Consider the following 57,671-nt stretch of genomic DNA (forward strand, 5'->3'; position numbering starts at 1 on the left):
CATCTGCGAAATGGTTTGAAAAGTATATCTAATGCCTTTCCGCTTTTAATGAGTATAAAACATTGTTATGATGGAGATAGGTTACAGCAATAAAAAAGGAGTGTTCACCGATGGATGAAGAATTAAAAGATAGCATGATGGGTGCGCTTGAGATGGTCGTTGACCCTGAACTTGGCGTCGATATCGTTAATTTAGGGCTAGTATATGATGTGGATTTGAACGAGGAAGGACTTGCGACAGTGACAATGACACTGACGTCTATGGGCTGCCCGCTAGCAGGCACGATCGTTGAGCAGGTCAAATTGGCTCTTGCCGACCTTCCAGAAGTAAAAGATACAGAAGTTAATATCGTATTCAACCCACCTTGGTCTAAGGACATGATGTCCCGTTACGCGAAAATTGCTTTAGGCGTGAGGGATTAAGATCTTAACATTTGGCTCTGTTAAAGCCCAATTTTGTTTTTAAAGCCCTGTTGATTGTAGTGGAAGGCGCGAAGACTCCTGCGGGATGAGCAAGTCATGAGGAGACCCCGCAGGCGCAAAAAGCGCCGAGGAGGCTCCCCGACTGCCCGCGGAAAGCGAAGCGCCTGGAACGAAAATCAACAGCCGAATTTAACAGAGCCTAACTTTCAAGCAGCAGGAACCAGCCTGCTGCTTTTTTGCGCCCTTTTTCATAATGATTATGTCCTATACGACATGTAACAGGGTTTCAAATTCACAAAACTGTCATACAAAAAGGCAATTATATCTCTATTTATGTGAGTTAGTTCACTTAATCATGTTGGAAACACTTATATACTTCTTTTATAGAGAAGTACTTAAGGAGGCGCCAATGATGTTTGATAGAGATTTTAACAAAGACCCATTCATAGTGATTTGGGAACTTACCAGAGCCTGCCAATTAAAATGCCTGCACTGCCGTGCGGAAGCACAATATAGAAGAGATCCGCGTGAATTGTCCTTTGAAGAAGGGAAAGCGCTGATTGATCAAATATATGAAATGAATAATCCGATGCTTGTGTTCACGGGTGGGGACCCATTGATGAGGGAGGACGTTTTTGATATCGCAGAGTATGCGGTGAAAAAAGGCGTGCGTGTTTCGATGACACCAAGCGCGACACCTAATGTGACGAAGGAAGCGATTGAAAAGGCGAAGTCAGTTGGGTTGTCCCGCTGGGCATTCAGCATTGACGGACCAACAGCTGAAGTCCATGACCACTTCAGGGGTACGGCAGGTTCTTTTGATTTAACGATGGAGAGAATCAAGTATTTGCATGAGTTGGAAATTCCCATTCAGATCAATACTGTAATTTCACGATATAATATTGAGTATTTAGATGAAATGGCAAAAATGGTTGAAGACCTGGATTGTGTTCTTTGGAGTGTGTTCTTCCTTGTTCCGACAGGACGCGGCCAGGAAAAGGATATGATCTCTCCGGTAGAGCATGAAAAAGTCTTCACCTGGTTATATGATTTGAGCAAGAGGGTTAAGTTCGACATTAAAACGACAGCAGCACAGCATTATCGCCGGGTAGTCATTCAGCAAAAAATGCGTGAAGCAAGGGATCACACCGAAGAAATTGATTACTTGACGGCACTGACAAAGGAAGGGTTGACTGGATCTATCGACGGTCTTGGACGCGCGCCAAAAGGTGTCAACGATGGCAATGGTTTTGTGTTCATTTCGCACGTTGGAGATGTTTATCCAAGCGGACTGTTGCCTGTAAAAGCAGGGAACGTAAGGGAACAGCCGCTTGCTGAAATTTACAGAGATTCTCCTATCTTCAAGTCATTGAGGAATCCTGACGAGTACAAGGGAAAATGCGGAGTGTGTGAATTCAGGCATGTATGTGGGGGTTCACGCTCAAGAGCATACGCGATGACCGGTGATTACCTGGAGAGCGAGCCATTCTGCGTATACATTCCTAAAGCGTTGAGAAAACAAAAACAGGAGAGCTAAAAAGGCTCTCCTGCTCAGACAAAATTGTTTTTAACATAAAAAGCGAGTGAAGCCAAAAAGGCATACACTCGCTTTTTTTATTTGTCAGGGTCCTCCAGCGCTAGTCGAAGCTAATCATGGCGCTTGCGCTTTTTGTTCTTATCATTAATCTATTGAACAAAATACCGCCGGGCAGTTTTCGCAGCCGATTTCCTGTCGTAAATATTCTACATCATGAACCAGGATTTTCCCTTTTTTAATTGAAATGATTCCTTCTCGCTTCAGGTCATTCAGGATGCGGTTTGTGCTTTCGCGGGAAGTTCCGCAGAAGTTTGCCAGCTCTTGGTTCGTTAACGGCAGGTCAATCAAAATGCCGGTGTCTTTATGGACGCCATAGCTGTTAGTCATTCGGATCAAGGTGGAGAATAATGCTCCTTTTTTTCCGTTAAGCACTAAATCGCGGAATTTAGTCTGAGTTTTACGGAAATGATCGCTCATCCACTTCATGAATTCAAACGCAAGTGTCGGATTGTGGAAGATCTCCTTTTCAATCACGTCTTTTCTGATTGCGGCGATTTTCGCGTCTTCAAGGATAAGCGCACTTAAGAGGTACTTAGGTGCATCAGTAAAAAGTGTCAATTCTCCGCAAATATCGTTCTCTCCGCAGATCCTTAAGGCAAGCTCTCGGCCATCCTGGGTGACCTTGCTGATTTGGACCTTGCCGCCCAGGATCAAATAAAGCTCCTCAGCCTCCATGCCTTCCTGGAACAGGTATGACCCTTTTTTTACATGGATCGTCCGGTCGGCAAACTGGAGTAATTCTTTAATTTCAATTGAATGAGTTGCTTTAGTTGTGTTTGGCATGGTCATCACCCTTTTTTTGATTTTAGCTCTCTATAGTAGGAGCTATGTCCGTGGCATAATCTTTATTGTCATAATAATAACACCGAGATAGTGTTAACTAAATCAAGATTGAGGAAATGTCAAAATCTCGTCACATTATAAAAGCGATTTGTTCACATTTTCGAAACAAAGTCGGTCTAGGTATATTATATCGATAAAAAAAGCCAGTTGTTTCTAATGTTTAGAAACAACTGTGACAGTTTATTGAACAAAAAAGCGGGTGTGAAGTTCGTCATATCTAAGGGTTTTGATTTTTCTTACTATTTGTCTAAGGAACCGTTCGGTATTTAAAGTGAAGTAAAATATTTGCAAGCAAGAAGGGGGAAATCATGAGAATACAAAAAGTGCAACTGCCGCTCCAAACGCTTAGTCTTGTTGCTGGGTTTATGGTATGGGTTATTTTATCGGCATTAATGCCCTTCATCAAAGAGGATATACAGCTGACTGCGAACCAGATTGCGATGGCCACTGCCATACCAGTCGTTCTCGGCTCTATCCTGAGAATCCCGATTGGATACTGGACAAACAAATATGGCGCACGAAAACTGTTTTTTATCAGCTTTGCATTCCTTCTGTTCCCGGTATACTTCATTAGTATCGCTGATTCCTATTCTGATTTGTTGATAGGGGGCTTGTTTGTCGGTATCGGAGGAGCGATATTCTCTGTAGGTGTAACATCGCTGCCGAAGTACTATCCTAAAGAACGCCACGGGTTTGTCAACGGTATATATGGAGTAGGAAACCTTGGGACAGCACTTACAACGTTTTCAGCGCCTGCTATTGCAGCACAGCTTGGCTGGCAGCCAACAGTCAAGCTTTTCATGGTCTTGCTTATAGCATTCGCTTTCCTTAACTATTTCCTCGGTGACAAAAAAGAGCCCAAGGTCGTTACTCCTTTAGGCGAGCAAATCAAGAGCGTATACAAAAACCAGAAGCTTTGGGCTTTAAGCTTGTTCTACTTTTTAACCTTTGGTTCATTTGTAGCCTTCACGATCTATTTGCCGAATTTCCTTGTATCGCATTTTGAGCTTGATAAAGTAGATGCTGGCCTTAGGACTGCAGGCTTTATTGCACTGGCAACATTTTTCAGGCCAATTGGCGGCTGGCTGGGGGATAAATTCAACTCGTTTGTCATCCTAATGGTGGTGTTTGCTGGAATGACGATTTCGGGGATCCTGCTCTCGTTCACGCCTTCATTGACGCTGTATACAATTGGCTGTCTCGCAGTCGCAATCAGTGCCGGTATTGGGAATGGAACTGTCTTCAAGCTTGTACCGCTTTATTTTTCAAAGCAAGCGGGTATCGTCAACGGGATTGTTTCAGCGATAGGCGGATTAGGAGGCTTTTTCCCACCGCTTATGCTTGCATTCCTGTTCAACCTTACCGGACATTACGCAATTGGTTTCATGGCATTATCCCAGGTGGCACTGGCAAGCTTGATCATCGTTATCTGGATGTACTATCAGGAAAAATTAAGTCTTGCTAAAAATATCATTGATCACACAGCAGAGGGAATAATGGTCACAGATATAAAAGGAACGATTGAAAAAGTAAATCCAGCCTTTACGACTGTAACTGGCTACAGTGCAGAAGAAGTCATTGGGAAAAATCCCCGCATCCTGCGGTCGGGAGAGCATGGAGAAGATTTTTACAAGGAAATGTGGAAATCCGTAAAAGAAAATGGATTCTGGCAAGGTGAGATCTGGAATAAAAAGAAGAACGGTACTATTTATCCTGAATGGCTCACGATTAGCCCTGTCAAAAATGAAGCTGGTGAAATCAAGAAATTTGTTGGCATGTTCAGTGAAATGACCCAGAAAGGCAAATAAACCTTTTAAAAAGACTGTGTCCTTGATGCAGTCTTTTTTTTGGGGAAGAAATTTACTACTTAAGGCGCTTGCGCTTTACTTATGATATTATGACAACATGATGACAATTCTCGATAAAAACACTATCCTGGCAGTTTTTATGTTGTAATATAGACATAAGGATGAAATCTACTATTTTAATAGAGGGCTATTGATGTTACTGTGAGAATATTAACAGTTAACAATCTTTGTTGCTGTTTCAATGTCAATAATCATAACTTCTATAAATTGGAGTTGATACTAATGGTAAAAAACATAATAAAAGACCAATTAAATAGACCGCTCCGCGACTTGCGTATTTCTGTTATAGATCGATGCAATTTCCGCTGTCAGTATTGTATGCCTGCTGAAATTTTCGGACCTGATTTCGCGTTTTTGCCTAAAAGCGAACTGCTGTCATATGAAGAAATCGAGCGTGTGGCCAAATTATTCATTGAACTAGGTGTAGAAAAAATCAGGCTTACAGGCGGAGAGCCGTTAATGCGCAAGGATTTGCCTATTCTCGTAAAAATGCTGAATGAGATTGAAGGGTTGAAGGATATCGCTTTGACCACTAATGGTGTAATGCTGCCGAAATATGCTGATGAGCTATATGCTGCAGGCCTGAAACGGGTCAATATCAGTCTGGACAGTTTAAAAGATGAACTGTTCGGTCAAATCAATGGCCGGAATGTTGGTGTCGGACCGGTATTAAAAGGAATTGAAGCAGCGAAGAAAGCTGGCTTGGGTGTAAAAATCAATACGGTAATCAAAAAGGGGCTCAATGATTCTGAGATCCTTCCAATGGCTGAATTCTGCAAAAAGGAAGGCCTGGAGCTTCGTTATATTGAATACATGGATGTGGGCAGCACGAACGGCTGGAAAATGGATGATGTCATCACGAAGAAGCAGATCCATGACTTAATCAGCGAACAATATGAACTAGAACCAGTTGATCCGGAATATTTCGGGGAAGTCGCTAAAAAATACCGATATAAAGGTACTGATATCAATGTCGGCTTCATTTCTTCGGTATCAGAGTCATTCTGCTCAAGCTGCACAAGGTCACGTTTGTCTGCGAACGGCCAGGTTTTCACATGCCTGTTCAATGGCAATGGCCACGATATCCGAGACTTCATGCGCGCCGGTGCTTCAGATGATGAACTTCGCACACGCATTTCGGACATCTGGAACCATAGAACGGACCGCTATTCTGATGAACGTACGGCTGAAACAGTTGCGAACAGAAAGAAAATTGAAATGTCCTATATTGGCGGCTAAGACTCCTTAGGGGGTCTTTTTTTTTGCTCTTTTCTCAAACTTTGTTGTTATTGACTACAAAATAAGATTAAATGACCTATGTTTCTTCACAAAAAACTAAAGCTTATTATGAGAAAAGAGCTTGCACACTTAATACCGAACTACAAAGTGGCTTTTTATCACGTTAAAATCGGCTTTAGGATTTTAACAACAATCTTTACGAAAACAGCTTTTTTTTAACTGCTTTCTTCAGGAGCCAGTGCCTCGCCTGCAAACTCTTGATCACTCATTATCTTAGGTCAAATCACGTTTTTGTATTTTTTTGGCCTCTGGCAAATCTGGGTATACTATGTTTCCGGACAATTGGTTTATGGGTATACATGAATCTACTATAAAATTGTTGGAGTATACTGGGATGCTAAAAAGAAGACTTGAGTTTTTATTTGTATTTATTTTAATGGCATGTTTTTATATTGTGTTTTTCACTGATTATAGCCAGGCGATCAAAGTGACAGCCATATTGATTTATGCAGTGATTATCCTTATCAGCATGTATTCATTGATGCTTGAAAACCGCTCGGCACAGCATACGCTGATGTGGATGTATGTCATGCTGCTTTTTCCTGTGGGCGGTTATTTCTTCTACTTATTCTCAGGGCAGTTGTATTTGAAGGGTTATTTGTATAAAAGCAAGCGTACGAGAGATCGGGACCAGTGGGAAAAACTGATGCGGAAAGAAGAGTCGAGAGATCTTTCTTTTCTAATCGAGAATCAGCAGTGCTTTGCGAAATATGCAAAGAATTCAACATTAACTCCGATTACGACTGCTTCCAGGGCAAAAATCCTGAAAAATGGAGAAGAGACGTTTACGGAGATTAAAAAAAGGCTGCGAGAAGCTAAAAAGTTCATTCATATGGAATATTATATTTTCAGGTCTGACAGGCTTGGCAGGGAGATTATTGATATTCTGATTGAAAAAGCGCGGCAGGGTGTCGAGGTGCTGTTCATTTTTGATGCTGCTGGAAGTATGAAGATCGCGGCCACAGATTTAAAGGAAATGCAGGAAGCAGGCATAAAAGCGGCTCCCTTTTCTCCGCTCAAGTATGGATTCTTCAATCAGAAATTCAATTTCCGCAACCATAGGAAAATCGTCATCATTGATGGGGAAATCGGTTTTACCGGAGGGTTGAATGTAGGAATTGAGTATCTAGGGGAAGATGAAAAAATCGGTTTCTGGCGTGATACTCACATGCTGCTGACAGGAGAGTCTGTATATACCCTTCACAATGTGTTCCTCCTTGATTGGGAATATATTAGCGGCGAGAAAGTCTTGGAGGACCATCGGGCAGAGAAAAGACCACATGAAAATGATGAATTGGATGGTGCGATCCAAGTGGTGCCAAGCGGTCCAGATACACAGCAGGGAATCATGAGTGATTTTTATTATACGATGATGTCATGTGCAACAAAGTCGATTTGGATTGCCACACCTTATTTTGTCCCTGACGAAGCAATCCGTACAGCATTGAGAGTAGCAGCTGCAAAAGGAATTGAAGTGAGGATCATGGTGCCGGAAATCAATGATAGTTATCTGACACAATACGCAAGCCGTTCTTACTACTCAGAGCTTTTGCGCAACGGTGCTGAAATCTACTCCTACAAAAAGGGTTTTTTACACCAGAAGGTCATCATCGTCGATGGGAATATCGCCTCGATCGGCACGGCCAATATGGACATGCGGAGCTTCCATTTAAATTTTGAAGTCAATGTCTTCCTGTTTGGAACAAGTTCGATCAGGGACCTTGTGGCTCATTATGAAGAAGATCTTGAGGATTCGGAAATAATCAGTCCAGTCCAGTACCATAAGCGAGGGCTTTGGGAAAGGACGAAGGAATCATTCGCGCGACTGTTCTCCGGGGCTTTATAATGTAAGCTAGTATAGAGAATGACCTCACCTTAATTAGATGAGGTCATTTTTTATGTTGTTAAGGAAATTAAAAAATTATTTAGGTGTGGATAACTGCATGTGGTTTTCTTAATCCAGCTCCAGCGCCTAGCCCCTCGAGTCGCTTCGATCCGCCCATTGAAGTCAAAGAACGACTTCATTGGGCGGCCCTCCGTGGCACACGATGTGCTAGACCCGCCAGCCACAGGACGTGGCGTTTTAAGGCGGGCAGCGCTTGTCGGGGCTGAACGAGGCGCTTGCGCTTTTTGTTCATCAGGCAATATACCTTGGGAACAGGATGTTGTTTTCCAGGTGTACGTGCATGAACGTATGTGATTCTAATGCTTCCAGGCGTTTGTATACTAAGCGATAAGTTCCGCAAGCATCCATTGGAGGATTGAAGTCTGCAGTGATTTCACGTAATTGTTTTAGGATGGAGCCTGCATGGTCGTGTTCCTTCTCAAGCTCTGTGATTTCTGCGATCATTTCGGTACGCTTTTCTTCATCAGCAGTATCGAGCTGCAGCAAGAGCGGGAAGACAGTCGCTTCCTCTTTTGCCGTATGCTCCAGAAGCTCTTTCTTCAACTCGTAGAAAAGCTCATAAACTTTCAACAGCTCTTCGTGGCGGTCGCCATGGACTTTTGCAACTTTTGTTACATACGGGCTGAGCAATTTCAATTCTTCTTCAAGCTCGCGGTGGTATTTGTTCTTGATATGGTCGATCAATTCCGCAGAGTCAGTTTCTGTCCAGACCTCCATGCTTTCTGCAGCGCCGTTATGCTTGCGATATAGCTCTTCGAGTTCAGCCATGATTGCAGGTACATCCAGGTTCTGTTCGCCAGCCGCTTCTGCTAGAGGACGATTTCCGCCGCAGCAGAAATCCAGTCTATTCTGCTTGAATAAATCACTTGATTGCGGGAATATATTGACAATATCTTTAACTAAAGAATTTTGATCAAAAGGCATTTTCATGTAGGAAACCTCCAGTAAATTATTTAATACTGTTTACATACTCATCATAAAGGAAATGGTTTTACTACTTGGTGATGTGCATCACACTTCACAAAAAATCTACATATTTTCGGGAGATTTTATGAGAGAATACTGTGAGGTTTGTTATGTTTTCATTTTTACATTACTCTTATAATGAAAAGGGTAAATTTAGAAGTTAAGCCTGTAATAGGAGCTGATTATATGTTAGAGAAAAGAAACCCTATTCCAATTGGAGAGGCAGTTAAAAGAGTGATGGAGCATAAGCAAAAAGGCTCCACTGAATATGTTTCAATCAATGAAAGCTATGGACGCTATCTATCAGAGGACTTGAAAGCGACCAGCGATGTACCGCATTTCAACAGAGCTCCGTATGATGGATATGCAATCCGGTCCGTTGATACACAGGAAGCTTCTCAAAATTACGCTGTTGAATTTGAAGTGGTGGACCATATCGGTGCCGGAATGCTTACGGATAAAGAACTTGGGCCATTCCAGGCAGTCAGAATCATGACAGGAGCACAGATGCCTGTTGGTGCTGATTCTGTTGTCATGTTTGAATTGGCCAGTGAAATCGAGCGTGACGGAAAAAAATACATGACAACAAAACGCAAGCATAAGGAAGGAGATAATGTTTCCTACCGCGGTGAGGATGCAAGGGAAGGGGAAGTGCTTGTTAAGAAAGGCACGTTCATCAATCCGGGAATCCAAGCGATGCTGGCGACTTTTGGATATGCCAAAGTACCTGTTTCGAAAAAGCCAGTAATCGGACTATATGCAACAGGGACTGAGTTGCTGGATGTCGATGAACCGCTTGAGCCGGGAAAAATCCGCAACAGCAACTCTTATATGATCTCTGCTCAAATCCTTCGTGCTGGAGCTGAAGTGAAGTACTTTGGACAGCTGCCTGATGATTTTGATACTTGCTTCGATGCAGTAAGCAAAGCGATTGAGGAAGTGGATTTATTCATTACCACCGGCGGGGTTTCCGTCGGGGACTACGACTATCTGCCGGAGATCTACGCAAAGCTGGGAGCAGAGGTGCTGTTCAATAAAGTAGCGATGAGACCGGGCAGTGTCACTACTGTAGCGCAGCTTGATGGCAAGTTATTGTTTGGCCTGTCAGGAAACCCTTCGGCATGCTATGTTGGCTTCGAGTTGTTCGCTCGTCCAATCATCAGGACGATGCTCTACACTGAACAGCCTCATTTGAGGAAGGAAAAAGCGATTCTTGATGCCAACTTCCCTAAAGCAAATCCATTTACTAGATTTGTCAGGAGCGCTCTTAGAGTCGAGGATGGCAAACTGGTAGTAACACCTAGCGGCCTGGATAAATCGAATATTATCATGAGCCTCGCTGGAGCTAATTCCCTCATGATTCTGCCTGGCGGTACAAGAGGTTTTGAAGAAGGATCAGAGGTGGATGTTCTGTTGCTGGAGGACCATGTGGGCAGTGATTGGCCTTGGTAAAACCGGTATTGTTTCAGGTTGCAGGGTACCAAAACAGCGGCAAAACGACGCTTAGCCTAACATTGATCCAGCAGCTGGCTGCGAAAGGTCTGAAGGTTGCGACAGTCAAACACCATGGGCATGGCGGGAGGCCGGAAGTTGTCGAGGACAAGGATTCCGACAGGCATATAAAGGCAGGAGCATCTGTCTCTCTTGTAGAAGGGGGAGGCCGGATGGTTATTCATGCTGAAAATGATAAATGGTCCTTATCTGAAGAAATAGACATGCTATCCTTCTTCAAGCCTGATGTAATCTTGATAGAAGGTTATAAGAATGAGCCCTATCCTAAGGCTGTCATCCTGCGTGATGAGAGCGATCTGGAGCTAGTGGAAAAGCTGCAAAATATCCAGGTGGTTTTATGCCGAAATGCGGAGTTGGCAAACATGTTAAAGGGTTCGTCTCTCCCTGTATTTGAAATTGATGATGGAGTCAACTGGATTTTAGAGTACATCAGCAGTACACACTAGGTGATTTCCTTTAGTCATTAAAGGGTTACCAAGAAAAAGTTCTTATTTTAGACATATACGGCGACTTTTGTCACTGTCACTTCATACTTACCCGGTTAGAATGTTAAATGGGATTCATGTTGTGAGATATGTGTGAGGTGAGAGCGATGGAAATGCTACAAATCTTTTTATGGATTGTATATCCATATTCGGTTGCGGCAATAGTGGCGATGGGACTCGTTTGGCAATACGATGCATCAAGAGAAGAAGGAACATGTTCGAAGGCAGGAAGGTTTCTGCTTGTCGTCGTGAAAACACTTATGGTTGCCAGCACAGCAACGGGCATTGCCATCGTGTTGTCGAGCAGCATAGCGTACGAACCCGTACTGCTGTTTAGATGGCTCATCAGCCTTGCCCAACTGCAGCCAGATATGAGCCTGGTCACGGACGTATCCATTCTCTCAAAGGTGCATTTTATAGTTGTATTCCTGTTCCTATTGAGTCTGGCATTCACGAAGGAAATTTATTATTTATTAAAACCGCACTTATATATAAAAAAAATCTTTTTAAAACTGCAATTCGAAAGAAGAGGCTAAATCCAGTCTCTTCTTTTTTCTTTTTATAAAATCAAGCGCTTTTCAGGGCTGACTAAGGCGCTTACGCATTTCTTTTTTGACAGTTCGGTGTCAACCGCATTTACACACGTGAAAATGTGATGTGTTTCACTTATTAAACAATTTGCCTGCTTTATATTTAAGATAAGAAACAAAAGGGAGTGTTCATTCATGAAGTTATTTATGCCAAAACAACATGGGGCCTGGGCGATGTTGAACATCCCTTTCTGGCTTGGAGCAGCGGCAAGTGAAATAGTCTGGCAGCATATCCCGTTTTTTATCGGATGGTTATTATTATATTTAGGAACATATCCGCTTCTATTGATGTTCAAGAAAAAGAAAATCTCATTTTATCGTAAATGGGTGCTTATTTATATGATACCGGCTCTTGTGTTCTTAATGGTTCCATTGTTCACGACACCAACAATCGTAACGTTCGGACTTGCGATGATTCCGTTTTTTATGCTCAATGCATACTTCTCTGCTAAAAATAGAGACCGGGCGCTATTGAATGATCTAAGTGCCATCGTTGTGTTTTCTATTGCCGGTTTGGCCAGCAGCTTTCTGCCAAGTGGGGAAATCAATGAAAATGCAATCCTTGTTTTTGCTTCCAGTATTCTATTTTTCACCGGAAGCACATTTTACGTGAAAACAATGATTCGCGAAAAGAAGAACAGCCAATTCAAATGGATTTCCTGGACCTACCACCTTTTGGTCCCTGTTCTGTGGCTCGCAGCTGGAGAAGTCATAGTCGCTGTTGCCGCAGTACCAAGCTTGATCAGAGCTGTAGCATTTTATGGCAAACCGCTTTCTTTCATGAAGGTAGGGATATACGAAATCGTGAACGCAGTGCTGTTTTTTATCATCATGCTGTTTGCAGTCCTGTAATGATTATCAATGCGAAGCCAGCCTATAAGTAAAGCCGCCAGTGATGAACTGGCGGCTTTTGCTATTCTATATTGCATATTTCAACAGGACAATTTTCACAATCTATTTCTCTCTTTAGCCGATGGAGGGCATGGACGGTAATGTATCCTTTATCAATGGATATGATGTTACTCTTCCTCAAGTCGCTCAATAATCTGTTCACGACTTCTCGTGAGGTCCCACAAAAGTTTGCGAGCTCCTGGTTCGTCAGCGATACATCAATCTTCAAGCCATCTTCTGTTTTTACTCCGTAACTGTTCACCATCCGGATGAGGGTTGAGTACAAAGCACCTTTTTTACCATGTAGGACAAGGTCCCTGAACCTTGTTTGCGATTTGCGGTGCTGCAGGGAAAGCCACTTAACGAGTTCTAGTGCCAACCCGCTATCCTTTTCAATTTCGGATTCGAGCTTATCCTTTTGAATCACTGCCACCGTCCCACTTTCTGAAGCGCGGGCATTCAAGATATGCTGGGATGCTGGGCTGAACAATGATAACTCTCCAACCAGTTCGCCGGCTGAACACATTCTGATTGTTAACTCGCGTCCATCTGGTACCATTTTGCTGATCTGAAATTTCCCGCTCTGAATAATGTACAGCTCATCTGCGGTATTGCCTTCTTCAAAAAGGAAGCGTCCTTTGTCAATGCTTTTAATTCTGTGGACCTTTGCAAAAAGCTTATTCAAATTTGGTGACAACGTTGTTGCAGTCAACATATGAATACCACCTTATTACGGGAGAATGATACTCCCTTCCGTATCTGATAATAATATAATTATATTGTAAAGCATACAAAGCCAGCAATAAAATTGTGAATTGTTCACATATTGTTAATAAATCTATTGCGTTTTCTTCCCATTGTTTTTATAATAAAAAGAAATTTATTTATAAATATAAAATAATTTGTTTATTTATACATAAGTTGAAAGGAGGTTTCAAGTGAAGGCAGCGATCATTGGTACCACTGGATATGGTGGGGGAGAATTGATTCGTATCCTGGCAAATCATCCATATATCAGTATTCATTCAATCCACACAACAAGAGATGAAAAACCTGTTTCCGAAGAATATCCCCATTTAACAGGAATTTTTGATAAGGTCCTCACCAAGATTGACACTGATAAAATAGCCGAGGAATCAGATATTGTGTTCCTGGCAACCCCTTCAAGAGTTTCCGGTAAGCTTGTTGAATCATTTTTTAAAAAAGGCATAAAAGTTATTGATCTATCAGGTGACCTGAGATTGAAAGACGCATCAGCATATGAAGCATGGTATAAGCATGAATCGGTCGATACCTCTATTCTAAATGAAGCAGTATACGGGCTTAGTGAATGGAACAGGAAGCAGATTACGAATGCGAATCTGCTGGCCAATCCAGGCTGCTATCCGACTGCAGCACTCCTCGGGCTGGCACCGGTGCTGACAGAGAAGTTGATTGAGAAGAATAGTATCATAATCGACGCTAAATCAGGTGTGTCCGGTGCTGGCAGGTCTCCGTCAATGGGCACGCTATACGCAGAGTTGAATGAAAATTTCAAAATTTATAAAGTGAATGAGCACCAGCATATCCCGGAAATCGAACAGCAGCTTAGCCTTTGGAATGGCGAAGAGGTAAAGATAACCTTCAGCACACATTTAATACCCGTTACCAGGGGAATCATGGCCACAATATACGTGCAGTTAAAAGAAGATTTGAATACTTCAAGGCTGCTAGATTTATATAAGGGAGCATATGATGGGCATCCATTTGTAAGAGTAAGGAATAATGGGGTGTTCCCGTCAGTCAAAGAGGTCAAGGGATCGAATTATTGTGATATTGGGTTGCATAGGGACAGAAGGACAGGAAGGCTTACGATTGTGTCGGTTATCGATAATTTAATGAAAGGTGCCGCAGGGCAGGCGGTGCAAAACGCCAATATCATGTTTGGATTAGAGGAAACAGCAGGACTAAAAATGATTCCCCTGTATCCATAAAGGAGGAAAATATGTATCAAGCAATGACCGAAAAGCAGTTAATAAAAAGTGTCCCAGATGGAAGCATTTTAACGCCAAAAGGATTTCGGTGCGGTGGTGTGCATGCGGGGCTGCGTTATACAAAGCTTGATTTAGGGATGATCGTAAGCGAGAAGCCGGCAAGCTGTGCTGCTGTATATACGACGAGTCACTTTCAGGCAGCGCCTTTGGTGGTAACACAGCAAAGTATTGCAAAGGAAAAGGTCCTCCAGGCAATCGTCGTCAACAGTGCATGTGCGAATGCTTGTACTGGAGAACAAGGATATCAGGATGCCTTGAAAATGCGCTCATTGGCTGCAGCAAAAATGGGGATTCCAGAACATCATGTTGCAGTAGCTTCAACGGGTGTCATTGGTGAATTTATGCAAATGGAAAAAATCGAATCTGGAATATGCAATCTGGCCATCGGCAAATCAGCTGATGATGCAAAGGATTTCCAAACGGCTATCCTGACAACGGATACGGTAATGAAAAGCTGCTGTTATTCTGCCGAGATTGACGGGATAACAGTGAGTATGGGCGGATCAGCTAAGGGTTCAGGGATGATTCACCCAAATATGGCCACGATGCTCGGGTTTTTAACAACAGATGCAAATATCTCTAGTGAACACCTGACTGCCGCGCTAAAAGATGTAACAAACACAACCTTCAATCAAATTACAGTAGATGGAGATACATCAACGAACGATATGGTCCTGGTGATGGCTAATGGAAGTGCCGGAAATAAGTTATTGAATCCGGACCATCCAGATTGGCCAGTTTTTGTAGAACTGTTAAAAGAAAGCTGTGCAAGTCTAGCTAAACAGATCGCAAAGGATGGAGAGGGAGCAACTAAATTAATTGAGATATCCGTAGCAGGAGCAATGTCTGATGAAGAGGCTCGAGTGATAGGTAAACAGATTGCCGGATCCAATCTTGTCAAAACAGCAGTCTACGGAGCCGATGCCAACTGGGGAAGGATCATTGGTGCAATCGGTCAAAGTCAGGCATCAGTAGATCCAAAAACAGTCGATATCTCACTTGGAGAAATTACGATGCTTAAAAATGGTACACCCGTTGCTTTTGATGAAGATCAGGCGAGGGAGTATCTGTTGAATGACAAGGTCGAAATCTTCGTTGACCTCCATGTGGGTGAAGGGAAAGGAATGGCCTGGGGCTGCGATCTTTCCTATGATTATGTGAAAATAAATGCAAGCTATCGGACATAAAGGGGCGGATTCCATTGGAAACAGTGGTCATTAAATGCGGCGGAAGTGTGTTAGAGGAGCTTAATGACAATTTCTTCAATAGTCTTAAAGAATTGATGAAGGATGGTTTTTCTCCCGTCATCGTTCACGGGGGCGGACCAGCAATCAATTCGATGCTAAATTTATATGAAATCCCGGCGAATTTCAAAAATGGTCTTAGAGTGACGTGTGAAAAGACGATGGGAATTGTTGAAATGGTACTGTCCGGCCAAACCAATCGTCAGCTATGCAGCATGCTGATGAAGCAGGGTTTCAATGCTCTTGGTATCAATGGCAGCGACGGGCTTTGTCTCCAGGCGGATTTTATTGATAAGCAGAGCTTGGGATACGTAGGAACCATCACTCATGTAAACACTGACCTGATTATGCTGGCGGTTCATAATGGCTATATTCCAGTGGTTACGCCAATCGGCATTGCCGAGGATGGCAGCAAGCTTAATATAAATGGCGATTATGCTGCTGCATCGATAGCGAAGGCCTTGAAGGCGGAACGCTGTGCATTCGTAACCAATGTTGACGGAATCCTGATAGATGGTGAGTTGATGGGCGAAATCACTGATAGCCAAATAGAAAGCTATATTTCTGAAGGAAGCATCTATGGAGGAATGGTTCCAAAGGTGAAATCCGCATTGTCAGCTACAGCGGCAGGAGTAGACATTGTCATGATCATATCTGGCAAAAAGCAATTCTATAAAAATAACTGCTGGCACGGAACAGCGATTGCCGCAAAAGAAGAGGTGTTTTGATGAGTCATTTATTCCCGACCTATCAACGATGGGAAATTGAACCTGAAAAAGCAGCAGGGTCGATCATATATGGAAAGGACGGACAACAATACCTTGATTTTACTTCAGGCATCGGTGTCTGCAATTTGGGACATCGCCCTGAAGCAGTGGAACATGCAGTCAAGGAGCAACTGGATTTATTCTGGCATGTATCGAATCTATTTCCGCAAAGCATCCAGGAAGAAGCAGCGAAAAAGCTGGCAGAGGGATCAGGACTTGGGTGTGTATTTTTTGCCAATAGTGGCGCTGAAGCAAACGAAGCAGCTATTAAACTGGCAAGGAAAGCTACTGGCCGCACCAAAACCATCACGTTCCTGCAATCCTTTCACGGCAGGACTTTCGCCGGGATGGCTGCGACTGGACAAGAAAAAATCAAGCAAGGGTTTGGAAGCATGCTTGAAACATTTATCCACCTGCCATTCAATGACCTGGAAGCTTTAAAAAATGAAATTGATCCTGATACAGCTGCGGTAATGATTGAAGTTGTCCAGGGGGAAGGCGGTATCCATGTCGTATCAACCGAATTTATAAAAGAAGCTGCAAAGTTATGTGCTGAAAACGGCGTCCTGCTAATTATCGATGAAATCCAGACCGGGATTGGGCGGACAGGGAAGCCATTTGCATTTCAGCATTTTGGGATTGAGCCTGATATCATAACCGTTGCAAAAGGGCTTGGTAATGGTCTTCCAATCGGAGCTGCCATCGGCAAAGAGGAACTGGCGGAGTTTTTTGGTCCGGGCAGCCATGGATCGACATTCGGCGGAAATCCGATCAGTACGGCAGCAGCGGTCGCTGTTATGGAAATCATTTTTAACGATGAATTCTTAAAAGAGGCATCGGATAAAAGTAGACTACTGTTTGAGTTGCTGCACAAGGACCTCGGCTGTTTGGAAGTGGTGAAAGAAATCAGGGGACTGGGATTGATGGCTGGAATTGAACTGACTGTTGCTGCACAGCCAATATTAGCTGAGATGAGAAAATCAGGACTTATTGCGTTGCCGGCAGGTGAAAAGGTAGTTCGTCTTCTTCCACCGCTGAATGTTACAGCAGAGGAGATAGAGAAGGCTGTCTCTTTACTAAAAGGAACTTTAAATAAATCTAAGGTAACAGCATTATAGCGGTAAATTTTTTTAAGATTTTATGTATAAAAATAAAATAATATAAATAAATATACGTTTGGAGGAGTGTCTGATGAAAGGATATCTGCATCTGGCTGACGGCAAGACATTTCAGGGGCTCTTGCAAGGATCGCTAGCTGAAGAGGGCATTGCCGGTGAGATTGTATTTTTTACAGGAATGACAGGTTATCAAGAGGTACTGACTGATCCTTCATACAAGAATCAAATCATTGTTTTCACATACCCGCTGATCGGAAACTATGGCATCAATGATAAGGATTTTGAAAGCAAGAAGCCGCATGTTGCAGCCGTAATCGTTTTAGAAGCTGCCAAAGTAGCTTATCACTATGAAGCCCAGCACTCATTTACAGAGTATCTGGAGAAATGGGAAATACCTGTACTCGAGCATGTTGATACTCGTGAGCTCGTAAAATGCATCCGTCAGAACGGGACGATGCCAGCACTTTTATCGCGCGAACCAGTTTGTGAATCACGCTGTGACAGTTTTAATGGTCTCAAGGTGCAGGAGGTATCATCGAAGGCACCAGAATCTATCGGCTTTGGTGTCACCCATATTGTGTTGATTGATTACGGTTTTAAGAAATCGATTGCTGACTATCTGGTCAAACAAAATTGTCTGGTGACAATTGTTCCTTACAATTATAGCTTTGAACAAATTACTGCATTGAGGCCTGATGGGGTGCTTTTATCTAATGGCCCAGGTGATCCGAAGGATTTATTTGGGCAGCTTCATGAAATCAGGAAAGTAATCGAGCATTATCCGGTATTGGGGATTTGCCTCGGGCACCAGCTGGCAGCGCTGGCGCTTGGAGGGGATACACAAAAAATGCTGTTCGGCCATCGAGGCGCCAACCAGCCTGTATACGATGTGAATAGCAATCGGGTATTCATGTCCTCGCAAAATCACAGCTATGCTGTTAATCAAAACAGTATCAGCAGCACTGGTTTGAAGATCCGTTTCTTCAACAAAAATGATCAGTCCATCGAAGGCCTTTACCATGAAAAGTGGCCGCTGATGACTGTCCAATTCCACCCAGAAGCAAGCCCCGGCCCCGAAGACAGTGTATTTATATTTGAAGATTTCATTAATACAGTCAAATACAGAAAGCGGAGAGAAGTCAGCTATGCCTAAGGATACAAAGATTAAATCAATATTAGTAATTGGCTCTGGCCCGATTATCATCGGTCAGGCCGCTGAATTTGATTATGCAGGGACACAGGCGTGCATCGCCTTGAAAGAAGAAGGCTATCGGGTCATCCTTGTAAACAATAACCCGGCAACCGTCATGACAGACCATGTATTCGCCGATGCAGTCTATTTTGAACCGATGACAACAGAAGGTGTAGAAAAAGTGATCCAGCGTGAAAAGCCTGATGGTATTTTAGGGACTCTTGGCGGCCAGGCAGGATTGAATCTAGTCTTTAAGCTAAGTGAAGAAGGAATTCTCGAAAAATACAATATAAAAGTGCTGGGAACCTCAGTTGCAAGTATTAAGCAAGGCGAAGACAGGGAAGCCTTCCGCAGCTTGATGCATGAATTGAATGAACCTGTGCCGGAAAGTGAAATTGTTCAAATAGCTGAAGAGGCAGTCGCTTTTGCTGAGAAGATTGGGTTTCCGCTGATTGTAAGGCCAGCTTACACACTGGGAGGCACAGGCGGCGGGATAGCTGAAACGATGGAAGAATTGATTTCTCTAGTTTCGGGCGGTTTAAGTGAGAGTCCGATAAAGCAATGCCTGCTCGAAAGAAGCATCGCAGGCTTTAAAGAAATCGAATATGAAATGATGCGTGATGCTGCGGGTACTTGTATCGCCATCTGCAACATGGAGAATATTGATCCAGTTGGCATCCATACAGGCGATTCAATAGTAGTAGCTCCCTCACAAACGCTGACAGATCGAGAATACCAGATGCTAAGGACATCCGCTGTTAAAATCATTTCAGCGCTAGGGATCGTTGGAGGCTGCAACATCCAGTTTGCTCTCGATCCAAAGAGTAAAAATTACTATTTAATCGAGGTCAACCCGAGGGTCAGCAGATCTTCAGCGCTCGCATCAAAAGCGACAGGATACCCAATCGCACGGATGGCGGCAAAGCTGGCAGTCGGATACAATCTTGCCGAGATCATAAACCCTGTAACAGGCACTACCTTTGCCAGCTATGAGCCATCGCTCGACTATGTAGTGGTGAAAATACCGAAATGGCCGTTTGAGCAATTTCCGCACATCGACAGGACGCTTGGTACGCAAATGAAGGCGACAGGGGAAGCGATGGCAATAGATCGAAGCTTCGAACGCGCCTTTATCAAAGCCGTCCGTTCACTGAACATAAAAACTCTGGATTTACGACTGCCGGCATTTGAAGAATATACAGTCGAACAGCTATATACTTTGGCAGAAAAACAGACAGATCAGCGGGTTTTTGCTTTGCTTGAACTGCTGCGTCGGGGTGAGCAAATTAAGTCTCTCCATGAAAAAACAAAAATAGATTTATTCTTTCTCCATAAATTCAAGTCTTTGACCGACATTGAGAAGGATATCGAAGGGCGTGAAATAGAAAGTATTTCAGCTTCAGAATTAAGGTACCTGAAAGAAAAGGGGTTCAGTGATTCCTACCTGGCAAGAGAGTGGAAGGTTGGTGAGAACGCGGTCAGGGAGCTGCGAAAAAAGAAGGGAATCACACCTGTTTATAAAATGGTCGATACATGTGCCGCAGAATTCGAATCTGCTTCCAATTATTTTTACTCCAGCTATCTTGGGGAAAATGAGGCGACAGTTAAGAGCAATAAACGAAAGGTGCTAGTGATTGGCAGCGGTCCAATCAGTATCGGACAGGGAATTGAGTTTGATTATTGCAGTGTTCATGGCGTTTTTGCCCTCAAAGAAGAAAATGTAGAAACAATCATGATCAATAATAATCCAGAAACCGTCAGCACTGATTTTACGATTTCTGATCGATTGTATTTTGAACCCTTAACCCTGGAAGACATCTTGAATGTGATTGAAATCGAAGGGATAGAGGAAGTCATTGTCCAGCTGGGGGGACAGACCGCCTTGAATTTGGCTAAAGGCCTTGAGGAATCGGGAGTCAAGCTTCTGGGAACGAGTTCAGCAGCCATTGATTTGTTTGAGGACCGGGATCAATTTTACCAGCTTCTCGATAAGCTTGAAATTCCGCGTGTAAAAGGTGAAACAGCTGTGGATGAAGGGGAACTGCTTAGCGCTGTGGGGCGGTTAGGGTATCCAGTAATGATCCGGCCTTCGTATGTCATTGGCGGACTAAATATGGTGGTGCTTCGAAATGCACAGGAATTAAATAATGTTCTCGTGGCAGGCAATATTTCATATCCAATTCTTGTGGATCAATACCTTGAAGCAACCGAGGCAGAACTTGATCTTGCCTCCGATGGAGAGCATATCCTGATTCCAGCCATCATCGAGCATATCGAAAAAACAGGTGTCCATTCAGGGGACAGCTTTTGCATCATCCCGGCACAAAGTTTCTCAGACAAAACGAAGGGGCTGATGGCAGAATATGCAAAGAGAATCGTGCATGAATTGAAGTATAAGGGATTAATGAACATCCAGTTCATTGTGAAGGGAAATGAAGTGTATTTGCTTGAAGTTAATCCACGCTCGAGCAGGACGATGCCAATCGTCAGCAAGGTTGCTGGCGTTGACTTAGTCAAAAAAGCGACAAAAATATTGCTCGGGAAATATATTTTGTCGAAAGATGAAGTCTTGCTGGACACTAATGCACGGTACACATGTGTAAAGCATCCTGTGTTTTCGAATTTTGCCTTAAAAGGACTGGACGCCAAGACAGGTCCGCAAATGATATCTACAGGAGAAGGAATCAGCATCGCTTCGACACTTGAAGAGGCATTGAATAAGAGTTTCCATTCAATCAGCGGAAAAGCTCTCCAGGGAGCGATCGCGTTTGCTGATAGAAACGAGCTATTGGAAGCTGGAAAGAAGCCAGCAAATTTAAATTTAATTCATATCGAAAAAGTAACCGACCATCAACAGGTGACAGCCTTGTATTGTCCTGGCACATCAGAGAGGGATATTTCTTTGAGAGAGTGGGCAGTCAAGAACCGGAAAATCGTATTGACCCAAAAAGAAACTCTAAATGCATTATTAAAAAGTGCAACAGCAGAAAGTTGGACTGTCAGCTCCCTGGATCAATGGCTGACAGAAACTAGTGAGGAAGTGATGGCAGAATGACAGCTCTACAGCAGATGAATATTGATATAAAGGGCAAGGACTTGTTAACCCTGGCCGATTTGGAACCACAGGAAATCTTAACATTGTTAGAAAAGGCAGTAGTCTTAAAGGAAAAAACATTTAAAAAACAATTTGACCAGCCACTCAAAGGCAAAATACTCGGTATGATCTTCGATAAGTCCTCAACACGTACAAGAGTATCATTTGAGGTAGGCATGATCCAGCTAGGAGGAAGCGCACTTTATTTAAATGGCAACGATCTTCAGCTCGGGCGAGGTGAATCGGTGGCAGACACAGCCCAGGTACTTTCGCAATATCTTGACGGCATCATGATTAGAACCTTTTCGCACAAGTCAGTTGAGGAATTGGCCGATCATGCCGACATTCCAGTTATCAACGGTCTGACCGATTTGTACCATCCATGCCAGGCACTTGCTGACCTTCTGACGATTTACGAAAAAAAGGGGACACTAAAGGGCCTCAAGCTTGCTTACATCGGTGATGGAAACAATGTCGCCCATTCACTTATGATCGCTTGCACAAAAGTCGGAATGGATGTATCAATTGCTTCTCCAATGGGATACTTCCCTGATGAGAAGATAATAGCTCGCTGTGAAGACTTTGCAAGACAAAGCGGCGGAAACATGGTCATCACCGAATCTCCCCAAGAAGCAGTTAATAGCGCGGATATCATCTATACTGATGTATGGACCAGCATGGGCCAGGAGCTCGAGAATGAACAGAGATTAAAGGATTTTCATGACTACCAGGTGAACGAAGCATTGCTCGAAGCTGCAAAGGAAGACTACCTGTTCATGCACTGTCTTCCCGCTCACCGCGGCGAAGAGGTAACAGCAGAAGTGATCGACGGCCAGCACTCCGTCGTCTTCGAACAGGCAGGAAACCGACTCCACGCCCAGAAGGCACTGCTTGTGGAGATATTGAAGGATTAAATGGTTGAAGATGTGAAAAAGTTCAATATAGAAATTCTATAAGCCCGAAAAGTAGTTGGAGGGATGAAAAGGTTCTATAGAAAGATTCTATAAGCCCGAAATGTAGTTGGAGGGACGAAAAGGTCCTATAGAAAGATTCTATAAGCCCGAAAAGTAGTTGGAGGGATGAAAAGGTCCTATGGAAAGATTCTATAAGCCCGAATGAGTGGTTGAGTATGCGAACAGGTCAAATAGGACACTGTCTCTGCAAAATATTGATATGATACTGAACTAAAAAACAAAACCGGCTATCAAGTTAGCCGGTTTTTGTGTATTTAAGAAAAGATGAGGACTAGTGGTCCTACAATAAAGCAGTAAATCGCAAAATACTTCAAGTTTCCGCGCGCCATGATATTCATGAACCATTTTAATGAGAAGTAAGAAGCAATCAGTGAAGCGATGAATGCAAAGATATACGGCAATGCTAATTCGCCAATACGCTCATCATTTAAGAGGTCTGAAAATCCGAGAATCATACCTCCGAAACTAACTGGAATATAAAGCAGGAAAGAGTACCTTAGTGCAGTTTCCTGTTTCATACCCAGGCTCATCGCAGCGACAATTGTGGCCCCGGAACGACTAATGCCTGGAATAAGTGCAACTGCTTGGGCAAGTCCAACAATAATGGCGTCTTTAAGACTTAAATCTCCGTCATTCTTACGGCCGCGCATATTACGGATCAGCCAGAGAGCAAGACCAGTCACAATAAGTGTTACGCCGACAGTTTTAATATCAGCTAATCTCATCTCGATAAAATCCCCGAATAGTACGCCAATGACCCCTGCTGGAATTGTCCCAACAATCAAATAGATGATGAACATGAAATCCGACTTTGCCTCAGAGTCTTTAGTTTTAAGATATGCAATTCCATTAACTATTAACCGGATAATATCGGCTCTGTAAATTAGCAAAACAGCAAATAGTGAAGCAGTATTCATCAAAAGAGCAAAGCTCATACCTTCAATATTTAGGTTAAAAAAATGCTCTGCTATTTCAAGGTGTCCGCTGGATGAAACAGGAATTGGTTCGGTAATTCCCTGGAATAAACCTAGAAATATGTATTTAAGCAATTCATAGAAATTTTCCATATCGTTTTGATTTCCTCCGTTTTTTTTAAAATGAGACTAGATTCACTTCGAGAATTGTACAGCGCCAGCGCCTAGGTAATTTTCAGGCACACTGGGCGGTGTTTTAGGCGGGCACCGCTTGTGAGGCTGACGAGGTGCTCCTGCTTTTTTTCTCATACACACTAATGTACCGTATAACCCTTTTTTTTGGAAGGATAAATTATGCATAAATACTTTATTTAAATCAGTAAATAATAAAATTGCCGGAATACTTTAATGAAGGAGGAAGGCAAATGGGTCAAAGTCATCAATTCCGTGCCGGACAAAAGGCACCGAATAATGGTATTTATATTGAAATTGGAGAAACAGGCAGCAATGTCAACAACCCGCAAAAAATCAAACTTAAAGCTGGGGACCGTTTTCCGGAAAACTCCAACCACAACCGCCACTGGACTTACATGCCAAAGTTTAAATAAACTACATTTAGGTCAACCAGGACAAAAGCATTTTCCGGAATGAAATTTATACTGTCATTAAAGCCATCCCAGTGCGGATGGCTTTACTAATTGGGAATTTTTATTATAATATAATTAAAGGTCAAAAAAGGTCAAAGGAGTGGTTGGGCGTGGATTTAAATAAAATGACAGAAAGCTTGCAGAACGCATTTGTATCAGCCCAGACCCTGGCTGTTCAACATAATCACCAGGAAGTAGATGATACGCACCTGTTGCTTGCCTTATTTGAACAGGACGGCAATCTGGCTGAAACTTTGCTTACTGGAATCGGACTGAATCTGGATAATGTTAAAGAAGCATTAAATCTTACCCTGTCAAAGAAACCTCAAGTCTCGGGGAGTGGTGTAGAACAGGGGAAGTTATATATTACCGCAACGCTGCAAAAGGTTTTGGCACAAGCGGAAAAGGAAATGAAACAATTTGAAGATGACTATTTATCGGTAGAACATGTTTTGTTGGCTGCGCTTGAGATTCCTGGCTCTGAATCAGGCGGAGCAATGAGGAAATTAGGGGTTAGCAGAGAAAAATTATTAGCAAGAATCAAAGAGGTTAGGGGGAACCAGAGAGTGACTTCACAAAACCCAGAAGCTACTTATGAAGTGTTAAAAAAATATGGCCGCGACCTTGTGGAGGAAGTCCGGGCGGGAAAGGTTGACCCGGTAATCGGCAGGGATAGTGAAATTCGCAATGTCATCCGCATTCTCTCAAGGAAGACAAAAAACAACCCTGTTTTGATCGGGGAGCCGGGTGTAGGAAAGACAGCTATTGTAGAAGGGCTTGCACAGAGGATTGTGCGCAAGGATGTTCCAGAGGGCTTAAAGGATAAGACGGTTTTTGCGCTGGACATGAGCGCGCTGATAGCGGGCGCGAAATTCCGGGGCGAATTTGAAGAGAGATTAAAAGCTGTCCTCAATGAAGTGAAAAAGAGCGAAGGCAAAATCCTGTTGTTCATTGATGAACTCCATACCATTGTTGGGGCGGGTAAGACTGAGGGTGCAATGGATGCCGGGAATATGCTGAAGCCAATGCTTGCGCGCGGGGAACTTCATTGTATTGGTGCAACAACTCTCGATGAACACCGGAAATACATTGAAAAAGACCCAGCGCTGGAACGCCGCTTCCAGCAGGTATTGGTTAAAGAACCAGATGTCGAGGATACCGTGTCAATTTTAAGAGGATTGAAGGAAAGGTTTGAAATCCACCATGGAGTCAATATCCATGACCGCGCAATAGTGGCTGCTGCTGCATTGTCAGATCGATACATCACAGACCGATTCTTGCCAGACAAGGCGATTGACCTTGTAGATGAAGCTTGCGCGATGATCCGTACAGAAATTGACTCAATGCCGACTGAGCTTGATGAAGTGACTAGAAGGGTCATGCAGCTGGAAATTGAAGAAGCTGCGTTAACTAAGGAGAAAGATGATGCAAGCCGAGTGCGCCTTGAAACTCTTCGTAAGGAGCTTGCCAACTTGAGGGAAAAAGCAAATGCAATGAAGTCAAGGTGGCAGAAAGAAAAAGAAGGCATCCAAAAGGTTCAGGAACAGCGTGAGCTGCTGGAAAGACTTCGGCGAGAACTTGAAAAAGCTGAAAATGACTATGATTTAAATAAGGCTGCTGAACTTAGGCATGGCCGTATTCCTTCTCTTGAAAAAGAACTCAAGGCACTTGAGCTGGAAGTTAGCAAAAATGAAGGCGAGAGGCTCCTTCGGGAAGAAGTGACTGAAGAGGAAATAGCATCAATTGTCTCAAGGTGGACAGGCATACCAGTGATGAAGCTTGTTGAAGGAGAGCGGGAAAAGCTTCTAAAGCTAGAAAGCATTCTCCATGAACGGGTTGTCGGACAGGATGAAGCAGTATCACTCGTATCCGACGCGGTCCTCAGAGCCAGAGCTGGCATCAAGGATCCTAATAGGCCAATTGGGTCTTTCATTTTCCTAGGTCCTACCGGAGTAGGTAAAACAGAGCTGGCTAAGACGCTTGCTCAGTCTTTGTTTGATAGTGAAGAACATATCATTCGAATCGACATGTCTGAGTATATGGAAAAACATGCAGTATCAAGGCTGATTGGGGCACCTCCAGGATATGTAGGTTATGAAGAAGGCGGCCAGCTGACAGAAGCGGTCAGAAGGAATCCATATTCGGTCATCCTCCTCGATGAAGTGGAGAAAGCACATCCTGAAGTCTTCAATATCCTATTGCAGATGCTGGATGATGGACGGGTAACGGACTCACAAGGTAGAATGGTCGATTTTAAGAATACGGTCATTATTATGACGTCCAATATTGGCTCGCATTACTTGCTTGACCGGCAGGGTGGAGAAGATGAAATCTCTTCTGAAACCAGGGATCTAGTAATGGCCCAGCTTCGCGGCCATTTCCGTCCAGAATTTCTGAATCGTGTGGACGAAATCATCCTTTTCAAGCCTCTGGCATTAAAAGAGATCAAAATGATTGTTGGAAAATTAGTAAAGACCTTGCAGGCAAGGCTCGCAGACCAGCAAATTCAGCTGTCAATCACCGATGAAGCTAAAGAGTTCTTAGCTGAACAAGGATTCGATCCTGTATACGGCGCTAGGCCGCTGAAGAGATTTATCCAGAGGAGCGTAGAAACAAAGCTCGCCAGGGAAATCATTTCAGGCAGAATCAAAGAAAAGAGCCAGGTGGAAATTGGCGTGGAAAATGGAGATATATCCTTGAGTGTAAAGTAAGCAGCTTAGTAATAACGAAAAAAAGTCATCCGGTCGGATGACTTTTTTTATGTACTTTAATGTTGGTGGTTTTCTTCAGATCCATTTGGAAGAACTGCAGGAATCACAAGGATAATGATTGTTGCCACAACCGCTAGGATCGTGCTTTGTGCTAAGTCCAATCCATCGCCGATCATCGCGCCAGCTACGTAATTAAGCATTAGAACCAGGAGGAATGTCCAGAGTAAAGTCCAGAAATATTTCACGATATTCACCTCTTACATTATTAAATCTTTTCTCATCTTACCACAAGCCATATAAATTATAAATGAATTTTAAATAAAATGAAAAGCGTTTTCATAGTACACTTCTGTTTTACTAAAACCTGGTAAAATTAATATATCGGACTTATGGAGATTTGAACACCGTGAGAAGGGATTAATATGGAAAAATGGGCAAATCCCCTTTCATTTCCTGTTAAATTACATACAGTAATATGAATAATCTGTAGGGAAGGGGTTGGTAAGATGGAGAGCCGGAACTTTAAACTGGATACCGAATGGAATGTCATCCATTATCCTGAAAAGCCAAATGGTTTCGGTATCCTGACGATTGGAGATGAAAGGCACTTTGTGAACAGTGAAAGCAGCTTCTGGACGCAGAATGAAGGTAAACGTTCACTGTTGAACATATTGAAAAAAGAAGGGTATACTGTCTTTTATTCAAATTTATATGGAAGGCATTGGGGAAGTGAGAAGGCTGTCGAGTTAACGATGAGACTGTGCAGCCATATCGTCCGGAATGAAATATTGAATACTTCTTTCCATGTAGTGGCTGAAGGAATGGGGGCGCTTGTTGCCTTAAAGCTTTTAGCGGATGGTGATTCAAAAATCAGGAGCCTGGTCTTGATCAATCCAATCCTCTCTCTGAGTACGCATTTGGAGCAGGAAAAAGAGAATAAGTTTTTTTATAAAAAGCTTGTCGCAGAACTAGAAGCTGCATATGAAATTGAAATTAGCAAGCTCCTTGAGAGGTTTGATGGTGGCTCTTCCAGTCCTGTTTTCAATAAAGAAACGCCAGTAAAAATCATCCATGTATTATCAGGAAACAGGGCATATAAGCAGTCAAGTATCATTAAGGAACTTTCAGTTGAATGGGAAAGAGCTGACCTCCCGGTTACCGTAAGTTATGTACTTCCTGAAAAAATGCTTCAAGTAGGGAGCCAAATCGTACAATTTTTTACAAAACATGAGCAAGTCCTATAACTCCCTGCAAATATTTTCAGTTTTAGATTCATAGGATACAAGAGAGTATTTGCAAGGAGGAGTTCAATATGGAAAGGGCAACGATTCTCGGAATATATGACTTTATAGGATATAGTCTTTGCCGTCATATGCTTGATCTAGGCGTTGAGATAGATGGAATCCATCAGTCAGGAAATATAGATGAGTATTTTACAGAGGAAAAACGTCTCGAAATCGGCAGGAATGCCAATTTCTCAGAGATCAGTCTGGAAGATTGGGAAGCTGAGCGAGCAGAAGGATTTCTGTTCGTGACTTTGTTTGAGTCGCTGCAGACTCGGAATGGTACAAATGATTTATTGGAAGCACTTCTCAGCAAATTAGAAAATCGTCATTTGAAAAAGCTGCCGACAGCTGTTGTTCTGCCTGCATATTTTGCCCAGGAAAACATGGATTTTAGGGAGGCAGAAACAAAAATTAGCACATATATCGGCAACCGGGAATCCACACTTCTAACAATCTATTTGCCGACCATCTATGGTCCCTGGCAGCCGGAGGAGTGTTTTTTCCAGAAAGCGATCTCTCATTCTTTAAATAATGGCAGGGAGATTCCTGATCTTAGTAAATGGGAGTGGACGCATGATTGCTTGTATATAAATGATGCTGTCAAAACGATAAAGGAAATGGCTGAATCAGGTCAACAGGGCCAGTATATACTAGCAAGTGGAGAACAGGAAAGATGGCTGCAGTGTGCAGAGGAGCTGATTGGCCAGGATGCTGCAATACTTAGGAACGAGGTTTTAGCACCAGTAATAAAAGAAACAATCCGAGTCAGGACAATAGGACAAAATGAGCAAATCAGCAAGGGATTAAGCAGGCAAAAGGAGCATTTTACTCGAATACAGGACAGCAGAGTCTAAGCGAATTTCGATAAACCACTTTTCAAAGTGATACTCCAGAGAGTAAAATGGTAAAAGATTCTTTTAATCGGTTCCATTTTAATAAAGCGAACACTGAATGATTTAAAGGATTTGCACAGTGGCGCATAAAGGAGATGCATCGGATGCTGAAACGTTTCGGGCTAATATTATTAAGCCTTCTTTTGCTTGGGGGTTGCGGACAACCTCTTGCAACAGGCAAGGTGGAGAAAGTCGGCCTGTTGGTGCCTGAAACTATTAATGATCAGGTGTGGGGGACGAAAGGATATCGAGGACTTCTGCAAATCCAATCCAGCCTGGGAGTTGACGTCTTTTTCAAAGAAGGAATGAATTCACAGGAAGATGTAGAGGCTGCAGTGAAGGAGTTCGACCGCCAGGGAGTTAACCTCATATATGGGCATGGAAATGAGTATGCAGCTTATTTCAATAAAATGTCAGGGGAATATCCTGACATTCATTTCATTAGCTTTAATGGAGATGCCAGAACAAAAAACACGACAAGCCTAAATTTTAAGGGATATGCCATGGGCTTTTTTGGCGGAATGGTCGCGAGCCATATGTCCGAAACCGGCAAGGTAGGAATCATTGCCGCATATGAATGGCAGCCTGAAGTCGAAGGCTTTTATGATGGTGCGATGTTTGAAAACAAGGATATGAAGGTCGACATACGCTTTGTTGGTCACTGGGATGACCAAAAGAAAGCGCTGAGTGTTCTTGATGATGTATTAGATGAGGGAGCTGATGTCATTTATCCTGCTGGAGATGGGTATAATGTACCCGTGATCGAAAGGGTAAAGGACAGAGGCTTATATATAATTGGCTATATTTCGGACCAGTCAGATTTTGGTGAGTCGACGGTATTGACGAGTACTGTCCAGCATGTTGATGACTTGTATGAATTGACAGCTGAGAAGTTCAATAACGGGGAATTAAAGTCGGGCAATCTATCATTCGACTTTCAGGATGGAGTTATTTCCCTTGGCGAGTTCAGTCCTAAAGTCGATTCCAAGTTTAGGGAAAGAATAGGCACTTTTATCAATTCTTATAAAGAAACCGGCAAATTGCCCAACCAGTAAGAAAAGCGCAAGCGCCTTGGTCAGCCCCGACAAGCGTTGGAGGGCCGACCGTTGAAGTCGCTCTTTGACTTCATCGGGCGGACCGAAACGACTCGAGGGGCTAGGCGCTGGAGCTGGACAATTCTCGAAGTGAAAATTTTATACTTTCTTATCCAGTAAATAAAGATTAAAGGAGAAATATACATGCAAAGCAATGATAAAACTATGGAGTTCATGCAAATCGCGATGAAATACCTTCCGGAAGCCCAGCAAAAACTACAGGAGGCTGGCATTGAATTGACAATGGACAACCTGCAGCCGTTTTTCACGCTTTTCACTAATGTAATGAACGAAGCTTATGAGCTGGGAAAAGCAGATGCTGCAAAAGAATAATTCAGGAACGAAAGCTGAGGGGCGCCTCAGCTTTTATTTTTTTTCGATGAAATGGTCCAAAAGTGGTTTTACCTTGCCCACTAGAGGCTTGAGCTCTCTGGCTGATGTGATCAGTGTATCTACATGGTACATGACTTCATCTATATCAATTTGTCCCAGATACTTGTTGAGGGGAGAATCATTTTTCACACTTTGCTCACTAGATTCTTCGTTATATCTTGGCCGCCCGAACATAAATTGATCAAAATGAGCATACTCTTGTTCATGTTGATCGGAACTCTCTTCATTATCTCTCTTTAGCCTAAAACCAAATAAGTCCCTATCTCTTCCATCCACCATTTTCACTCCCACCTTTCTATGTTTCTATCTATTTTTAAAAAAATCGTAAGCAACTGGTTAGACTGGCTTATTTCAGTCTGCCTTAGGTCGTTGACAACCGGCCCAAAAGCATCGGTCTTCACTGTCAGTTTATGATTGATTTGGCCATATGGACTAGGGCAGAAGCGGAATTGTTAATTTTCAGTTGCAGTGAAAGAGCAGTTTCTGCTAAAATTAGTACCAAGTCATAATAATTGATAATAAAAACATTAACGAAATAGACAGATTCCAAGATAAAAGGAGATGGATCCCATGAATGCAGGGATAACTGGGGTTGGGCGGTATTTGCCGGAGGAAGTTGTAACAAACCTTGATTTGGAAAAGAAAATGGATACCTCGGATGAATGGATCAGGACACGGACAGGGATAGAAGAAAGAAGAATAGCAGGCGAAGATATGGACACTTCAGATTTAGCCTATCGTGCTGCTGTTGAAGCCATCAGCAATGCTGGAATTTCAGCCGAGGACCTCGACTTGATCCTTGTAGCGACCGTTACGCCTGATCAGCCTTTCCCAACAGTAGCATGTATGCTCCAGGATCAATTGGGTGCGAAAAAAGCTGCCGCAATGGATCTGAGTGCCGCATGTGCTGGATTCATGTATGGAATGGTTACTGCTAAACAATTTATTGAAGTAGGCACTTATAAGTATGTTTTAATAGTAGGTGTAGAAAAGCTTTCCAAGATAACCGATTGGAATGATCGTAACACAGCTGTGCTGTTTGGTGATGGTGCGGGTGCGGTTGTCATGGGACCTGTATCTGATGGCAGAGGAGTGCTATCCTTTGAACTCGGTTCTGATGGTTCAGGCGGCAAGCATTTGTACCAGGATGATTATATTGTGATGAATGGCCGTGAAGTTTTCAAATTTGCTGTCAGGCAAATGGGTGAGAGCAGTATCAATGTCCTTGAAAAGGCGGGACTTTCAAAAGAGGATGTTGATTTCCTGATTCCCCACCAGGCAAATATCAGGATTATGGAAGCTGCCCGCCAGCGACTTGAGCTGCCTGTAGAAAAAATGTCAAAGACCGTCCATAAATACGGCAATACATCAGCCGCATCGATTCCGATCTCGCTTTTTGAAGAACTAGAAGCAGGAAAGATCAAGGATGGCGATGTAGTAGTAATGGTTGGCTTCGGCGGCGGTTTGACATGGGGCGCGATCGCAATGCGCTGGGGTAAATAAACTCATTACAAGATGAACTCAATAATAAATAAGAGTACAGATAAAGGAGATGCAATAATGATGGAGAAACGCAGAGTCGTTGTTACTGGAATCGGGGCTGTTACGCCTCTTGGAAATGACGCTGGAACTACCTGGAACAATATCATTGAAGGTGTATCGGGAATCGGCCCGGTTACGAGATTAAATGCTGATGACTTTCCTGCAAAGGTTGCAGCAGAAGTAAAGGAATTCAATGTTGAGAACTTTATGGACCGGAAAGACGCAAGGAAGATGGATCGTTTTACTCATTATGCTGTCGCAGCTTCATTGATGGCTGTAAAAGATTCTGGCCTGGAAATCACCGATGAAAACGCTCCTAGAGTCGGAGTGTGGATTGGGTCAGGAATTGGCGGGATGGAGACATTCGAGCAGCAGCACGAAACCTTCATGAACAGAGGATATCGCAGGGTCAGCCCTTTCTTCGTACCGATGATGATTCCTGATATGGCAACAGGACAGGTATCCATCACACTTGGCGCAAGAGGCTTTAATTCTTGTACAGTCACAGCATGTGCGACTGGAACCAACTCAATTGGGGATGCCTTCAAGGTGATCCAGCGCGGCGACGCTGACGTGATGGTTACTGGCGGTGCTGAAGCACCTATTACAAAAATGTCGTTTGCAGGCTTCTGTGCCAATACAGCACTATCTACTAATCAGGACCCGCAGAAAGCGAGCAGGCCGTTCGACAAAGATCGTGATGGATTTGTTATGGGTGAGGGTGCAGGAATCGTTGTCCTTGAAGATCTGGATCATGCATTGGCCCGTGGAGCTAAAATCTATGCTGAAATCGTTGGTTACGGTGCTACTGGAGATGCATATCATATTACCGCGCCAGCTCCTGAAGGAGAAGGCGGAGCAAGAGCGATGAAAATGGCACTTGATGATGCAGACCTTGCACCAGAAGAAGTAGGATACGTTAACGCCCACGGAACAAGTACTGAATATAATGATAAATATGAAACAATGGCCATCAAGACAGTGTTTGGCGAGCACGCGTACAAGCTTGCAGTCAGCTCAACAAAATCGATGACAGGCCACTTGCTTGGTGCAGCGGGCGGAATCGAAGCGATTTTCACGGTTCTGGCATTGAAGGAAGGAATCCTGCCGCCGACGATCAACCTGGAAACACCGGATCCAGAATGTGACCTGGATTATGTGCCAAACGCAGCGCGCAAGCAACAGGTAAATGCCGCAATCAGCAACTCACTGGGCTTCGGCGGCCATAATGCTACAATTGCTTTCAGAAAATACGACGCTTAATGAGGAAGAGAACTCCTCCAACTATAAAAAAGCAGAAACCCTATTTGATTTTAGGGTTTCTGCTTTTTATTTTGCCTTTATTTCGCTAACCCCCCGCATTTCATTGCCCAAAAATGTGCTTGTGCCCACATTTGGGTAAAAGCAGAGCGTCTGCATTGCCCGAAAAAGTGCTTGTCCCCACATTTGGGTAAAAGCAGAGCGTCTGCATTGCCCGAAAAAGTGCTTGTCCCCGCATTTGGGTAAAAGGAGAGCGTCTGCATTGCCCGAAAAGGTGCTTGTCCCCGCATTTGGGTAAAAGGAGAGCGTCTGCATTGCCCGAAAAAGTGCTCCCCTCCGCATTTGGGTAAAAGCAGCCCGTCTCCATTGCCCGAAAAGGTGCTTGTCCCCGCATTTGGGTAAAAGGAGAGCGTCTGCATTGCCCGAAAAAGTGCTCCCCTCCGCATTTGGGTAAAAGCAGCCTGTCTGCATTGCCCAAAAATGTTCTTATCCCCACATTTGGGTAAAAGCAGAGCATTCCAATCCCCAAAAATCTACTTTAAAGAAAGTTCACATCCAATATATCAACAATCCCTTTATCCTTATCAGGTTTAATAGAAAGCCCAAACTATTTTCCTGCTAAAACAATTTACCTACAAAAGGTCAATTCCTATATCCCAAGAAAAAAATAATGCAATGAAAAAAGTAATGAAAGTGTAATAAAAGAACGCTGTTTCTAATAATTAATAATTATCAGAATCTTTTACTTGGTTAGAAAGTCATTTCTCTTAATATTAATTTCATTGGGATAGGCGGTGTGCAAGAAACGTGACAGCCTTATTGGAACTAAAGAATCTTAAAACCTATTTTAAAAGGAACAAGGCACTCATTCCAGCAGTTGACGGGGTTGATCTAGTCATCAATAGAGGGGAAACTGTCGCATTGGTAGGGGAATCAGGGTCTGGCAAGAGCATTACCTCTCTATCGATTATGCGGCTGATACCTAGTCCTCCAGGAGAAATTGTGGACGGGCAGATCTATTTTGATGGACGGGATCTTGTCAGGGCAAGCGAGGAAGAGATGTGCAAAATTCGCGGGAATGATATATCAATGATTTTCCAGGAACCAATGACATCGCTCAATCCTGTACTTACCATCGGCGAACAAATCACGGAAGTCCTGACATACCATCAGGGCTTGAATAATGCTATGGCGAAGAAAAAGGCGATTGAGATGCTGGAGTTGGTGGGCTTTTCCCGTGCAAAGGAAATAATCAATGATTATCCGCACAGGCTTTCGGGGGGGATGCGCCAAAGGGTGATGATTGCGATGGCGATGAGCTGCAACCCAAAGCTATTGATAGCGGATGAACCGACAACTGCATTGGACGTGACCATCCAGGCGCAAATATTGGACTTGATGAAGGACCTGAGCACAAAGTTTGAAACATCCATCCTAATCATTACCCATGACCTGGGAGTGGTTTCTGAAGTTGCTGATCGAGTCGTCGTCCTGTATGCAGGGCAGGTAGTAGAAGAAGCAATGGTTGAAGATCTTTTTGATAATCCGCTGCATCCTTACACCACTGGCCTGATGGGTTCGATCCCATCAATCGACGAGGATCATTCACGGCTTGCCTCTATTGAAGGAAATGTTCCGTCACCGGAGAATCTCCCAAAAGGATGCCGGTTTGCGCCTCGCTGTCCGCATGCCTTTGAGCGCTGTTTCAGTGAAATGCCAGAGCTTGTGAGAAAATACGCCAATCGTTCTGTAAGGTGCTTTTTGCATGACAGCAAGGAGGTGAAGAAATGACCTCGCCAAATGAAATCCTGGAAAAGTATTCACAGGAAAATACCTCTGAAACCTTGCTTGAATTACATGATGTAAAAAAGCACTTTCCTATAAAGTCTGGCTTGCTGCAAAAGACAGTAGGTCATATAAAGGCAGTCGATGGAATAAATCTGAAGGTTAATAAAGGTGAGACTTTAGGGATCGTCGGAGAATCAGGCTGTGGCAAATCAACAGTGGGCCGGACCATTATCCGACTCTATGAACCTACCGATGGAAAGATCATTTTTAATGGCAGGGATATCTCCCATCTATCTGAAAGTGAGCTTCGCAAGGATGTACGAAAAAACATCCAGATGATTTTTCAGGATCCGTTCGCATCTCTTAACCCTAGGAAAACACTGAGATCAATCATCAGGGAACCGCTGGATACCCATCATCTTTATAAAAGCAAGGAACGGGATGAGAAAGTCGAAATTCTGTTGGAGAAGGTAGGGCTTAATGCTTCATTCATCAATCGGTATCCACATGAATTTTCAGGCGGACAGCGTCAAAGGATTGGAATATCAAGAGCGCTGGCATTGAACCCTGAACTGATCGTTGCCGACGAAGCTGTGTCAGCATTGGACGTTTCAATCCAGGCCCAAATTATCAATCTGATGGAGGACCTTCAGGAAGAATTCGGCCTTACTTACATCTTTATCTCCCACGACCTAAGCGTAGTCAGACATATAAGTGACAGGGTCGGGGTTATGTACCTCGGAAAAATGATGGAGCTTGCTTCAAAAAAGGAGCTTTACGCAGAACCACTCCATCCCTATACACAGGCATTGCTGTCTGCTGTGCCGATGCCTAGAAAAAAAGGTGCCATCAAGAGGGAACGGATCATCTTAAAAGGTGAGCTACCAAGCCCGGCAAACCCGCCAAAAGGGTGTGTCTTCCATACAAGGTGCCCAGCCGCATTTGACCTTTGCAAACAAATGAACCCTGACTTCAAAGAAGTCAAGAACAACCATTTTGTTGCCTGCCATCTGTATACATAGTGCAGGAGCACGACTTGAAAGGAGGAGATACCAGCACCTTTCTAATGTTTAACGCCATTTGCATAACCTTTGTTGCCTTTACCACTATTAAAGTATTAAGAATTTTGAGCCTCTTTGAAATGAGTCTCGAAGCCTGAAAGAATGCATTGACTAGTGCGAAACAACAAAAGGATTCGTAAATGGCAAAAAAATCTAGTGATAAACCTAAGGGGGAAATGATGTGAAATTAAGAAAAGCTTCGTGGTGGTTGATTAGTCTTACCCTGATTCTGTCGATCTTCCTGACAGCCTGTACAGGAGGAAATACCTCTGAGGATCCAAAAGAAACTCCTGGAGATGATGGCCAGAAAGAAGAAGAAGCAACTGGTCCGCAGCAAGGCGGGGATTTAATCATTGGTTCTACTGGCGCACCTACCGTTTTCAACCCACTTTATTCAACAGATACGTCAAGCTCTGACATTGAAGGGTTCATTTATGATGGTCTCGTATCTTCTGATACTGAATTCAACCCAACTCTCAGCATGGCTGAGTCCATCGATACCTCTGAGGATGGCCTGACATTTACAGCCAAGTTGAAGAAGGGCATCAAATGGCATGACGGAGAAGAATTTACGGCAGATGACGTTGTGTTCACGTTCAGTATACCTAAGGATCCTGAGTATAACGGTGAACGTGGATCTGCTTTCGAAGCGATGGAATCTGTCACAAAAATCGATGATTACACAGTCGAATTCAAGCTAAGCAAGAAGGATGCTTCCTTCTATCCAGTATCGTTAAGCTATTTCATTTTGCCTGAGCATATCCTAAAGGATGTTCCTGTTGCCGAGCTTGGCGAGCATGAATTCAACACAAAGAGCCCGATTGGTACAGGTCCATTTAAATTTGTTGAATGGAAGGATGGCGAGTATGTAAAGGTTGAAGCATTCGATGATTACTTCAAAGGTCGTCCTTACCTTGATACACTCACATACAAAATCGTACCAGACATGGATGCGATGATCGCGCAAATCCAAGCTGGTGATATCCACTTTGCTGCGGGAGTTCCTGGAACTGACATTGAAACAGTCAAATCATTCCCTGGCGTTAAAGTAGAGTCTGGCTTAGGCCTTTCTTACACATATCTCGGCTACAACCAGAAGAATGAGCTGTTCAAAGACAAGAAGGTTCGTCAGGCAATCACTCATGCTATTGACAGGGAAGCAATCGTTAGTTCTGTCATGGACGGTGACGGCAAAGTGGCACACGTTCCGGAAAGTCCACTATCGTTCGCATACAATGAAGATGTTCCAAAATTCGAATTTGACGTAGAAAAAGCAAAATCTTTACTGGCAGAAGCAGGCTGGGAGGATTCAGATGGTGACGGAATCCTTGATAAGGACGGCAAGAAATTCTCCTTCACGGTAAAAACAAACCAGGGTAACAAAGTAAGGGAAGATATTGTCGTTGTCCTGCAAGAGCAGTTGAAGGAAGTTGGTATCGAAGCAAAGCCTGAAATCGTCGAATGGAGCGCGTTCATTGAGCAGATTTCCGCTCCGAATTGGAATTATGACGCACTGGTACTTGGATGGAGCCTGTCAACATTCCCAGACCAATATGATATTTTCCACACAAGCCAGATGGAAGCAGGCTTGAACTTCGTATGGTACTCAAATCCTGAAGCGGATAAGCTGATGGAAGAAGCAAAACAGATTCTGGATCAGGATGAATATAAGGCAGCATATGCCGACATCTATAAGATGCTGGCGGAAGACCAGCCATACACCTTCCTGTACTATCCTAACGTGCATAGGGTAATGCCGGCGAATCTTGAGGGCTATGTTTTCCACGCGAAGGATGATTTTTATGAAATCTCCAAATGGTGGCTGAAAAAGTAGGGTTTTTAACCCACAACATCTGTATGGGAGGGAAGGGTGGATTCCCTTCCCTCTCAAACTTTGAATCATGAAAAAAAGACTTTGCGAGTCATTAATATAGATGTTTTCAACGTCGCGATCCAAAGTTTACGAGATTGATGTCCTTCCAGGTTTAGCAGAAGAAAGAAGCATCCACAGGGACGCTGATTTAAAAATATATACGAAGTTAATATAAATCTCTTCATTTTAAAAGGAGAATTGCCATGCTATCTTATATCATTCGCCGAATACTGATGGCCATTCCTTTGCTGTTGGGGATTACGATTGTCTCCTTTGCAATCATGAAGCTAGCTCCCGGTGACCCTGCCAGCCTGATGATGGATCCGACGATCAGTCCGGCTGATAAGGAAAGGTTCATGGAAAGGTACGGGCTTAACGATCCTGTCCATATTCAGTACTTAAAGTGGCTGGGAGCCATGCTCCAGGGTGACTTTGGTACATCGCTTATCCGCAAAGGTGTTCCGGTAATTGAAATGATCATGAACAGGATGCCTAACACGATTTTACTGATGGTCGTTTCAACAATCCTGGCCATATTGATTTCGATTCCATTTGGAGTCATTTCGGCCACACGACCGTATTCTAAGCTGGATTATTCAGTAACAGTCACATCATTTCTTGGAGTAGCAACGCCAAACTTCTTCCTTGGCCTGATTTTAATCATGGTCTTTGCGGTACAAAACAACTGGTTCCCGACTGGAGGAGTAGCGACATTGAACGCTCCTTTCAGTTTATGGGACAGGATTCATCATTTAATCATGCCAGCATTTGTTTTGGCTTCCGCCGATATGGCTGGCCTGACCAGGTATACGAGATCTAGCATGCTCGAAGTCATAAAGCAGGATTATATGAGGACTGCCAGAGCAAAAGGGTTTAGAGAAAACAAAGTTATTTATAAGCACGGCCTCCGTAATGGCCTGATTCCGGTCATCACGATTTTTGGCTTGATGATTCCTTCCTTCATTGGAGGGGCTGTTATTGTTGAAAAAATCTTCACCTGGCCAGGGATTGGCTTATTATTCGTAGATTCCGCGTTCCAGCGGGACTATCCGGTGCTTATGGGTTTAACCGTAATTTCATCGGTGTTTGTCGTCATCGGGAATCTGATTGCCGATATACTTTACGCGATTTTTGATCCAAGGATCGAGTATTAAGGGGAGGTAAACATGGCAAAAACAAATCTAGCTGGAAATACTTCTGGCAGCCTTGACTTGCATGGCATCAAAACCTCGCGGGACACAATGCTCGGGATCATTGTCAGAAAGTTTTTCAAAAACAAGCTTGCGATTTTGGGCGGAGTATTCTTAATCATCATTATCTCGGCAGCGCTCTTAGCGCCGGTAATCGCACCATACTCGCCCTCTAAACAAAATTTACTGTTAAAATTGCAACCGCCAAACAGTGACCACTGGCTCGGGACAGACAGATTTGGCAGGGATGTCTTTTCTAGGCTTTTATATGGTGCAAGAATATCTCTATTGGTCGGTTTCGCTTCAGTGTTGGGCTCGATTACAATCGGAACTTTTCTTGGAGCGGTCGCTGGTTATGTTGGCGGGGTTGTTGACGCTATTATCATGCGTTTTGTAGATATCATTCTATCAATCCCATCCATTTTCTTATTGATTACACTAGTCACAATCTTCAAGCCAGGAGTGGATAAGCTAATTTTAATCTTCGCGCTGCTAGGCTGGACAACTACTGCACGTCTTGTCAGGGGAGAATTCCTGTCATTAAGGTCTAGGGAATTTGTCCTTGCATCAAAAACGATCGGAACCAGGACACATACGATAATATTTTCGCATATCCTTCCGAATGCAATGGGTCCAATCATTGTCTCAGCCACATTGGCAGTTGGCTATGTCATTCTGGCTGAATCAGGATTGAGCTATTTGGGACTGGGCATTCAGCCTCCGGACGCAAGTTGGGGAAACATGCTCCAAGATGCACAGAATTTCACTATTTTATTAAAATCTTGGTGGTACCCGTTGGCACCAGGATTAATGATTTTGCTGACCGTCATTTGTTTTAACTTTGTCGGCGATGGACTCAGGGATGCACTTGACCCGAAGATAAATGAGTAACAGTCTTAATTCTTCAAGGATTAAATCATGCTAAAAAATGAGTCAGGGAAACCTGGCTTTTTTTTATGTTGGGAAAATTTTTCAAGGCATCCCAGAACTATTGGCCGCTATTTTCATAGAATAGCTGTAAAAATTGATTTCTTCGGAGGGAGAGCGATGGGGTAGTCAGGACTGATACATGGTTAGGAACAGAATTCACCAGTCCACAACGGATATGTGAAAAGCTGGTTGATTATTTTGAAGGTGAAGTTGATTCCAAAAAAATATACAGCTATTTAAAGAACTTCGGCATGTACAAGCCGGACCGCAGAACTAGGAAGACACTGGAAGAGCTGGAGGCAGGAAAGCTTTGGTCAGTGACAGAAAAAATTTTCAACAAGTATAAAAGAAAATGGAAAGGCCCAGATATCCCAATCTTCATCTTTCCCCTGGATCAATCGAATTCAAAGTTAATGAGGGAAGGGAAAGGAAAATCCGGACTATCTTTTATTGATAAAATGTTTCTCTTCTTGACTCCGATAAAGGATGAGAAAGAGTTGGAAGCATTGTTTGTCCACGAATACCACCATGTATGCAGAATGCAGGCACAAAAGAAAAACCCTGCGGAGTATACCCTCCTTGACTCTATTATTCTAGAAGGTCTTGCCGAGCATGCAGTCGCTGAAAATTGCGGTGAAAAATATACGGGAGAATGGAGCAGGCGATATTCGACAAAAGTTTTGGCTGAGTTTTGGGAAAAAGAGCTTGAAGAGAAGCTCTTAATCCAGAGGGAAGATCGTCAGCATGATGAAATTTTGTTTGGATTAGGGGGCCGTCCTGCGCTTCTCGGCTATGCAATTGGCTATGAAATTGTAAAACAATATAAACAACATGGATATTTTACTGAAAAAGCATCGTTTAAGATCCCTTCCATTGAATTTACAAAGTTAATAAAATTTCAATAAATATAAAAACTAAAAAAACCCTGTCATACCGGGTTTTTTGTTATTTCTAAAAAATAATAAATTTCCCAATTGAAAAAAAAGTATTGCAAATGTAATAAATCTGTAATAACATTTTATTAAAATATATCGAATTTGCAGAATATTTTATTATTTAAATGTGAGAAGGTGTCCCAATGAGCAACTATTCAATACATAAAGATGCACCTTTGCTAGAAGTCAAGAACCTTGAAACAGCTTTTGATATCGATGGTGAATTTTATAATGCTGTAGACAAGGTCAGTTTTGCTGTCAAACCAAGGCAGATTGTCGGGGTTGTTGGCGAATCAGGGTGCGGGAAATCGGTAATGAGCCTTTCAGTCATGCAGCTCCTTCCAAAAGGGGTTGGCAAAATCAGAGGTGGAGAAATCATTTTCGAAGGCGTCCACCTTGAAAAAATGTCCGAGAAAGAAATGAACAAAATCCGCGGACGCGAAATCTCAATGATCTTCCAGGAACCGATGACATCAATGAACCCGGTTTTCACAATCGGATTCCAGCTGCAGGAAGTATTGTTCAACCATACGAAAATCTCCAAAGCAGAAGCTAGACAAAAAAGTGTTGCTCTGCTGAAGAGCGTTGGTATATCACGACCTGAAAAAATCGTGGATGAATATCCACACCAACTTTCAGGCGGCATGAGACAAAGGGTCATGATTGCGATGGCAATCGCTAACCAGCCTAAATTGTTGATCGCTGATGAGCCTACTACCGCGCTGGATGTGACAGTACAAGCCCAAATACTCGACTTGCTAAAGAGTATACAGGAAGTAAATGATATGTCAGTTATCATGATTACGCATGACCTTGGCGTTGTTGCTGAGATGTGTGATGAAGTCATCGTAATGTACGCAGGCCGCATCGTTGAACGAGCTGATGTCGATACACTTTTCTATAATCCTAAGCATCCTTATACAGAACTCATGATGGGTGCCATTCCGAAAATGGACGAGGAAAAAGAAGAATTAAGCTCGATCAAGGGAATTGTCCCGTCACTTAAGAATATGCCGGCAACTGGTTGCCGATTCGCAAACCGCTGTCCGAAAGCAATGCCAGAGTGTACAAGTATCACTCCACAGCTTGGAGAAGTCGAGCAAGGGCATGAAGTGGCGTGCATTCTATATGAAGCAAGTATGCCAAAAGAAGGGGTTAAGGCATAATGAGCAATACAACTTTAGTAGAAAAAGAGAATTTGCTGGAAATTAGGAATCTGAAAACCTACTATCCTGTAAAAGGTGGCTTTTTCCGCCGTACAGTCGGCAATGTTAAGGCTGTTGATGATGTATCATTCGAAATTAAAAAGGGTGAGACATTGGGACTTGTAGGAGAATCAGGCTGCGGTAAATCTACAACAGGTAGGACAATCATCCGCCTGCTGAATGCAACAGATGGTGAAATTATCTTTGAAGGCAAGGATATCACTAAACTAAGAGGCAAGACGCTCCAGGCGATCCGCCAGGATATCCAGATGGTCTTCCAGGATCCTTATGCTTCACTTAACCCGATGCAAATGGTTGGGGACATTGTTTCAGAACCTATCAGGAACTTCAAGAATGCGAGTCTGAAGGACCTTAAAGATGAAGTAATGGATTTATTAACAAAAGTTGGTCTTCCTGAAGATGCTTACTATAAATACGCCCATGAATTTTCAGGCGGGCAAAGACAGAGGATCGGCATTGCAAGGGCGTTGGCGCTCCGACCGAAGCTAATCATCGCAGATGAGCCGGTATCAGCATTGGACGTATCCGTGCAGTCCCAGGTTCTCAATCTTTTGAAGGAGCTTCAGAAGGAATTTGACCTGACTTTCTTATTTATCGCTCATGACCTTAGTGTCGTTAAGCATATGAGTGACCGGATCGGCGTAATGTATCTCGGCAATATGGTAGAAATTGCTGATCGCAACAGCATGTATGCTGAGCCGCTCCACCCATATACACAGGCTTTAATCTCAGCCATTCCAATGCCGGATCCACGCAGGAAGAAGGAAAGGATTGTACTTGAAGGAGATGTTCCAAGTCCATTGAATCCTCCGACAGGATGTCCATTCCATCCGCGCTGCCCAGCTGCGATGGCAGAGTGTTCTCAAGTGAAGCCAGCTTTAAAGGAGGTGAAGCCAGGACACCGAGTTGCTTGCCACCTTTACTAGGGCAATAATTTTTACAAAAAATATAAGAAACTGGGGGGAAAACCATGAAGAAACCATTGCTTTGGCTAGCTATGCTAGTATTGGTTTTATCAACATTCCTTGCTGCGTGCAGCGGAGGAGACACAAAAAAGACGACAACTGATCCAAAAGAAGACGACAAGGACAACGCAGCAGAAGAAACAGGACCGCAAGACGGCGGTACATTGACTTACGCTTTAAGTTCTGAATTCAAAGGCCTTTTGAACTGGAACTTCTACGATGCTGATGGAGACGATGATATCATCGCATTCTTCGACGATGCATTGATCGACTATGATGAAAACCTAAAAGCAGAACCAAACATCGCTAGCTGGACTACTGATGACAACAAGGTTTTCACATTCACATTTGAAAAAGGCGTAAAATGGCACAATGGCGAAGAACTAACAGTTAATGACTGGGTATTCGCAATCGAAACAATCGCTACTCTTGGTGGAGAACACCAGCGCTGGTCTAACGTAAACACAATCGAAGGTGCTAAGGACTTCAACGAAGGAAAGGCTGACAAGATTGCTGGTCTTGAAGTAGTTGATGACTATACTTTAAAAATCACTTTTGACAAAGCTCGTGTAAACAACCTTGAGAACGTCTGGGCTTACCCTCTTTCTCGCAAGGAATTCGAAGGAATCGACCCTAAAGACATGGCTGCTTCTGAGCAGGTTCGTTCTAAGCCTGTAGGAACTGGTCCATTCAAAGTAACAAAAGTTATCCCTGGTGAATCAGTAGAGCTTACTCGTAACGAAGACTACTGGAAAGGTGCGCCACACCTAGAAAAAATCGTTGTTAAAGTTATCGATTCTTCTCTAACAACTGGAGAACTTAAGAATGGATCTCTTGACATGACTCCATTCCACCCAACAGTTCTTCCAGAAATCGAAGCTCTAGATAACGTAGAAGTAGTAAAATTCCCTGGCTTATCTTACTACTATATTGGCTTCAAGCTTGGTAAATACGATGGCAAGAAAAACGTAATGGATAAAGACAAGTACGCAAGCAAGGAATTGCGTCAGGCTATGCTTTTCGCAATCAACCGCGAAGAGTGGGTTAAAGCTTTCTTCAGCGGACTAGGTCAGCCACTTAACCGTCCGATCCCATCTGCACACTGGATTGCTGCAGATAACAAAGATATGCCTGTACAATACGAATACAACCCAGAAAAAGCGAAAGAAATCCTTGATAAAGCTGGTTACGTAGATAAAGATGGAGACGGATTCCGTGAAGACCCTAAAGGTGAAAAGTTCACAGTAAAGTTCTCTCACTATGCTACTGGTAACCCGACTTTCGAAGCACGTGCTAAAGCTATGACGCAGTACTGGGAAGAAGTTGGCTTGAAATCTGAGCTTCAAATGACTGACGTTAACCTTTACTATGATCAACTTGAAAAAGACGATCCAGCTCTAGAAGTATTCTATGGCGGATGGGGAACTGGAGCAGATCCAGATCCACTACCACTTTGGGGTATTGAATCTGTTTGGAACTACCCTCGTTGGGTAAATGAAGATGCTCAAAAGCTTCTTGAAGATGCTGTTGACCTAGAAGTAGTTGGAACTGACACTGAAAAGCGTGCACAGCTTTATGCTGACTGGCAGAAGATTTTCAACGAAGAAGTACCATCACTTCCAATCCTTGAGCTAGAAGAAGTAATGGCTGTTTCTAAGCGCGTTCAAGGCGTTAAGTTCGATGTTTCTGGTTCTAACTCACCTCATGAATGGTGGATTAAGCAATAATCCTTTAAACCCACCTATCAGTTAAGGAGAATGCATATGCTTAAATACAGTTTACGTCGCATACTCGGCATGATTCCTATGCTTTTCCTTATCTCCATTGTAGTGTTTTCCCTGGCGAAACTTATGCCAGGGGACTCACTTAGTGGGGAAATCGATCCGAACAACACGGATCCGGCATACATAGAAGAGATGCGCGAGAAGCTTGGTTACAATGACCCTGTCCATATTCAATATTTTACTTGGATCACAAACTTTATGCAGGGAGATTTCGGGAAGTCAACCCGTTATAAGATCCCGGCAAGTGAAATTATCTCAGAACGTTTACCGAATACAATTTTCCTGGGTTTTTCAAGTATTTTAATCACTTACATTCTAGCATTTATCATGGGTATTTATGCCGGAAGGAAGCCATATACACTTGGTGATAATGTCATAGGTACCGCGAACTATATTGGCTTGGCACTGCCTTCATTTGTTGCAGGGGTGTTCGCAATCTATTTCTTCTCATTCACATTAGGCTGGTTCCCTTCCAACGGTTCTGTGGATATTTCCACAACAGAAGGTACATCGGCATATTGGTTAAGCAGAATTCATCATGTTTTCTTACCAGCACTTGTTTTAGGTTTATTGAGTACTGCAAGCTATACGCAATTCCTGCGTAATGACATTATAGAAAACAGCCGTAAGGATTTTGTAAGAACGGCACGAGCAAAAGGAACACCTGAAAAGAAAATTTACAATCAGCATATTTTGCGCAATTCCATTATCCCGCTGATTACATTCCTTGGATTTGATATCGTAGCGTTAGTCGGTGGAGCAATCATCACAGAAACGATTTTCACTTATCCGGGAATCGGTCAATTATTCTTGAACTCTGTCAGTCAGAGGGACTATCCAGTCTTAATGACCTTGACAATGATGTTCTCGTTCTTGACATTGTTTGGTAACCTTGTTGCAGATATACTATACGGAATTGTTGATCCAAGGATCAGGCTTGATTAAGGAGGATGGCTATGGAAGTTTCTACAGAAAATAATACACAGATAAACCTGAAGCCGGAAAAAGGCATGTCTCCTTGGGCCATCGCTAGAAGAAAATTTGTGAAGAACAAGTTGGCGATGACAAGCTTGATCTTCTTGTTATTCGTAATGATTGTCTCTTTCCTGGCTCCATACATTACAACAACTGATATTACAAGAATCAACATTGGCTCAATGTCCTTAAAGCCGTCTGCAGAGAACTGGCTGGGAACGGACAAAAACGGGCGTGACGTTTTTACCAGATTGTTATACGGCGGAAGGGTATCACTCTTAGTCGGAATTAGCTGTACATTATTCGTAATCATTTTTGGAACAATTGTAGGATCGATCGCAGGATACTTCGGCGGAATCGTTGACAGCATGCTTATGCGTTTCACTGACTTCGTCTTGAACTTTCCATTCCTGGTATTTGTTATCGTATTGGCTACAATCTTCCATGGTAAAGTCAATGGTTTAGTTATCCTAATCATGGTTATCAGCTTGCTGAGCTGGGGCGGGGTAGCAAGGATTGTCCGAAGCAAGATTTTAGCAGAGAAGGAAAATGAATACATTCTAGCTTCCATCTCAATCGGATGCTCACCATTCAAAGTAATCACAAAGCATTTACTGCCGAACGTCCTTTCAACAATCATTGTACAGGCAACAATCCTGTTCGCTTCCATGATTGTCGCAGAAACAGGACTAAGCTTCTTAGGATTCGGTGTACCTTCCGAGATTCCATCTTGGGGTAATATGCTAGCATTCGCGAATGAACCAGACGTATTACAAGGAAAGCCGTGGATCTGGATTCCACCAGCACTTGCCATCACACTCACGATCTTGTCCATCAACTTCGTAGGTGAAGGCCTAAAAGATGCATTGAATCCAAGATCACGCCGTTAAAAAATCTACCATACAAAGGTAGATTTTTTATTTTGTCTATTTTCTAGTAGAGGGGTGAGGTAATAGGGGGATTAGGACCTGTTGCTAATGTTCGAAGCAGCATTAGGTTCTGCCAATACAACGATTGGAACTGCATGAAATGTGCGAAGTGCCCCTAGGTTCGACCAAAACAGTGATTGGAACCGAAGGAAATGTCCGAAGTAGTCCAAGGTTCGGACAAAACAACTACTGGGATCGCTGGAAATGTCCGAAGTCACCCCGGGTTCGACCAAAACAGCGATTGGAACCGCATGAAATGTGTGAAGTGGCCTCAGGTTTGACCAAAACAGCGGTTGGAACTGAAGGAAATGTCCGAAGTAGTCCTAGGTTCGGACAAAACAGCGAGCCGGAACCCCGGAAATGTGCGAAGTTACTCCATGTTCGCCAAAACAACCACTGTAACTGCAGAAAATGTCCGAAGTGCCCCTATGTTTGACCAAAACAGCGGTTGGAACCGCATGAAATGTCCGAAGTCACCCCAGGTTTGACCAAATCAGCGATTGGAACTGCATGAAATGTCCGAAGTGGTCCCAGGTTCGACCAAAACAGCGATTAGAACCGCATGAAATGTCCGAAGTGCCCCCAGATTCGACCGAAACAGTGATTGGAACCGCATGAAATGTCCGAAGTAGTCCAAGGTTCGGACAAAACAGCGAGCCGGAACCCCGGAAATGTTCGAAGTTACTCCATGTTCGGCCAAAACAACCACTGTAACTGCAGAAAATGTCCGAAGTCACCCCAGGTTCGACCAAAACAGTGGTTGGAACCGCATGAAATGTCCGAAGTGCCCCCAGATTCGACCGAAACAGTGATTGGAACCGAAGGAAATGTCCGAAGTGTCCCCATGTTCGGCCAAAACAGCGGTTGGAACCGCATTAAATGTGCGAAGTCACCCCAGGTTTGACCAAAACAGTGATTGGAACCGCATGAAATGTGCGAAGTGCCCCTAGGTTTGACCAAAACAGTGGTTGGGACCGCTAGAAAATGTCCGAAGTGGCCCCAGGTTTGACCAAAACAGCGGTTGGGACCGCTGGAAAATGTCCGAAGTCACCCCAGGTTTGACCAAAACAGTGGTTGGAACCGCATGAAATGTCCTAAGAAGCCTCCGTTAGGCCAAAAGTGTATGGTTAGTTTTAACGTAATACATAATCGGAATCTTTCCTATAAGTCGCTGCTGTATTTATCAATAAATAAGCCCTTTTCTTCAGGTACATTTAAATCAGCTTTCAGTACTTTCCCGCCAACTTCCTTCATATATATGATAAAAATGGACAGGCCGGGGTGAGGGAAGTGTGTGATATGAATTTCTGGTATGAAGAGAGTCAATCTAATGATCTTTAGATTGTTTGTTTTAATGTTTGGTTTTGGACTGGCTGTATCAGGGGGGGTCAGCTCAATCGCTTATTTGAATTTGATTGTTGCTGGACACGGTTTGGATGAGTATTTAGCTTTTGTATCGCGCAGAGTAGAGTGCTACATGCTGCCGGCTGGAATCGGCATCATTTGGTTAAGCATTTATTGGCCTCATAATAATGATATAAATTGATCTTCCTTTTAAGGAATATTTTTACTTAGTGATGCCCATACTGATGGACAAACAGTTTCTTGAAGTGAGGGGTTATAAATCATGTTGTATCTTCATGATGTCTGGGTAAACTGGTTCGAAGGGGAAGAGAACGGCTATAATGTCTGCCATTTCCACGAATGGCGGAAGGACGATGGAGTTGAGCTGCTTGACCAGGTGCCGCTCCTTAAAATTGACCATCTGTTATTTAATTACATTGAGAATGATTTATCAGAGTTGCCTCAACAGCTTCTGGATGACATTTACCGTAAGGCATATTTGAGGAAAAACCATGAACGTACACAGCTTGATTATTGTTTCGTTGTTTCCGATGGAACTGGCATACTGGCTGTTGACACCATCGGCTATAATATCCCAATCCGAAAGAGCCGGCTTATCCCGCGCCAGGAGCAACTCGTGTACGAAATGATTGAAAATCAGGATACGATCCAATATGGGTTCAATGATCAAAGTGCCTTAAAGGACTTCCATATTTTATCGCCTGCTCCGGATTTAATGAGAGGGCTGACGCGTAAAGAGAGGCAATTGAAGCAATTATTGTTCATGGCCATGGACCAGTTGAGTTCCTCAAAAAATGTGGCTGAAGTCCGTTACTGGTTCACTGAATGGAAACCTGAATTATATGAAGAGATTCAACGGCTTGGATTTGAAGAGGTATGGGAACGGTTATATGAAGAGACAAAGTTTGGTTGGTCACATAAACACGAGAAGTTTTGCGAAAACATCATTAAAGGACAATCCTTTTTCGAAAAACTTTGGGAAATGGAGCACGGCCCTAAAGTAAATTGATAACTCTTACGAAAAAACGGAGCTGACACATTATCAGCTCCGTTTTTATTATTGTGAAGGAAATTTTGAAATTATTTAGGTGTGGATAACTGCAAGTAGTTTTCTTAATCCAGCTCCAGCGCCTAGCCCCTCGAGTCGCTTCGATCAGCCCATTGAAGTCAAAGAACGACTTCATTGGGCTGCCCTCCAGCGCTTGTCGGGGCTGAACGAGGCGCTTGCGCTTTTTGTTCTTACTTGCGCTTGCGCCCAAGACCCATCGCATTCTCCATTTTCTTTAGCATTTTGTTTGCGACAAAGTTTGCTTTTTCAGCACCACGGTCAAGAATTTCATCCAACTCTGGTGAATCGATTAGCTCGTAATATTTTTTCTGGATTGGTTCAATGACATCGACAACTACCTTCGCAAGGTCTCCCTTAAAGTCTCCGTACCCTTTACCTTCATAATCCTTTTCAATATCAGCAATTGCTTTGCCGGTCAAGATAGAATAGATGGACAAGAGATTGGAGATGCCAGGCTTGTTCTCTTTGTCATATTTTACGATACCCTCTGAGTCAGTTACAGCACTCTTGATTTTCTTTTCAATTTGCTTAGGGTCGTCGAGCATCGAGATGAAAGCCTTGTTGTTAGGATCTGATTTGCTCATTTTCTTCAATGGATCCTGTAAGGACATGACTCTTGCTCCGACTTTAGCGATGCGAACATCTGGAATCGTAAAAATGTCATTGTATTTCTTGTTGAATCGTTCAGCTAAATCCCTTGTTAACTCTAGGTGCTGTTTCTGGTCTTCGCCGACTGGCACGAGATTCGTATTATATAGAAGGATGTCGGCTGCCATTAGCGGGGGATACGTTAACAGACCAGCTGAAACTGCTTCTTTCCCAGTGGATTTATCCTTGAATTGGGTCATCCTTTCAAGCTCACCTATATAGGCTACGCATTGCATCATCCATCCAGCCTGTGCATGTGCCGGAACTTCCGATTGGATGAATAATGTTACTTTTTCAGGGTCAATTCCTGAAGCGATGTACAATGCTGCAAGGCTTTTGATATTTTTGCGAAGCTGCAAACGATCCTGCGGGACAGTTATCGCATGCTGGTCAACGATACAGAAGTAACAATTATATTCTTCCTGCAGTTCTGTGAATTGTTTCATTGCGCCGATATAGTTACCAAGTGTGATTGTTCCGCTCGGCTGGATGCCAGAAAAAATAGTCTCCATTAAAAATTCCTCCTATAAGTATATATCTTGTTCTCTTTCTGTCTGAATTGTTTGGCTAAACGTAAAAAACAGAAGAAAAAAGAACACAAAAAAGACCATTCGCCTAATTTCTAGGGACGAATGGTCCGTGTTGCCACCCTAATTACTCACGAATGAGTCACTCTGCCCATGCCTCAGTGAAGCATGGATTCCTTTAACGCAGGAATACGCCTGGATCTACTTAAGTTCAAACCAGAAGCTCAAAAGTCCATTCCAATTGCCAGGCTGTTTGTTTTCACCAACCACAAACTCTCTGAAAAGCCTTGAACAAATGTACTACTCTTCATCATTGCTTTTAACCTTTTATTAAAAATGATTATAATCAAATCAACCATGATAAGCAAGAGTACCAGAAGGATTATTACAGATAATAAACGGACAATGCGGCAAGCATCAACATAAAATCTAACAGCCCGACCATTAATAGAGGGTTGGCATTGAGGTTGACAAGTTCGGATAAAGGCGTCATCTCATGTAAAGACTTTTTCTTCTCTCCCTCTTCTTTGCCAGCAAAAACAATACGAAAAGAATAAGAAATGGCGTCAAAAAAACCTGAGTTAACCGTAAAGACTATAAGAGAAGTAAACAGCAGGGTACTAGCGATGTAAAAAGAGATATTTATGTAACTAAGCAAGCTAATGCTCTGTTGATAGACAAGTGAGAGGATAAAAATCAATAGCTGTGAAATCAAAAAACCATAAAAAATTTTCCCAAATCTATTACGCATTTTTCTAAATCTCCCTTATATTGTTATTTCATAAAAGTAATTTTGAGAATAATCCTTCAAAAAAAATCAAATATTACAATAAGTAACACCATGATTATGCCCGCAAAAGGCTTATAAGACACTATTATAACACAATTCAAGGAGGAAATTTATTACTATTGTTTCAAAGTTGTAAATTTTTCGCGCAAAAATATTGAACATTTAATTTAATCTATGTATAATAGGGAATGTAAAAAGTTTTCAGAAAACAATAATAAAGAGGGGGCATATCCTTGAAAAAGTCAAAATTTTCATTTCTATTGATTTTGACTCTAGTATTCTCGTTAATCCTGTCTGCATGTAGCAGCGGAGACGACAACGCTGGAGACAAAGAGCCTGCTGATAAAGACGATGCAACAGGCGAAGAAGTAGCTAATGTACCACAAGAATTAAACATGTTGGATTCTTCTGAAATCCCAACTATGGACAGCGTACTTGCTGAAGGTTCTACAAGTTTCACTTACATAAATAACGTAGGTGAAGGTCTTTATCGCCTTGACCAGGATCACAAGCCAGTTCCTGCACTAGCAGAAGGCGAGCCTGAAATCAGCGATGACCAGAAAGTTTACACTTTCAAACTTAGGGATTCAAAATGGTCTAACGGTGAGCCTGTAACTGCACACGACTTCGTGTTTGCTTGGCGCCGTGCGATCGACCCTGCAACTGCTTCACCTTATGGTCCATACATGATGGGCGGAAAAATCAAGGGAGCAGCTGAAATCACTGAAGCTGGAGCTGCTAAGAAAGAATACAATGTAGAAGATCTTGGTGTTAAAGCAATCGACGACAAGACTTTAGAAGTAACTCTTGAAAAGCCAGTAGTATATTGGGAAGACCTATTCGCTTTCCCAACATTCTACCCACAGAACGAAAAGTTCGTAACTGAAAAAGGCGACGCGTTCGCTAGCAATGCTGAAAACTTACTTTACAATGGTCCATTTAAAATGGAAAAATGGGAAGGCACTGACGCATCTGAGTGGGTACTTGTTAAAAACCCAGATTACCACAGTGCTGACGATGTAACTCTTGAAAAAATCACTGTTAACGTTGTTAAAGATTCTAACTCTGCTGTAAACGCATTTGAAGCTGGCGAAACAGACATGACTGGATTGCTTTCTTCTGATATCGTTCCTTCTTATGAAGGTGATGAGCGTATGCTTACATGGATGGAGCCAGTAGTATTCTGGATCAAGATGAACCAGAAGAACGAAGCTCTTGCTAACGTAAACATCCGTAAAGCGATCGCTATGGGCTTCAACAAAGAAGACCTTGCAAAGAGCATCCTTAACAACGGATCTATCGCTGCAAACTTCTTTGTACCAAAGGACTTCGTAACAGGTCCTAACGGTGAAGATTTCCGTGAAAAGCACGGCGACCTAATCGTTTTCAATGCTGAAGAAGCTAAGAAGCATTGGGAAACTGGTCTTAAGGAACTTGGTGTAGATAAGTTAGAAATTCGCTACCTTGGTGGAGACACTGAAGCAGCTAAAAAGACTGACGCTTATATCAAGAACCAATTAGAAACAAACCTTCCTGGCTTGACAGTAAAGCTTGAAAGTGTTCCTTTCGCAGTTCGTCTAGAGCGTGACAACTCTATGGATTACGATCTTCAATTCGCAGGATGGGGCCCAGACTACGGTAACGCATTGTCGTTCACTGACCTTTGGATCACTGACGGCGGAAGCAACAGAATGGGCTACGCTAACCCAGAATACGATAAGCTGATCAAAGCTGCTCAAGGTGAGCTTGCTACTGACCCAGAAAAGAACTGGGAAGCACAGCAAGAAGCTGAAAGAATCATGCTTGAAGAAGATGCTGGTCTAGCGCCTGTTTACCAGCGTTCAGCTAACATCCTTCTAAATCCTGGCGTTAAAGGTCTTGCGATCTACAACTATGGTCCTGACTATAACTTCCAATGGGTTAAGATCACTGAAGCTGAATAATAACTGAAGCAGTTTCTTATTTCAGAGTGTAATAATTCTGAGGATAGAAAGAGAGTATATCTAGATATACTCTCTTTTTCCCTGTAAAGCATTTGTCGAACAATAGGGAAAATTGAAATAATACAGGAGGTGCACCCATATGGCAAAATACCTGTTAAAAAGGGTACTTTATATGTTTTTGACTCTTTTCATCATTGCGTCCCTTACATTTTTCTTAATGAAAATCATTCCTGGTACGCCTTTTGCAAGTGCGAATAAATTGGGTCCTGCACAAATGGAAATCATGAAGGCAAAGTATGGTCTAGATCAGCCAGTGCCTGTGCAGTATGCTAAATATATTGGCAACTTGCTGCAAGGGGATCTTGGTATTTCCTTTCAGTTTAATAACACTCCGGTTACCGACCTGATGATCAAACGTTTAGGGCCATCAATGCAGCTAGGTGCCCAGGCGATGTTACTCGGAACAATCGTTGGTATTTTACTTGGTATATTTGCTGCATTAAGACAGAATACCTGGGTCGATTACAGTTCCACTTTTATTGCAGTATTGGGTAAGTCTATTCCTAACTTCGTATTTGCAGGATTGCTGCAATATTTTGTTGGTGTAAAATTAGGCTGGTTCCCGGTTCTTTTCTGGCGTGGTTTTGAATATACCATCCTGCCGACAATAGCTCTGTCCATGCTGCCAATAGCAATTGCAGCTCGTTTTATGAGAACAGAAATGATTGAAGTCTTAGGCTCTGACTACATTACATTGGCAAAAGCAAAAGGAGCAAGCTTCTTTGAAATTGCTTTTAAGCATGCATTGAGAAATGCAATGATCCCACTAGTCACAGTTTTAGGGCCATTGGCGATTTCCTTGATGACTGGCTCACTTGTAATTGAGAAAATTTTTGCGATCCCTGGACTTGGTGAACAGTTCGTAAAATCTATTACAGTAAATGATTACCCTGTTATCATGGGAACAACCGTCTTATTTGCAGCATTATTTGTAGTTATCATCCTTGTAGTGGATATTCTTTATGGAATCATAGATCCACGTATCAGGCTGTCTGGAGGGAAAAAGTAATGGCTGACTTCGAAACAAAAATTCCAAAAGATCGTTTTAGGCCGGCAGAAATCGATTCGGCCAAAAGCGAGGAAATAAACAAGCCAAGCTTAACCTTCTGGCAGGATGCTTGGATGCGTGTCCGTAAAAATAAGGGTGCTCTTGTCAGTTTGATTGTGATGGGCATTGTTATCATTATGGCCTTGGTAGGTCCATTGGTTAGCGGAAAAGAGTTTGACAAGCAAAATGTTAGCCACAATAACTTACCGCCAAAAATCCAGGGACTTGAACATATCAGCTGGCTTCCGTTTGACGGTATCAAGGTGAATAAAGCGGGAAAAGAAATCGATATGTATGAAGTCAAAAAGGTAGATGAGTACTACTGGTTTGGAACAGACGCGCTTGGACGTGACTTATTCACTCGTGTCTGGAAAGGTACCCAAATCTCCTTGTACATTGCGCTTTTGGCCGCGGTAATTGATATGATCATTGGTGTTGCTTATGGCGCAATATCTGGATATTACGGTGGAAGATTGGATAATGTGATGCAGAGGATCACCGAAATACTAGTGGGTATACCAACTATGATTGTTGTTATCTTGATGATCCTGGTTCTTGATCCTGGTATTATTTCCATTACCGTAGCATTGACGATTACAGGCTGGGTTGGTATGGCTCGTGTCGTGCGTGCCCAGACACTAAAACTGAAGGAACAGGAATTTGTTCTTGCTTCCAAAACCCTTGGTAACAGTGATGGTAAGATCATCTCTAAACACTTATTGCCAAACCTTGCAGGTGTCATAATTATCAATACGATGTTCACTATTCCAAATGCGGTATTCTTTGAAGCGTTCTTGAGCTTTATCGGTCTGGGACTGCAGGAACCATACGCATCACTTGGTACATTGATTGATGAAGGATTCAAAGTACTGAGATTGCACCCACATGAGATGATAATTCCAGCTGTTGTCATCAGTGTCATTATGATTACCTTCAATATGCTGGCAGACGGATTGCGCGATGCGCTTGATCCGAAAATGCGCGATTAAAGGGCAGGTGAATGTATTATGGAAAATATTTTAGAAGTTAAGGATTTAAATATCTCCTTCCATACATTTGCGGGCGAAGTTAAAGCAATCCGCGGTGTGAATTTTGAACTTAAAAAGGGAGAAACCCTTGCGATAGTCGGTGAGTCTGGTTCAGGTAAATCAGTAACGACTAAAGCGATCATGAAACTGCTTCCTCCTGGTAATTCAGAAATCAAGCAGGGTGAAATATTGTTTGAAGGCAAGGATTTAGCGAAATTGACCGACAAGCAAATGCAGAAGATCAGGGGACAGGATATCTCGATGATTTTTCAGGATCCAATGACATCTTTAAATCCAACAATGACTGTTGGAAAGCAAATCATGGAACCATTGGTCAAGCATCAAAATATGAGTAAATCTGCAGCTAGAGAACGCGCTGTTCAGCTCTTGAAGCTGGTAGGTATCCCGAAACCGGAATTGCGTATCAAGCAATACCCGCACCAATTTTCAGGCGGTATGAGACAAAGGGTTGTAATCGCAATTGCTTTGGCATGTAACCCAAAAGTTCTAATTGCTGATGAGCCTACCACAGCTTTGGATGTTACGATCCAGGCACAGATTTTGGAACTCATGAAAGATTTGCAGAAAAAAATTGATACTTCAATTATTTTCATTACTCATGACCTTGGAGTTGTAGCTAATGTAGCTGACCGTGTGGCAGTCATGTACGGTGGTAAAATTGTCGAAATTGGTACTGTGGATGAAGTCTTCTACAACCCGCAACATCCTTATACTTGGGGATTGATCAGTTCAATGCCAAGCCTAGATGCTAAAGAAGAGGAACTTTACGCAATTCCTGGTACGCCGCCAAACTTGTTGCATCCGCCAAAAGGTGATGCTTTTGCCCCTCGTAATGAATATGCTATGCAAATCGACTTAGAGGAACAGCCTCCAATGTTTAAAGTGTCTGATACACATTATGCTGCTACATGGCTGTTGCATCCAGATGCTCCTAAGGTAGAACCGCCGGAAGCTGTGAAAAGCAGAATGCGTAAATTCATGGGCACGAAATAACTGTAGGAGGAGGACTGGCTGATGGAAAATAGAGAAAAGCTTCTTGAAATAAAGAATCTGAAGCAATACTTCAATATGGGTCAACCTAATGAAGTAAGAGCGATTGACGGAGTTACTTTTGATATCTTTAAAGGAGAAACTCTTGGATTGGTTGGAGAATCAGGCTGTGGTAAGTCCACAACTGGCCGAACAATCATCAGGCTTTATGAAGCAACAGATGGAGAGGTCCTTTACAAGGGAGAAAACGTACACGGCAAGAAGAACAAAAAAGATTTGAAGAAATTCAACAGAAGTATGCAAATGATTTTCCAGGACCCTTATGCTTCCTTGAACCCAAGGATGAAGGTTTCTGATGTTATTGCAGAGGGCATTGACATTCATGGTCTTGCAAAAAGCAATAAAGAAAGAATGGAAATGGTATATGAACTGCTTGAAACAGTTGGCTTAAACAGAGAACACGCCAACCGTTATCCTCATGAGTTTTCAGGTGGACAAAGGCAGCGTATCGGAATTGCACGTGCTCTTGCTGTGCAGCCCGAATTTATTATTGCAGACGAACCAATTTCCGCATTAGACGTTTCCATCCAGGCGCAGGTTGTCAACCTGATGAGGAAATTGCAGCGTGAAAAAGGTTTAACATACTTGTTTATCGCACATGATCTTTCAATGGTAAAATATATCAGCGATCGAATTGGTGTAATGTACTTTGGTAAGCTGGTTGAGTTAACAACAGCTGAAGAACTATACAAGAACCCGCTTCATCCGTACACTCAATCTTTGTTATCAGCGATACCGCTTCCGGATCCTGAGTCTGAGCGCACACGTCGACGCAAATCATATGATCCTAATGTGCATCAGTATGCAGACGGCGAAGAAGTGAAGATGCGCGAAGTTGTTCCAGGGCACTATGTGTATTGCTCTGAAAAAGAACTGAAGCAATATCAACAGCAATATGTCAAATAAACTTAACGATCTCTTAATT

Annotated in this window: 51 protein-coding genes and 1 other annotated feature (1 of these 52 cut by a window edge); of the genes, 43 read left to right on the forward strand and 8 right to left on the reverse strand. The window is 43.0% G+C overall.

The features are described from left to right. The 3 genes from AC0VX7_RS06825 to AC0VX7_RS06835 all read left to right on the forward strand — a co-directional run. On the forward strand, window positions 1-32 hold the end of the coding sequence (locus AC0VX7_RS06825; RefSeq protein WP_475427213.1) for a prolyl oligopeptidase family serine peptidase. It extends 736 nt beyond the left edge of the window; only the last 32 of its 768 coding nucleotides appear in the window; its start codon lies beyond the left edge, outside the window; it ends in the stop codon at window positions 30-32. 78 nt (window positions 33-110) lie between these two features. Then, on the forward strand, window positions 111-422 hold the full coding sequence (locus AC0VX7_RS06830) for a metal-sulfur cluster assembly factor (protein WP_214908751.1): 312 nt from the start codon (window positions 111-113) through the stop codon (window positions 420-422). 409 nt (window positions 423-831) lie between these two features. After that, complete coding sequence (locus AC0VX7_RS06835; RefSeq protein ID WP_475427214.1) at window positions 832-1,959, forward strand: TIGR04053 family radical SAM/SPASM domain-containing protein; 1,128 nt, start codon at window positions 832-834, stop codon at window positions 1,957-1,959. A 144-nt stretch (window positions 1,960-2,103) separates the two neighbouring features. On the opposite strand, the gene AC0VX7_RS06840 is transcribed toward AC0VX7_RS06835, so the two are convergent. Further along, window positions 2,104-2,802 carry a Crp/Fnr family transcriptional regulator gene (locus AC0VX7_RS06840; protein WP_475427215.1) on the reverse strand — a complete coding sequence of 233 codons (699 nt, stop codon included), beginning with the start codon at window positions 2,800-2,802 and terminating at the stop codon, window positions 2,104-2,106. 368 nt (window positions 2,803-3,170) lie between these two features. Between AC0VX7_RS06840 and AC0VX7_RS06845 the strand changes: the two genes are divergently transcribed. The 3 genes from AC0VX7_RS06845 to cls all read left to right on the forward strand — a co-directional run bounded on the left by AC0VX7_RS06845 (window position 3,171) and on the right by cls (window position 7,875). Then, window positions 3,171-4,670 (forward strand): nitrate/nitrite transporter, encoded by a 1,500-nt coding sequence (locus tag AC0VX7_RS06845; RefSeq protein WP_475427216.1) that lies wholly within the window; start codon window positions 3,171-3,173, stop codon window positions 4,668-4,670. 282 nt (window positions 4,671-4,952) lie between these two features. Then, window positions 4,953-5,969, forward strand: a complete 1,017-nt coding sequence (moaA, locus tag AC0VX7_RS06850) for a GTP 3',8-cyclase MoaA (protein WP_475427217.1) — start codon at window positions 4,953-4,955, stop codon at window positions 5,967-5,969. 394 nt (window positions 5,970-6,363) lie between these two features. Continuing rightward, window positions 6,364-7,875 carry a cardiolipin synthase gene (cls, locus tag AC0VX7_RS06855; RefSeq protein ID WP_475427218.1) on the forward strand — a complete coding sequence of 504 codons (1,512 nt, stop codon included), beginning with the start codon at window positions 6,364-6,366 and terminating at the stop codon, window positions 7,873-7,875. Window positions 7,876-8,166: 291 nt separating this feature from the next. Here the strand turns inward: cls and ric are convergent, their stop codons facing one another. Continuing rightward, entirely contained in the window at window positions 8,167-8,865 is a 699-nt protein-coding gene (gene ric / locus AC0VX7_RS06860) for an iron-sulfur cluster repair di-iron protein (protein ID WP_475427219.1), read from the reverse strand. Between the two features lie 222 nt (window positions 8,866-9,087). Between ric and AC0VX7_RS06865 the strand changes: the two genes are divergently transcribed. The 4 genes from AC0VX7_RS06865 (at window position 9,088) to AC0VX7_RS06880 (ending at window position 12,340) form a co-directional block, all read left to right on the forward strand. Next, window positions 9,088-10,353: a molybdopterin molybdotransferase MoeA gene (locus AC0VX7_RS06865; RefSeq protein ID WP_475427220.1), complete on the forward strand. Its 1,266-nt coding sequence runs from the start codon at window positions 9,088-9,090 to the stop codon at window positions 10,351-10,353. Then, complete coding sequence (mobB, locus tag AC0VX7_RS06870; RefSeq protein WP_475427221.1) at window positions 10,341-10,859, forward strand: molybdopterin-guanine dinucleotide biosynthesis protein B; 519 nt, start codon at window positions 10,341-10,343, stop codon at window positions 10,857-10,859. Before AC0VX7_RS06865 ends, mobB begins: the two co-directional genes overlap by 13 nt. A gap of 146 nt (window positions 10,860-11,005) precedes the next feature. Continuing rightward, window positions 11,006-11,434 carry a respiratory nitrate reductase subunit gamma gene (locus AC0VX7_RS06875; RefSeq protein WP_475427222.1) on the forward strand — a complete coding sequence of 143 codons (429 nt, stop codon included), beginning with the start codon at window positions 11,006-11,008 and terminating at the stop codon, window positions 11,432-11,434. A gap of 189 nt (window positions 11,435-11,623) precedes the next feature. Further along, window positions 11,624-12,340, forward strand: coding sequence for a YwiC-like family protein (locus AC0VX7_RS06880; RefSeq protein WP_475427223.1), 717 nt, complete (start codon window positions 11,624-11,626; stop codon window positions 12,338-12,340). 61 nt (window positions 12,341-12,401) lie between these two features. On the opposite strand, the gene AC0VX7_RS06885 is transcribed toward AC0VX7_RS06880, so the two are convergent. Continuing rightward, window positions 12,402-13,094, reverse strand: a complete 693-nt coding sequence (locus tag AC0VX7_RS06885) for a Crp/Fnr family transcriptional regulator (RefSeq protein WP_475427224.1) — start codon at window positions 13,092-13,094, stop codon at window positions 12,402-12,404. 223 nt (window positions 13,095-13,317) lie between these two features. On the opposite strand from AC0VX7_RS06885, the gene argC reads away from it, so the two are divergent. The 7 genes from argC to argF all read left to right on the forward strand — a co-directional run bounded on the left by argC (window position 13,318) and on the right by argF (window position 22,741). After that, window positions 13,318-14,352, forward strand: coding sequence for an N-acetyl-gamma-glutamyl-phosphate reductase (gene argC / locus AC0VX7_RS06890; RefSeq protein WP_475427225.1), 1,035 nt, complete (start codon window positions 13,318-13,320; stop codon window positions 14,350-14,352). 11 nt (window positions 14,353-14,363) lie between these two features. Further along, entirely contained in the window at window positions 14,364-15,599 is a 1,236-nt protein-coding gene (argJ, locus tag AC0VX7_RS06895; protein WP_475427226.1) for a bifunctional ornithine acetyltransferase/N-acetylglutamate synthase, read from the forward strand. A gap of 23 nt (window positions 15,600-15,622) precedes the next feature. Then, entirely contained in the window at window positions 15,623-16,384 is a 762-nt protein-coding gene (gene argB, locus AC0VX7_RS06900; RefSeq protein ID WP_475428097.1) for an acetylglutamate kinase, read from the forward strand. Next, entirely contained in the window at window positions 16,384-17,541 is a 1,158-nt protein-coding gene (locus AC0VX7_RS06905; RefSeq protein ID WP_475427227.1) for an acetylornithine transaminase, read from the forward strand. The genes argB and AC0VX7_RS06905 overlap by 1 nt, the downstream gene beginning before the upstream one ends. 73 nt (window positions 17,542-17,614) lie before the next feature. Then, the gene (locus AC0VX7_RS06910; protein WP_475427228.1) at window positions 17,615-18,694 is read left to right on the forward strand and encodes a carbamoyl phosphate synthase small subunit; all 1,080 of its coding nucleotides are present in this window, start codon (window positions 17,615-17,617) and stop codon (window positions 18,692-18,694) included. Continuing rightward, window positions 18,687-21,788: a carbamoyl phosphate synthase large subunit gene (locus AC0VX7_RS06915; RefSeq protein ID WP_475427229.1), complete on the forward strand. Its 3,102-nt coding sequence runs from the start codon at window positions 18,687-18,689 to the stop codon at window positions 21,786-21,788. The genes AC0VX7_RS06910 and AC0VX7_RS06915 overlap by 8 nt, the downstream gene beginning before the upstream one ends. After that, a complete protein-coding gene (argF, locus tag AC0VX7_RS06920; RefSeq protein WP_475427230.1) occupies window positions 21,785-22,741 on the forward strand; it encodes an ornithine carbamoyltransferase in 957 nt (318 codons plus the stop codon). Before AC0VX7_RS06915 ends, argF begins: the two co-directional genes overlap by 4 nt. Window positions 22,742-23,055: 314 nt before the next feature. Here argF and AC0VX7_RS06925 read toward each other — a convergent pair whose 3' ends face one another. Beyond that, on the reverse strand, window positions 23,056-23,868 hold the full coding sequence (locus tag AC0VX7_RS06925) for an undecaprenyl-diphosphate phosphatase (protein WP_475427231.1): 813 nt from the start codon (window positions 23,866-23,868) through the stop codon (window positions 23,056-23,058). Between the two features lie 272 nt (window positions 23,869-24,140). Between AC0VX7_RS06925 and AC0VX7_RS06930 the strand changes: the two genes are divergently transcribed. Together AC0VX7_RS06930 and clpB are read left to right on the forward strand one after the other, a co-directional pair. Next, a complete protein-coding gene (locus tag AC0VX7_RS06930; protein ID WP_079508079.1) occupies window positions 24,141-24,323 on the forward strand; it encodes a YjzC family protein in 183 nt (60 codons plus the stop codon). 149 nt (window positions 24,324-24,472) lie between these two features. Further along, entirely contained in the window at window positions 24,473-27,073 is a 2,601-nt protein-coding gene (gene clpB, locus AC0VX7_RS06935; protein WP_475427232.1) for an ATP-dependent chaperone ClpB, read from the forward strand. 56 nt (window positions 27,074-27,129) lie between these two features. Here clpB and AC0VX7_RS06940 read toward each other — a convergent pair whose 3' ends face one another. Beyond that, window positions 27,130-27,318, reverse strand: coding sequence for a YjzD family protein (locus tag AC0VX7_RS06940; RefSeq protein WP_475427233.1), 189 nt, complete (start codon window positions 27,316-27,318; stop codon window positions 27,130-27,132). 261 nt (window positions 27,319-27,579) lie between these two features. Here AC0VX7_RS06940 and AC0VX7_RS06945 point away from each other — a divergent pair, with 261 nt between their 5' ends. The 4 genes from AC0VX7_RS06945 to AC0VX7_RS06960 all read left to right on the forward strand — a co-directional run bounded on the left by AC0VX7_RS06945 (window position 27,580) and on the right by AC0VX7_RS06960 (window position 30,679). Beyond that, complete coding sequence (locus AC0VX7_RS06945; protein WP_475427234.1) at window positions 27,580-28,317, forward strand: alpha/beta hydrolase family protein; 738 nt, start codon at window positions 27,580-27,582, stop codon at window positions 28,315-28,317. A gap of 68 nt (window positions 28,318-28,385) precedes the next feature. Beyond that, on the forward strand, window positions 28,386-29,213 hold the full coding sequence (locus AC0VX7_RS06950) for a hypothetical protein (protein ID WP_475427235.1): 828 nt from the start codon (window positions 28,386-28,388) through the stop codon (window positions 29,211-29,213). A gap of 143 nt (window positions 29,214-29,356) precedes the next feature. Then, window positions 29,357-30,307, forward strand: coding sequence for a BMP family ABC transporter substrate-binding protein (locus tag AC0VX7_RS06955; protein WP_475427236.1), 951 nt, complete (start codon window positions 29,357-29,359; stop codon window positions 30,305-30,307). A 183-nt stretch (window positions 30,308-30,490) separates the two neighbouring features. Continuing rightward, window positions 30,491-30,679 carry a ComZ family protein gene (locus tag AC0VX7_RS06960; protein WP_041967344.1) on the forward strand — a complete coding sequence of 63 codons (189 nt, stop codon included), beginning with the start codon at window positions 30,491-30,493 and terminating at the stop codon, window positions 30,677-30,679. Window positions 30,680-30,712: 33 nt separating this feature from the next. Here the strand turns inward: AC0VX7_RS06960 and AC0VX7_RS06965 are convergent, their stop codons facing one another. Further along, window positions 30,713-31,018, reverse strand: a complete 306-nt coding sequence (locus AC0VX7_RS06965) for a hypothetical protein (protein WP_475427237.1) — start codon at window positions 31,016-31,018, stop codon at window positions 30,713-30,715. A gap of 291 nt (window positions 31,019-31,309) precedes the next feature. Between AC0VX7_RS06965 and AC0VX7_RS06970 the strand changes: the two genes are divergently transcribed. The 15 genes from AC0VX7_RS06970 (at window position 31,310) to AC0VX7_RS07040 (ending at window position 49,571) form a co-directional block, all read left to right on the forward strand. Beyond that, a complete protein-coding gene (locus AC0VX7_RS06970) occupies window positions 31,310-32,242 on the forward strand; it encodes a beta-ketoacyl-ACP synthase III (RefSeq protein WP_475427238.1) in 933 nt (310 codons plus the stop codon). A gap of 60 nt (window positions 32,243-32,302) precedes the next feature. Then, on the forward strand, window positions 32,303-33,544 hold the full coding sequence (gene fabF / locus AC0VX7_RS06975; RefSeq protein WP_475428098.1) for a beta-ketoacyl-ACP synthase II: 1,242 nt from the start codon (window positions 32,303-32,305) through the stop codon (window positions 33,542-33,544). An 804-nt stretch (window positions 33,545-34,348) separates the two neighbouring features. Continuing rightward, window positions 34,349-35,332 carry an ABC transporter ATP-binding protein gene (locus AC0VX7_RS06980; protein ID WP_475427239.1) on the forward strand — a complete coding sequence of 328 codons (984 nt, stop codon included), beginning with the start codon at window positions 34,349-34,351 and terminating at the stop codon, window positions 35,330-35,332. Next, complete coding sequence (locus AC0VX7_RS06985; protein ID WP_475427240.1) at window positions 35,329-36,351, forward strand: ABC transporter ATP-binding protein; 1,023 nt, start codon at window positions 35,329-35,331, stop codon at window positions 36,349-36,351. Before AC0VX7_RS06980 ends, AC0VX7_RS06985 begins: the two co-directional genes overlap by 4 nt. 220 nt (window positions 36,352-36,571) lie before the next feature. Continuing rightward, the gene (locus tag AC0VX7_RS06990; RefSeq protein ID WP_475427241.1) at window positions 36,572-38,224 is read left to right on the forward strand and encodes a peptide-binding protein; all 1,653 of its coding nucleotides are present in this window, start codon (window positions 36,572-36,574) and stop codon (window positions 38,222-38,224) included. Between the two features lie 242 nt (window positions 38,225-38,466). Then, complete coding sequence (locus AC0VX7_RS06995; RefSeq protein WP_041966839.1) at window positions 38,467-39,417, forward strand: ABC transporter permease; 951 nt, start codon at window positions 38,467-38,469, stop codon at window positions 39,415-39,417. Between the two features lie 87 nt (window positions 39,418-39,504). Next, window positions 39,505-40,344 (forward strand): oligopeptide ABC transporter permease, encoded by an 840-nt coding sequence (gene opp4C, locus AC0VX7_RS07000; RefSeq protein WP_475428099.1) that lies wholly within the window; start codon window positions 39,505-39,507, stop codon window positions 40,342-40,344. A 356-nt stretch (window positions 40,345-40,700) separates the two neighbouring features. Continuing rightward, window positions 40,701-41,288, forward strand: coding sequence for a DUF2268 domain-containing putative Zn-dependent protease (locus tag AC0VX7_RS07005; RefSeq protein WP_475427242.1), 588 nt, complete (start codon window positions 40,701-40,703; stop codon window positions 41,286-41,288). A 173-nt stretch (window positions 41,289-41,461) separates the two neighbouring features. Continuing rightward, window positions 41,462-42,484: an ABC transporter ATP-binding protein gene (locus AC0VX7_RS07010; protein WP_475427243.1), complete on the forward strand. Its 1,023-nt coding sequence runs from the start codon at window positions 41,462-41,464 to the stop codon at window positions 42,482-42,484. Next, window positions 42,484-43,470: an ABC transporter ATP-binding protein gene (locus AC0VX7_RS07015; protein WP_215037073.1), complete on the forward strand. Its 987-nt coding sequence runs from the start codon at window positions 42,484-42,486 to the stop codon at window positions 43,468-43,470. Before AC0VX7_RS07010 ends, AC0VX7_RS07015 begins: the two co-directional genes overlap by 1 nt. Window positions 43,471-43,514: 44 nt before the next feature. Continuing rightward, window positions 43,515-45,236 (forward strand): oligopeptide ABC transporter substrate-binding protein, encoded by a 1,722-nt coding sequence (gene opp4A / locus AC0VX7_RS07020; RefSeq protein WP_475427244.1) that lies wholly within the window; start codon window positions 43,515-43,517, stop codon window positions 45,234-45,236. Between the two features lie 36 nt (window positions 45,237-45,272). Then, entirely contained in the window at window positions 45,273-46,238 is a 966-nt protein-coding gene (opp4B, locus tag AC0VX7_RS07025; protein ID WP_475427245.1) for an oligopeptide ABC transporter permease, read from the forward strand. An 11-nt stretch (window positions 46,239-46,249) separates the two neighbouring features. Continuing rightward, window positions 46,250-47,158: an oligopeptide ABC transporter permease gene (gene opp4C, locus AC0VX7_RS07030; RefSeq protein WP_475427246.1), complete on the forward strand. Its 909-nt coding sequence runs from the start codon at window positions 46,250-46,252 to the stop codon at window positions 47,156-47,158. Window positions 47,159-48,527: 1,369 nt separating this feature from the next. Next, window positions 48,528-48,743, forward strand: coding sequence for a YuzI family membrane protein (locus AC0VX7_RS07035; RefSeq protein WP_215037069.1), 216 nt, complete (start codon window positions 48,528-48,530; stop codon window positions 48,741-48,743). Between the two features lie 81 nt (window positions 48,744-48,824). Next, the gene (locus AC0VX7_RS07040) at window positions 48,825-49,571 is read left to right on the forward strand and encodes a YjbA family protein (RefSeq protein WP_215037068.1); all 747 of its coding nucleotides are present in this window, start codon (window positions 48,825-48,827) and stop codon (window positions 49,569-49,571) included. A gap of 230 nt (window positions 49,572-49,801) precedes the next feature. Here AC0VX7_RS07040 and trpS read toward each other — a convergent pair whose 3' ends face one another. Further along, on the reverse strand, window positions 49,802-50,791 hold the full coding sequence (trpS, locus tag AC0VX7_RS07045; RefSeq protein ID WP_475427247.1) for a tryptophan--tRNA ligase: 990 nt from the start codon (window positions 50,789-50,791) through the stop codon (window positions 49,802-49,804). Between the two features lie 109 nt (window positions 50,792-50,900). Continuing rightward, window positions 50,901-51,129, reverse strand: a binding site (T-box leader). Between the two features lie 62 nt (window positions 51,130-51,191). After that, the gene (locus AC0VX7_RS07050) at window positions 51,192-51,557 is read right to left on the reverse strand and encodes a DUF3899 domain-containing protein (RefSeq protein WP_475427248.1); all 366 of its coding nucleotides are present in this window, start codon (window positions 51,555-51,557) and stop codon (window positions 51,192-51,194) included. Between the two features lie 272 nt (window positions 51,558-51,829). Here AC0VX7_RS07050 and AC0VX7_RS07055 point away from each other — a divergent pair, with 272 nt between their 5' ends. The 5 genes from AC0VX7_RS07055 to AC0VX7_RS07075 all read left to right on the forward strand — a co-directional run bounded on the left by AC0VX7_RS07055 (window position 51,830) and on the right by AC0VX7_RS07075 (window position 57,652). Next, window positions 51,830-53,539, forward strand: coding sequence for a peptide ABC transporter substrate-binding protein (locus tag AC0VX7_RS07055; RefSeq protein ID WP_475427249.1), 1,710 nt, complete (start codon window positions 51,830-51,832; stop codon window positions 53,537-53,539). Window positions 53,540-53,678: 139 nt separating this feature from the next. Further along, the gene (gene opp3b / locus AC0VX7_RS07060) at window positions 53,679-54,608 is read left to right on the forward strand and encodes an oligopeptide ABC transporter permease (protein ID WP_475427250.1); all 930 of its coding nucleotides are present in this window, start codon (window positions 53,679-53,681) and stop codon (window positions 54,606-54,608) included. Then, on the forward strand, window positions 54,608-55,636 hold the full coding sequence (opp3C, locus tag AC0VX7_RS07065) for an oligopeptide ABC transporter permease (protein WP_475427251.1): 1,029 nt from the start codon (window positions 54,608-54,610) through the stop codon (window positions 55,634-55,636). The genes opp3b and opp3C overlap by 1 nt, the downstream gene beginning before the upstream one ends. Window positions 55,637-55,654: 18 nt before the next feature. After that, window positions 55,655-56,689, forward strand: a complete 1,035-nt coding sequence (locus AC0VX7_RS07070; RefSeq protein WP_475427252.1) for an ABC transporter ATP-binding protein — start codon at window positions 55,655-55,657, stop codon at window positions 56,687-56,689. 21 nt (window positions 56,690-56,710) lie between these two features. Continuing rightward, window positions 56,711-57,652, forward strand: coding sequence for an ABC transporter ATP-binding protein (locus AC0VX7_RS07075; protein WP_475427253.1), 942 nt, complete (start codon window positions 56,711-56,713; stop codon window positions 57,650-57,652). Window positions 57,653-57,671: the final 19 nt, after the last annotated feature.

This window comes from Mesobacillus sp. QJM3NY_10, from assembly GCF_056173465.1.

Bases quoted from the DNA above. Each gene is read 5' to 3' on its own strand.
- AC0VX7_RS06830 (WP_214908751.1), top strand. From the start codon at position 111: ATGGATGAAGAATTAAAAGATAGCATGATGGGTGCGCTTGAGATGGTC.
- AC0VX7_RS06835 (WP_475427214.1), top strand. From the start codon at position 832: ATGATGTTTGATAGAGATTTTAACAAAGACCCATTCATAGTGATTTGG.
- AC0VX7_RS06840 (WP_475427215.1), bottom strand. From the start codon at position 2,802: ATGCCAAACACAACTAAAGCAACTCATTCAATTGAAATTAAAGAATTA.
- AC0VX7_RS06845 (WP_475427216.1), top strand. From the start codon at position 3,171: ATGAGAATACAAAAAGTGCAACTGCCGCTCCAAACGCTTAGTCTTGTT.
- moaA (WP_475427217.1), top strand. From the start codon at position 4,953: ATGGTAAAAAACATAATAAAAGACCAATTAAATAGACCGCTCCGCGAC.
- cls (WP_475427218.1), top strand. From the start codon at position 6,364: ATGCTAAAAAGAAGACTTGAGTTTTTATTTGTATTTATTTTAATGGCA.
- ric (WP_475427219.1), bottom strand. From the start codon at position 8,865: ATGAAAATGCCTTTTGATCAAAATTCTTTAGTTAAAGATATTGTCAAT.
- AC0VX7_RS06865 (WP_475427220.1), top strand. From the start codon at position 9,088: ATGTTAGAGAAAAGAAACCCTATTCCAATTGGAGAGGCAGTTAAAAGA.
- AC0VX7_RS06875 (WP_475427222.1), top strand. From the start codon at position 11,006: ATGGAAATGCTACAAATCTTTTTATGGATTGTATATCCATATTCGGTT.
- AC0VX7_RS06880 (WP_475427223.1), top strand. From the start codon at position 11,624: ATGAAGTTATTTATGCCAAAACAACATGGGGCCTGGGCGATGTTGAAC.
- AC0VX7_RS06885 (WP_475427224.1), bottom strand. From the start codon at position 13,094: ATGTTGACTGCAACAACGTTGTCACCAAATTTGAATAAGCTTTTTGCA.
- argJ (WP_475427226.1), top strand. From the start codon at position 14,364: ATGTATCAAGCAATGACCGAAAAGCAGTTAATAAAAAGTGTCCCAGAT.
- AC0VX7_RS06905 (WP_475427227.1), top strand. From the start codon at position 16,384: ATGAGTCATTTATTCCCGACCTATCAACGATGGGAAATTGAACCTGAA.
- AC0VX7_RS06910 (WP_475427228.1), top strand. From the start codon at position 17,615: ATGAAAGGATATCTGCATCTGGCTGACGGCAAGACATTTCAGGGGCTC.
- AC0VX7_RS06915 (WP_475427229.1), top strand. From the start codon at position 18,687: ATGCCTAAGGATACAAAGATTAAATCAATATTAGTAATTGGCTCTGGC.
- argF (WP_475427230.1), top strand. From the start codon at position 21,785: ATGACAGCTCTACAGCAGATGAATATTGATATAAAGGGCAAGGACTTG.
- AC0VX7_RS06925 (WP_475427231.1), bottom strand. From the start codon at position 23,868: ATGGAAAATTTCTATGAATTGCTTAAATACATATTTCTAGGTTTATTC.
- AC0VX7_RS06930 (WP_079508079.1), top strand. From the start codon at position 24,141: ATGGGTCAAAGTCATCAATTCCGTGCCGGACAAAAGGCACCGAATAAT.
- AC0VX7_RS06945 (WP_475427234.1), top strand. From the start codon at position 27,580: ATGGAGAGCCGGAACTTTAAACTGGATACCGAATGGAATGTCATCCAT.
- AC0VX7_RS06950 (WP_475427235.1), top strand. From the start codon at position 28,386: ATGGAAAGGGCAACGATTCTCGGAATATATGACTTTATAGGATATAGT.
- AC0VX7_RS06955 (WP_475427236.1), top strand. From the start codon at position 29,357: ATGCTGAAACGTTTCGGGCTAATATTATTAAGCCTTCTTTTGCTTGGG.
- AC0VX7_RS06960 (WP_041967344.1), top strand. From the start codon at position 30,491: ATGCAAAGCAATGATAAAACTATGGAGTTCATGCAAATCGCGATGAAA.
- AC0VX7_RS06965 (WP_475427237.1), bottom strand. From the start codon at position 31,018: ATGGTGGATGGAAGAGATAGGGACTTATTTGGTTTTAGGCTAAAGAGA.
- AC0VX7_RS06970 (WP_475427238.1), top strand. From the start codon at position 31,310: ATGAATGCAGGGATAACTGGGGTTGGGCGGTATTTGCCGGAGGAAGTT.
- fabF (WP_475428098.1), top strand. From the start codon at position 32,303: ATGGAGAAACGCAGAGTCGTTGTTACTGGAATCGGGGCTGTTACGCCT.
- AC0VX7_RS06985 (WP_475427240.1), top strand. From the start codon at position 35,329: ATGACCTCGCCAAATGAAATCCTGGAAAAGTATTCACAGGAAAATACC.
- AC0VX7_RS06995 (WP_041966839.1), top strand. From the start codon at position 38,467: ATGCTATCTTATATCATTCGCCGAATACTGATGGCCATTCCTTTGCTG.
- opp4C (WP_475428099.1), top strand. From the start codon at position 39,505: ATGCTCGGGATCATTGTCAGAAAGTTTTTCAAAAACAAGCTTGCGATT.
- AC0VX7_RS07010 (WP_475427243.1), top strand. From the start codon at position 41,462: ATGAGCAACTATTCAATACATAAAGATGCACCTTTGCTAGAAGTCAAG.
- AC0VX7_RS07015 (WP_215037073.1), top strand. From the start codon at position 42,484: ATGAGCAATACAACTTTAGTAGAAAAAGAGAATTTGCTGGAAATTAGG.
- opp4A (WP_475427244.1), top strand. From the start codon at position 43,515: ATGAAGAAACCATTGCTTTGGCTAGCTATGCTAGTATTGGTTTTATCA.
- opp4B (WP_475427245.1), top strand. From the start codon at position 45,273: ATGCTTAAATACAGTTTACGTCGCATACTCGGCATGATTCCTATGCTT.
- opp4C (WP_475427246.1), top strand. From the start codon at position 46,250: ATGGAAGTTTCTACAGAAAATAATACACAGATAAACCTGAAGCCGGAA.
- AC0VX7_RS07035 (WP_215037069.1), top strand. From the start codon at position 48,528: ATGATCTTTAGATTGTTTGTTTTAATGTTTGGTTTTGGACTGGCTGTA.
- AC0VX7_RS07040 (WP_215037068.1), top strand. From the start codon at position 48,825: ATGTTGTATCTTCATGATGTCTGGGTAAACTGGTTCGAAGGGGAAGAG.
- trpS (WP_475427247.1), bottom strand. From the start codon at position 50,791: ATGGAGACTATTTTTTCTGGCATCCAGCCGAGCGGAACAATCACACTT.
- AC0VX7_RS07050 (WP_475427248.1), bottom strand. From the start codon at position 51,557: ATGCGTAATAGATTTGGGAAAATTTTTTATGGTTTTTTGATTTCACAG.
- opp3b (WP_475427250.1), top strand. From the start codon at position 53,679: ATGGCAAAATACCTGTTAAAAAGGGTACTTTATATGTTTTTGACTCTT.
- opp3C (WP_475427251.1), top strand. From the start codon at position 54,608: ATGGCTGACTTCGAAACAAAAATTCCAAAAGATCGTTTTAGGCCGGCA.
- AC0VX7_RS07070 (WP_475427252.1), top strand. From the start codon at position 55,655: ATGGAAAATATTTTAGAAGTTAAGGATTTAAATATCTCCTTCCATACA.
- AC0VX7_RS07075 (WP_475427253.1), top strand. From the start codon at position 56,711: ATGGAAAATAGAGAAAAGCTTCTTGAAATAAAGAATCTGAAGCAATAC.